Origin of the sequence: Acinetobacter sp. YT-02 (assembly GCF_002412355.1) — a bacterium.
GTDB lineage: Bacteria > Pseudomonadota > Gammaproteobacteria > Pseudomonadales > Moraxellaceae > Acinetobacter > Acinetobacter towneri.
Window position 1 is genome coordinate 57,672 of the sequence record NZ_NOZT01000001.1, and the last position, 57,671, is coordinate 115,342.

Annotated in this window: 47 protein-coding genes (2 of these 47 cut by a window edge); 17 read left to right on the forward strand and 30 right to left on the reverse strand. The window is 40.5% G+C overall.

Going from position 1 to position 57,671, the window contains the following annotated elements; all coding sequences use genetic code 11:
* A protein-coding gene (locus CF596_RS00305) for a cupin domain-containing protein (RefSeq protein ID WP_096900876.1) crosses the window boundary here: on the forward strand, positions 1–891 show its 3' portion. 276 nt of this gene lie to the left of the window's left edge; 891 of the gene's 1,167 nt are visible here — the last part of the coding sequence; its start codon lies beyond the left edge, outside the window; it ends in the stop codon at positions 889–891.
* Positions 892–924: 33 nt separating this feature from the next.
* On the opposite strand, the gene CF596_RS00310 is transcribed toward CF596_RS00305, so the two are convergent.
* The 6 genes from CF596_RS00310 to CF596_RS00335 all read right to left on the reverse strand — a co-directional run bounded on the left by CF596_RS00310 (position 925) and on the right by CF596_RS00335 (position 7,543).
* Positions 925–2,835, reverse strand: a complete 1,911-nt coding sequence (locus CF596_RS00310; RefSeq protein WP_096900877.1) for an ATP-binding protein — start codon at positions 2,833–2,835, stop codon at positions 925–927.
* On the reverse strand, positions 2,832–3,536 hold the full coding sequence (locus tag CF596_RS00315) for a response regulator transcription factor (protein WP_004973283.1): 705 nt from the start codon (positions 3,534–3,536) through the stop codon (positions 2,832–2,834). Before CF596_RS00315 ends, CF596_RS00310 begins: the two co-directional genes overlap by 4 nt.
* Before the next feature lie 276 nt (positions 3,537–3,812).
* On the reverse strand, positions 3,813–4,856 hold the full coding sequence (locus CF596_RS00320; protein ID WP_096900878.1) for an alpha/beta hydrolase: 1,044 nt from the start codon (positions 4,854–4,856) through the stop codon (positions 3,813–3,815).
* Positions 4,856–5,983 carry a YdcF family protein gene (locus CF596_RS00325; protein ID WP_096900879.1) on the reverse strand — a complete coding sequence of 376 codons (1,128 nt, stop codon included), beginning with the start codon at positions 5,981–5,983 and terminating at the stop codon, positions 4,856–4,858. Before CF596_RS00325 ends, CF596_RS00320 begins: the two co-directional genes overlap by 1 nt.
* Positions 5,984–5,989: 6 nt before the next feature.
* On the reverse strand, positions 5,990–7,030 hold the full coding sequence (gene murB / locus CF596_RS00330; RefSeq protein WP_004973280.1) for a UDP-N-acetylmuramate dehydrogenase: 1,041 nt from the start codon (positions 7,028–7,030) through the stop codon (positions 5,990–5,992).
* 3 nt (positions 7,031–7,033) lie between these two features.
* A complete protein-coding gene (locus CF596_RS00335) occupies positions 7,034–7,543 on the reverse strand; it encodes a low molecular weight protein-tyrosine-phosphatase (protein WP_004973278.1) in 510 nt (169 codons plus the stop codon).
* A 119-nt stretch (positions 7,544–7,662) separates the two neighbouring features.
* On the opposite strand from CF596_RS00335, the gene CF596_RS00340 reads away from it, so the two are divergent.
* Both CF596_RS00340 and CF596_RS00345 read left to right on the forward strand, forming a co-directional pair.
* Positions 7,663–8,823 carry an iron-containing alcohol dehydrogenase gene (locus CF596_RS00340; protein WP_096900880.1) on the forward strand — a complete coding sequence of 387 codons (1,161 nt, stop codon included), beginning with the start codon at positions 7,663–7,665 and terminating at the stop codon, positions 8,821–8,823.
* A gap of 101 nt (positions 8,824–8,924) precedes the next feature.
* Positions 8,925–9,374 (forward strand): thioesterase family protein, encoded by a 450-nt coding sequence (locus CF596_RS00345; protein ID WP_004973275.1) that lies wholly within the window; start codon positions 8,925–8,927, stop codon positions 9,372–9,374.
* Positions 9,375–9,434: 60 nt separating this feature from the next.
* Here the strand turns inward: CF596_RS00345 and dnaX are convergent, their stop codons facing one another.
* From dnaX to CF596_RS00365, 4 genes are all read right to left on the reverse strand, one after another.
* Entirely contained in the window at positions 9,435–11,690 is a 2,256-nt protein-coding gene (dnaX, locus tag CF596_RS00350) for a DNA polymerase III subunit gamma/tau (protein WP_096900881.1), read from the reverse strand.
* A gap of 65 nt (positions 11,691–11,755) precedes the next feature.
* Positions 11,756–13,042, reverse strand: a complete 1,287-nt coding sequence (locus CF596_RS00355) for a serine hydrolase domain-containing protein (protein WP_096900882.1) — start codon at positions 13,040–13,042, stop codon at positions 11,756–11,758.
* Positions 13,043–13,131: 89 nt separating this feature from the next.
* Positions 13,132–13,986, reverse strand: coding sequence for a MaoC/PaaZ C-terminal domain-containing protein (locus CF596_RS00360; RefSeq protein WP_096900883.1), 855 nt, complete (start codon positions 13,984–13,986; stop codon positions 13,132–13,134).
* 142 nt (positions 13,987–14,128) lie between these two features.
* A complete protein-coding gene (locus CF596_RS00365) occupies positions 14,129–15,520 on the reverse strand; it encodes a 3-oxoacyl-ACP reductase (RefSeq protein ID WP_096900884.1) in 1,392 nt (463 codons plus the stop codon).
* Between the two features lie 239 nt (positions 15,521–15,759).
* Here CF596_RS00365 and CF596_RS00370 point away from each other — a divergent pair, with 239 nt between their 5' ends.
* Positions 15,760–17,271: an acetyl-CoA C-acetyltransferase gene (locus tag CF596_RS00370; protein WP_096900885.1), complete on the forward strand. Its 1,512-nt coding sequence runs from the start codon at positions 15,760–15,762 to the stop codon at positions 17,269–17,271.
* 109 nt (positions 17,272–17,380) lie between these two features.
* Here CF596_RS00370 and aceI read toward each other — a convergent pair whose 3' ends face one another.
* Positions 17,381–17,812: a chlorhexidine efflux PACE transporter AceI gene (aceI, locus tag CF596_RS00375; protein ID WP_096900886.1), complete on the reverse strand. Its 432-nt coding sequence runs from the start codon at positions 17,810–17,812 to the stop codon at positions 17,381–17,383.
* 107 nt (positions 17,813–17,919) lie between these two features.
* Here aceI and CF596_RS00380 point away from each other — a divergent pair, with 107 nt between their 5' ends.
* The 4 genes from CF596_RS00380 (at position 17,920) to CF596_RS00395 (ending at position 21,904) form a co-directional block, all read left to right on the forward strand.
* Positions 17,920–18,810, forward strand: a complete 891-nt coding sequence (locus CF596_RS00380; protein ID WP_096900887.1) for a LysR family transcriptional regulator — start codon at positions 17,920–17,922, stop codon at positions 18,808–18,810.
* Positions 18,811–18,899: 89 nt separating this feature from the next.
* The gene (gene tal / locus CF596_RS00385; protein ID WP_096900888.1) at positions 18,900–19,886 is read left to right on the forward strand and encodes a transaldolase; all 987 of its coding nucleotides are present in this window, start codon (positions 18,900–18,902) and stop codon (positions 19,884–19,886) included.
* Positions 19,887–19,982: 96 nt separating this feature from the next.
* Positions 19,983–20,645, forward strand: a complete 663-nt coding sequence (gene leuE, locus CF596_RS00390; protein ID WP_004973255.1) for a leucine efflux protein LeuE — start codon at positions 19,983–19,985, stop codon at positions 20,643–20,645.
* A gap of 83 nt (positions 20,646–20,728) precedes the next feature.
* The gene (locus CF596_RS00395) at positions 20,729–21,904 is read left to right on the forward strand and encodes a benzoate/H(+) symporter BenE family transporter (RefSeq protein ID WP_096900889.1); all 1,176 of its coding nucleotides are present in this window, start codon (positions 20,729–20,731) and stop codon (positions 21,902–21,904) included.
* A gap of 48 nt (positions 21,905–21,952) precedes the next feature.
* Here the strand turns inward: CF596_RS00395 and CF596_RS00400 are convergent, their stop codons facing one another.
* The gene (locus CF596_RS00400) at positions 21,953–22,924 is read right to left on the reverse strand and encodes an alpha/beta hydrolase (protein WP_096900941.1); all 972 of its coding nucleotides are present in this window, start codon (positions 22,922–22,924) and stop codon (positions 21,953–21,955) included.
* A gap of 315 nt (positions 22,925–23,239) precedes the next feature.
* Between CF596_RS00400 and CF596_RS00405 the strand changes: the two genes are divergently transcribed.
* Positions 23,240–23,689, forward strand: a complete 450-nt coding sequence (locus CF596_RS00405) for a universal stress protein (RefSeq protein WP_004973248.1) — start codon at positions 23,240–23,242, stop codon at positions 23,687–23,689.
* A 50-nt stretch (positions 23,690–23,739) separates the two neighbouring features.
* On the forward strand, positions 23,740–24,186 hold the full coding sequence (locus tag CF596_RS00410; RefSeq protein ID WP_004973247.1) for a universal stress protein: 447 nt from the start codon (positions 23,740–23,742) through the stop codon (positions 24,184–24,186).
* Between the two features lie 159 nt (positions 24,187–24,345).
* On the opposite strand, the gene CF596_RS00415 is transcribed toward CF596_RS00410, so the two are convergent.
* Positions 24,346–24,573: a hypothetical protein gene (locus tag CF596_RS00415; protein ID WP_019837226.1), complete on the reverse strand. Its 228-nt coding sequence runs from the start codon at positions 24,571–24,573 to the stop codon at positions 24,346–24,348.
* 481 nt (positions 24,574–25,054) lie between these two features.
* Positions 25,055–26,407, reverse strand: a complete 1,353-nt coding sequence (gene gorA / locus CF596_RS00420) for a glutathione-disulfide reductase (protein ID WP_096900890.1) — start codon at positions 26,405–26,407, stop codon at positions 25,055–25,057.
* Between the two features lie 329 nt (positions 26,408–26,736).
* Between gorA and CF596_RS00425 the strand changes: the two genes are divergently transcribed.
* Positions 26,737–26,991: a hypothetical protein gene (locus CF596_RS00425; protein WP_004973239.1), complete on the forward strand. Its 255-nt coding sequence runs from the start codon at positions 26,737–26,739 to the stop codon at positions 26,989–26,991.
* A 78-nt stretch (positions 26,992–27,069) separates the two neighbouring features.
* Here CF596_RS00425 and pepN read toward each other — a convergent pair whose 3' ends face one another.
* Positions 27,070–29,679, reverse strand: coding sequence for an aminopeptidase N (pepN, locus tag CF596_RS00430; RefSeq protein ID WP_096900891.1), 2,610 nt, complete (start codon positions 29,677–29,679; stop codon positions 27,070–27,072).
* Positions 29,680–30,050: 371 nt separating this feature from the next.
* Here pepN and CF596_RS00435 point away from each other — a divergent pair, with 371 nt between their 5' ends.
* On the forward strand, positions 30,051–31,208 hold the full coding sequence (locus CF596_RS00435) for a hypothetical protein (RefSeq protein ID WP_004973232.1): 1,158 nt from the start codon (positions 30,051–30,053) through the stop codon (positions 31,206–31,208).
* A gap of 114 nt (positions 31,209–31,322) precedes the next feature.
* Here the strand turns inward: CF596_RS00435 and CF596_RS00440 are convergent, their stop codons facing one another.
* The 6 genes from CF596_RS00440 to CF596_RS00465 form a co-directional block, all read right to left on the reverse strand.
* Positions 31,323–32,054 carry a hypothetical protein gene (locus CF596_RS00440; protein ID WP_004973230.1) on the reverse strand — a complete coding sequence of 244 codons (732 nt, stop codon included), beginning with the start codon at positions 32,052–32,054 and terminating at the stop codon, positions 31,323–31,325.
* A gap of 506 nt (positions 32,055–32,560) precedes the next feature.
* Positions 32,561–35,200 (reverse strand): bifunctional aconitate hydratase 2/2-methylisocitrate dehydratase, encoded by a 2,640-nt coding sequence (locus CF596_RS00445; protein ID WP_096900892.1) that lies wholly within the window; start codon positions 35,198–35,200, stop codon positions 32,561–32,563.
* A gap of 296 nt (positions 35,201–35,496) precedes the next feature.
* Positions 35,497–35,766: a hypothetical protein gene (locus CF596_RS00450; protein WP_004973220.1), complete on the reverse strand. Its 270-nt coding sequence runs from the start codon at positions 35,764–35,766 to the stop codon at positions 35,497–35,499.
* A gap of 202 nt (positions 35,767–35,968) precedes the next feature.
* Positions 35,969–36,328 (reverse strand): hypothetical protein, encoded by a 360-nt coding sequence (locus CF596_RS00455; protein WP_004973219.1) that lies wholly within the window; start codon positions 36,326–36,328, stop codon positions 35,969–35,971.
* A gap of 114 nt (positions 36,329–36,442) precedes the next feature.
* Positions 36,443–40,954, reverse strand: coding sequence for a translocation/assembly module TamB domain-containing protein (locus tag CF596_RS00460; RefSeq protein WP_096900893.1), 4,512 nt, complete (start codon positions 40,952–40,954; stop codon positions 36,443–36,445).
* A gap of 21 nt (positions 40,955–40,975) precedes the next feature.
* Positions 40,976–43,780, reverse strand: a complete 2,805-nt coding sequence (locus CF596_RS00465; RefSeq protein WP_096900894.1) for an autotransporter assembly complex family protein — start codon at positions 43,778–43,780, stop codon at positions 40,976–40,978.
* Positions 43,781–43,952: 172 nt separating this feature from the next.
* On the opposite strand from CF596_RS00465, the gene CF596_RS00470 reads away from it, so the two are divergent.
* On the forward strand, positions 43,953–45,272 hold the full coding sequence (locus tag CF596_RS00470) for an MFS transporter (RefSeq protein WP_096900895.1): 1,320 nt from the start codon (positions 43,953–43,955) through the stop codon (positions 45,270–45,272).
* Between the two features lie 4 nt (positions 45,273–45,276).
* Positions 45,277–45,912 (forward strand): 2-polyprenyl-3-methyl-6-methoxy-1,4-benzoquinone monooxygenase, encoded by a 636-nt coding sequence (coq7, locus tag CF596_RS00475; protein WP_004973212.1) that lies wholly within the window; start codon positions 45,277–45,279, stop codon positions 45,910–45,912.
* A gap of 315 nt (positions 45,913–46,227) precedes the next feature.
* On the opposite strand, the gene CF596_RS00480 is transcribed toward coq7, so the two are convergent.
* From CF596_RS00480 to CF596_RS00515, 8 genes are all read right to left on the reverse strand, one after another.
* Entirely contained in the window at positions 46,228–46,665 is a 438-nt protein-coding gene (locus CF596_RS00480) for a 2-amino-4-hydroxy-6-hydroxymethyldihydropteridine diphosphokinase (protein ID WP_026438245.1), read from the reverse strand.
* Positions 46,622–47,002: a dihydroneopterin aldolase gene (gene folB / locus CF596_RS00485; RefSeq protein WP_096900896.1), complete on the reverse strand. Its 381-nt coding sequence runs from the start codon at positions 47,000–47,002 to the stop codon at positions 46,622–46,624. Before folB ends, CF596_RS00480 begins: the two co-directional genes overlap by 44 nt.
* 159 nt (positions 47,003–47,161) lie before the next feature.
* On the reverse strand, positions 47,162–48,460 hold the full coding sequence (locus CF596_RS00490; RefSeq protein WP_096900942.1) for an AarF/UbiB family protein: 1,299 nt from the start codon (positions 48,458–48,460) through the stop codon (positions 47,162–47,164).
* Between the two features lie 58 nt (positions 48,461–48,518).
* Complete coding sequence (locus tag CF596_RS00495; RefSeq protein ID WP_096900943.1) at positions 48,519–49,247, reverse strand: HesA/MoeB/ThiF family protein; 729 nt, start codon at positions 49,245–49,247, stop codon at positions 48,519–48,521.
* Between the two features lie 163 nt (positions 49,248–49,410).
* Positions 49,411–50,121: a hypothetical protein gene (locus tag CF596_RS00500; protein ID WP_004973205.1), complete on the reverse strand. Its 711-nt coding sequence runs from the start codon at positions 50,119–50,121 to the stop codon at positions 49,411–49,413.
* Positions 50,122–50,376: 255 nt separating this feature from the next.
* On the reverse strand, positions 50,377–52,023 hold the full coding sequence (locus CF596_RS00505) for an AMP-binding protein (RefSeq protein ID WP_096900897.1): 1,647 nt from the start codon (positions 52,021–52,023) through the stop codon (positions 50,377–50,379).
* 276 nt (positions 52,024–52,299) lie between these two features.
* Positions 52,300–53,436, reverse strand: a complete 1,137-nt coding sequence (locus CF596_RS00510; protein WP_004973203.1) for an acyl-CoA dehydrogenase family protein — start codon at positions 53,434–53,436, stop codon at positions 52,300–52,302.
* Between the two features lie 148 nt (positions 53,437–53,584).
* Entirely contained in the window at positions 53,585–54,355 is a 771-nt protein-coding gene (locus CF596_RS00515) for a 3-hydroxyacyl-CoA dehydrogenase (RefSeq protein WP_096900898.1), read from the reverse strand.
* Positions 54,356–54,497: 142 nt separating this feature from the next.
* Here CF596_RS00515 and CF596_RS00520 point away from each other — a divergent pair, with 142 nt between their 5' ends.
* The 3 genes from CF596_RS00520 (at position 54,498) to CF596_RS00530 (ending at position 57,249) form a co-directional block, all read left to right on the forward strand.
* A complete protein-coding gene (locus CF596_RS00520) occupies positions 54,498–55,523 on the forward strand; it encodes an AraC family transcriptional regulator (RefSeq protein WP_197704854.1) in 1,026 nt (341 codons plus the stop codon).
* A 260-nt stretch (positions 55,524–55,783) separates the two neighbouring features.
* Entirely contained in the window at positions 55,784–56,134 is a 351-nt protein-coding gene (locus CF596_RS00525; protein WP_004973198.1) for a hypothetical protein, read from the forward strand.
* Positions 56,135–56,337: 203 nt separating this feature from the next.
* On the forward strand, positions 56,338–57,249 hold the full coding sequence (locus CF596_RS00530; RefSeq protein ID WP_004973196.1) for a bestrophin family protein: 912 nt from the start codon (positions 56,338–56,340) through the stop codon (positions 57,247–57,249).
* A gap of 114 nt (positions 57,250–57,363) precedes the next feature.
* On the opposite strand, the gene prmC is transcribed toward CF596_RS00530, so the two are convergent.
* Positions 57,364–57,671 carry the end of a peptide chain release factor N(5)-glutamine methyltransferase gene (gene prmC / locus CF596_RS00535; RefSeq protein ID WP_096900900.1) on the reverse strand. The gene runs 523 nt beyond the window's last position, so 308 of the gene's 831 nt are visible here — the last part of the coding sequence; its start codon lies beyond the right edge, outside the window; its stop codon occupies positions 57,364–57,366.

A 57,671-nucleotide genomic window follows, 5' to 3' on the forward strand; every position in this document is an offset into this window, starting at 1 on the left:
GCCGTTGATCATTACTCTTTTGATCTCGCTGAACTTTGGAAAAAATTTCCTTTTATTCCGCAATGGCGACGTGATGACATAATGGTGTCTTATGCCCCTAAAGGCGGCTCTGTAGGTCAGCATTTTGATTTCTACGATGTGTTTTTGCTACAAGGCTATGGACATCGTCGTTGGCAACTTGGGCAAATGTGTGATGCTGAAACTGAATTTGTCGCAGGACAACCGTTAAAATTATTGCCTGAAATGCAGGTCAATTTTGATGAAGTTCTTGCACCTGGCGATTTACTCTATGTGCCGCCGGGTTTGGCACATTATGGCGTGGCGGAAGATGATTGTCTGACGTTCTCGTTCGGTTTCCGCATGCCGAATATTAGTGAAATGATGGATCGAGTGAGCGATAAATTCTCTGCCGATGAAATGTTACGCACGCCACTACAAGACCTTGTTCGTAAAAAAAGTACCCAAATTGGCGAAATGACTGCGACAGAATTGGATTATCTGAAAGCAGAATTGTGGGCGCGTTTACAAAACTCATCGGTGTTGGATGATGCGATTTTAAGCTTAATGTCCGAACCGAAATATCCTGAAAATATCCCTGAAGTAGATGAAATAGGTGTAGGTGATTTAGAGGATGCGCTAGATCAGGGTTATCAAATCATGTTGGAACCCGCCTCTCGCCTACTTTATGCAAATCAGCTAGGTGAAGTTTTATTTTGGGCGAATGGTGAAGCGATTTGTGTCGCAGAAGCATCTATCCCTACGCTGCAAAAAATTGCCAATGGTGAACGCGTGCTGCTCGATGAAAACCTTTACGACGCAGATATTCTGGAAGATTTGGTACAACTGCTCAATGAATCCATTTTAATGTTGTTACCTGCTGAAGACGCTTAAAATATTCGTTTCAGCCCCCTCAAGATGATCAATTCATCTTGGGGAATTTAGATAAGCGGGATCTAAAGTTAAAACTGCCTGAATTAACGTATAGCCAGGTGTCGAATTTAATTTTAATTGCCCTCCAACCCGTTCTAAACGCATTTTCATACTGCGCATCCCAATACTCATGCCATGTTCAAGCACGCTATTGGGTTCAAAACCTACACCATCATCCTGAATTTTAAGTACCAATTGCTTAGGCGGTACAAATTGCATACTGACGGATACATGCTTGGCTTGGCTGTGTTTAATCACATTGGTTAAACTTTCTTCTAATACCCGCATCAAAGTTAAGCACTGTAACGAATTCGGCTCAATCACCCATTCATTTGGAAAATCCCACTTGGAATGAATATCCATTTCATCCATCAATTGACTAAAACGATGACGTACTGGCGCAACCCAAATTTTAGGATTTTCAGGCACTTTAGAACCAATGGAAGAACCACTATCAATAATTTGACGTAAATCATCACGCAGTAATTTCAGCATAGATAAGAACTGCTGATTACTCATGTTCTGTTCGCTTTGGTCGACCATAATCATGGAACGTACCAAAGATGCACCCAAACCATCATGCAAATCATGCGATAGATGAATCCGCTCTTGCAAACGCACATTTTCCAATTCTAAATAATGCTTTTCTGACATACTGCGTTTTAAATCATCACTGACTTCAAAAACTTTAAGCTCTAAATCTTGATTAAATTTCTCAATTTTTTGAATATTTCTTTTTAGGCGCATGCCTAAAATAATCGCAATAAATAAAGTAATTACTGGCGAGGTATACGGTGATAATGGCTGATATAAACTTGCCGTTGCCGCATTACTTAAACGAAATACATCTACACCCGCAAAAAAGCCAATCAAGGTTAAACAAAATAGCAGCAGATATACTTCTGTTTTTGGGGATTTATACGCTAAATACGCCAAATAAAAATAAACCACGACTAGTAAGCTGGCATAACTTAAAAAGACAATCCCAAATACCAGTTTGACATAATCTAAGGGTGTTAAAAACACACAAACGATTACCGCTAAACTCAGAATAAAAATACTTTCTTCCAATATTGGCAAGCGTTGATTGACAAACCTAATTAAATACAGACTAAAAGCTAAAACATAGAGGATAAAAAAGCTTAAATTGGCTTGAGATGCCACCAATACACTTGGGTATGGAAAGGTTTCTGTGGTTAAAAAATGAGAAATAAATAATAACCAGAACATGCAACTCAACGCGAACCAACCAAAACTCTGATCACGGCGTAAAAACAGCCAAATAACCAAACATAAAATGCCTAAAGTGGCAGATAAAATCGCATTAATTTCAAATAAAGTACGTTTATTCCATATACTTTGCTGATGCTGTTCAATATTGTTATGCACATTATTAAAACTTATTTTTCCTATACCCGCATTTTGAAATGCATATCCATTTACATAGACCAATATTTGATTTTTACCTTGTTTTAAGCCTGAAATAGGTAAAATCCAGTAACGTGGCATATTCCAGTTTTTTGACAAAGGCTCTTCTAAATGTTGACTTGCCCAAAGTAAATCTTGATTCAGATAAACTGCCCCTGCACTATTTAAAAAATTCAGTGCAAAAACGATGGGTTGATTTAAACGATGATCACGCTCACAAAACCACTCCCACTCTATTTTGTACCACGCCCCACCATTATAATTTTTCCAGCGATCATCCCAAACGTCGGGCAGTTGAACATTTTCCCAACCCGTTTCAGGTTTTTTATTATGTGATGCTGTTTTGGCAGAGCTGATTGAAAGTACATGCACATTGCAGTACTGATTAATTGGGTACACCACTTGCTGCGCATAGCTTTGCCACGCACAGAACAATAACAACACGCCCAAACCACACTGCCAAAGCCTTTGAATCATAAAAGACCTAAAGTTCTAGCGGTACTGACAGCCTTAGTGCGTTTAGTGACCGACAACTTCCGATAGATATGTTTAATATGACTTTCAACGGTATAACGCGACACAAATAATTGCTCAGCAATTTCACGGTTACTTAAACCCTGCGCCACCAGATTTAAAATTTCTAATTCACGATTGGTGAGCTGTTCATAATGTGAGTTGAATGCTTGAGCATCGGCGCGATCTGATAAATCTTCGGTCAGCACGGGTACTTTTTGATGTGAAATTTGCGATAAAATTTCACGGGCGATAAATGGGTCTATCGGTGCACCACCTCTTAAAATGCTGCGTATTGCGATAATAATTTCAGCATCATCACGTTCTTTAAGCACATAGCCTGTTGCACCTGCTTGAATTGCAGAAAATAAGCTGTCTTGGGTGCTCCATGCAGAAATCACCAAAATTAATGCGCTTGGATCTCTAAAATGTAATTGTTCGATTAGTTCTTTACCATTGCCATCGGGCAAGCCTAAATCGACTAAAGCTAAAGCAATCGGATGATCTTCTATACACGTCATTGCAGCTTTAAGATGACTCACGAAAAATAGCATGTCATCTTGATAGCCAATATCATGCAAAATTTTTCTAAGACGTGACTGAATAATAGGCTCATCTTCAACAATTAAAACCGGTACGGGTAATATCGCTTCCATTTCTGCCATCATTCATCCCCTTGATTATGTTTGTAAATATATCAATCGTTTTGATGTAAACACTATCCCTAGAATTAAGGAGTTTTTCAAATTTAGCTTATTTTATAAACATGAGCATAGCACTGAAACATGAAACTTGAACATGAAATAAAAAATAAATGTGAAGTACTATTTTATTTTAGAAATCGCTTCACATTTTAATGAGCAGCGCAGCATAAATATGCTTTGATGCCGAGAACAGCATCAAAGCAAATGTAGAGCCGTATTTAAAAGATGGTTGATAAATTAATAATAAGTCTTAGAGCTATGTGCATGTAAAAATGCAGGAATCAGCCCTGTTAAAGCCGCACGAATATCCGCACGTTCATTGATTAATTGATGCGAGCCTTCTTCTAACATGAGTAAGGTTTGCAGGCGGAATTTACGCCGAATAAACTCAATGTTGTAGCGCCAATCTACGGTTTGATCTTGCGCCCCTTGTGCCAACCAAACAGGAATACGGCAAGCTGGACGTTCTTCCATCTCCAACATCCATTTAGACATGGCTAAAATCCAATCCATGCCCATCATTCTAGGTTGCAGCGGGTCTTTTAAACGCACAAAGCGTAAAAATTCAGGATTATGATTATTGCGTCTAAAATGTCGCGGCACTTCACGCTTAATCCGACGGATAATGCCCAAACCAACAGAGTTATGCCACCATGCCGATTTTGCAGGACGAATCAAAGGCGATAACAACAACACACGCTCTACAAATGGATTTTCACGGCGCTGAGCAAATTCCAACAAGTGATGCATCCAAATTGCACCACCTGTACTTTGCCCAATGCCCAACCACGGTTTTGGCAATTGATCGGCATTTTTTACATATTGATAAACCGCATGTAATACTTGCTGATAATGATCAAAATTTTTGATGTTGGCAGGATAACCATCACTCAATCCATGTCCGGGCAAATCATAAGTCAAAACACTAAAGCCCTGCTCTAATAATTCTTTGACGATAGGTTGATAAATCCCGCTATGTTCCAAATAGCCATGCAGTAGAAATACCGTGCCCTGCACCTGATCAAATTTGGTTTTGCTTAAATCGGGTTGAAAAATTTGCACATGCAATTTAAACAACGGCATTTGCACATAGCCTTGCCAATGTTCACAGTCCAACAAATGAAAACCATATAGCTGTCGATAGGCTTGTAACTCAACACTCGGTTCAAAACCACGATTCAAATTTAAAGGTTGTAGAATTTGTGGTGTGGTTTCCCTACTCGGCACTGGCAAATCTAATTGCTTCAACACGCTTGGGTTTAAAAATGGAATATCAGGCATTATGGCACCTCGCGACATGCGCTAGAACCAATCAAGACATCCCGAATGGCGGCAAGCATTTCATAATTGGCACGGCGGCTGTGATCATAGTTTTGTTCACTTGGACGCCATGCGGTCAGTTGAGTCGGCATGGGAGCCTCGACTGGAATCGTTTCAATTCCATTCAAAGCAAATAAACGGCGGGTGCGTGGCATGTGATAACGGTCTGTAATCAAAATCACTGTCGGCGCCCCCCCTTTTTTTTGTAATAATAAAGAACTAAAACGTGAATTTTCACAAGTATTCATGCTGCGATCTTCTAATAATTTTGCTTCGACATCATATTTTTTTAACCAACGCTGCATATAAGGTGCTTCTACACCACTCAGTACAATCGGCAATTGATATTGTTTTACCACCGCTAGGGTCGTTTCTAAACGTAAACGTGTGTAGTCATTGACCACAATATCTTTGCCATTATCATCTAAAGTTAAGCCACCACCTAAAACCACAATCGCATAAGGTTTAGAGTTTGCAGGTATTTTTGGAATATTTTGTTGCTGAATTAAAGCAATATCTTTAAAGATTTCTTCATCTACAGGCTCACTTTCGGTTTCGGCAATTTTATGAGTGCTTAAAAACTCCAAGTATTGTTCCATGAGTACCTGATTTTCATGACTATCCAAATTGAGCAAGGCTTTTACATTTTCGGATGGGTCTTCTACAACTGCTTCAGAAGCTGCATTAGACACCAACAATGGGACTTGCGGCAACTCTTGCTCAGATGCTAATTTTTTTTGCGTTTGTTCTTCTAAAATAAGCGCTTGTAAGGCTTTATAACGTGCCTGAATTAAAGTTAAATTTTGCGAATTTTTAGATTGGATTTCTTGCTCCATGAGCTTCAGATAAGCTTGTCGGGCAATCCATAAATCTGAACCGGGCTCCAAACTGTCTTGATCACTAAAAGCCGCCATTTGCTGACTTTTTGCTGCCACTTGATTCACTTCTACAGGCACCAAAGTGTTCAGCGTTTTGACCACCAAAGTAGAATAAAAAGGTGAATAAATAAAAATCATGAATGCTGCAAACAATACAAAGAGCACGGTAGCAATTTGTACCAATCTGAGCATCCAACGATTCTGTTTCATCTTCACTTAACCTACCGGTTGATGTGCACGAATCAAACCTGTTTCATCAAATAACACAGGTTCAGGTTCGAGTGAAATACCAAAACGACTCAAAACATCTTGCTGCACAGCACGATAGGTGTGTTGCACATCTGCCAAAGTGGCATCGGCATAATTGACTAAAACCAACGCTTGTTTATGAAACATACCCACCACACCCAGTTGTTTTCCCTTCCAGCCAGCTTGATCAATCAACCAGCCTGCTGCAATTTTAACTTGCGCATTCGGCTGTGGGTAATGGGGTAAATTTGGAAATTGTGCTGCAATTTGGTCAAATTGCTGAGTCGAAATCACAGGATTTTTAAAGAAACTACCTACATTTGGATATTCTGCAGGATTAGGCAGCTTACTTTGGCGAATTTGAATGACTTGTTGCTGCAGATTTTCAGCAGTTTGCTCATCGCCTACAGCAGCTTTTAAGTCGCCATAATTTAATTTTAACGCCGCCTGTTTTAACAGTTTAAAAGTCACATGGGTAATGATGTAACGGTTGGGATGATCTTTAAAAATACTGTGTCGATAGGCAAACTGACAATCTGCTGCAACAATTGAGCTGAATTGTTGGCATTCACGATCATAAACCTGCACAGATTCAATAAACTCACCGACTTCAACGCCATAAGCACCAATATTTTGCACAGGTGAAGCGCCGACCAAACCTGGAATTAAAGCCAGATTTTGCAGACCATATAACTTTTGTTCCGTACTCCACAACACAAACTCATGCCAGACTTGTCCTGCCCCAACTTTTAGGGTGACACTTGCATCATCTTCAGCGCATTTTTCGATGCCCTGAATATCCATGTGCATGACCAAGGCATGAATATGTTCAGGCAATAACATATTGCTACCACCCGATAGAATCAGCACATTTAATTGTTCTTTCTGGGCAAATGCCAAAGCATCCTGTACATCTTGAATATTTTCAATTTTGACATAATGCGATGCAGTTGCATCTAAATTTAACGTATTGAACGGTTTGAGTTGCATGTTGTAGTGAATGTGCATGACTTAAACCTTCAATTCAAATTGTTGTTGTAAAACTTTCACCCATGCGCGACTACTCGACTCGCATTGATCGAGCACCCGCTCAAAACCATCGGCTTCGCCATAATATGGATCGGGTAATTCTTGCTGCGTATAATGCGGATCGTGTTCGCTCATTAAGGCTATTTCAGCGCGCAAACTGCCCAGTTCAGCTTCAGCACGGCGCATTAAAGATTGAATATTGCTTAAGTTTTCAAAATCCATCGCCAAAATCAAATCAAACTCGACAAAGTCTTGTATACGTAACTGACGCGCGCGCAATGTAGATAAGTCATAACCACGTTTGAACGCATGTTTTTGGCTGCGTAAATCTGGGGCTTTGCCTGGATGATAATTACTGGTTCCAGCAGAATCTACCAACACATTGAGTTGTTGTTCATCACAAAAATGTCGAAGTACAATTTCTGCCGTTGGAGAGCGGCAAATATTTCCCAAACAAACACATAACACCTTATATGGCGTTTTGGATGACATAAACAACCTCAAAGCTACTTTATTTTTAAGAGTCTTATGTTAAGTTATTTATGATATGAATCCTATATCGTGACCCTACAATAATGTTGAATTAAGTATAAAAATTAGGAATAAAGACGATGCAGCATTTTCAATTTCAAACAGTTGGCAACATTATTTCTGGATTGGGTTCAATTTCTGAACTAAAAACGGTTTTAACCGAAAAAAATTATAAGCGTTTGTTATTGGTCACCGATGCTGGCATTTTACAACAACAATTACATCAACCTATTTTAGAAATTTTAAAGCAACTGCAACTGGACTATGCCATTTACTCGAATGTGCAAGCCGACCCCGCAGAACAGATTGTGTTAGAAGCAGTTGATTTTGCCAAACAGCAAAATATTGATGTTGTATTAGGTTTTGGTGGGGGTAGTGCGATGGATGTCGCCAAAATTATTGCCGTGCTGAGTCATTCCGAACAAACTCAACAACTGTCGGACTTGTACGGTGTTGGCAATGCGAAAGCACCACGTTTACCACTCATTTTAGTTCCCACAACGGCAGGTACAGGTTCAGAAGTCACACCTATTTCCATTGTCACCACAGGTGCAACCAGTAAAACAGGCATTGTTTCTCCTATTTTATATGCCGATGTTGCCATTTTAGATGCCAATTTTACCCGTCATCTACCTGCACAGATTACCGCAGCCACAGGTATAGATGCGATGGTACATGCCATTGAAGCCTATACTTCTAAAATCAAAAAAAATGCGTATTCAGATTTTCTGGCAAAACATGCGCTGCGTTTACTTGATCAAAACTTAAAATTAGTGCTTGAAGATGGCAGCAATATGCAAGCACGGCAAAACATGCTGTTTGGTTCAATGCTGGCAGGACAAGCCTTTGCCAATGCTCCTGTGGCTGCGGTACATGCGCTTGCCTATCCTTTAGGCGGACATTTCCATATTTCACATGGGCATAGCAATGCATTGGTACTAACCGAAGTTTTAAAATTTAATGCGCCTGCAGCCAAACAGTATTATGCAGAACTGATGTGTTGGTTAGACCCACGCAGTAAAGGCTGCACAGATGGATTATGTGATTTGTTTATTGATCATTTACAAAATCATTTAGATCAAAGTGGCTTGGTGTTAAAACTCAATGCCATAGGCATAGCAGAAAACATGCTGCCACAACTGGCAGAAGATGCGATGCTGCAAAGCCGTTTATTGCAAAACAACCCGAGAGCAATGCAAATGCAGGATGCGTTACAGATTTACCAAGCCATTTATGCCTAACATTTACGCTTAACGTTCTGTATTTAACTTTCTACATTTATTTGGGATGATTTCCACCCATTAAAGCATGACACCACGTCGATAAAAATATAGGTAAACTTGTGAAACCTGACACCAAAACCCGTGAGCAATACGCTTTTTTCTTTCCCATCCAAACTCGCTGGGCAGACAACGATATGTATGGACATGTCAATAATGTCACTTATTACAGCTATTTTGACAGCGCAGCCAATGCCCTACTGATGCAAAAAGCAGGCTTTGAACCCAAACGATCACCCTGTATTGGTTTAGTGGTCAATTCCACCTGTCATTTTTTGCAGGAATTGTCCTATCCTGAAATGATTGAAGTAGGTGTTGCTATTCAAAAAATTGGAAACTCATCCTTAATTTATGATTTGGCAATTTTTAAAAACAATCAAAATCTTGCCGCTGCACAAGGACAAGTGGTGCATGTATTTGTAGATCGAATTACACGCCAAAACTGCCCGATTCCTGACTCCATCCGCGAAGCATTACAGCCATATAAAAGCACAGATTCAGCTTGCGCTTAGCAAAAAATAAGGCTGGTTTGACCCAGCCTTAAAATTCTGCAAACAAAAGCTAACAACAGGTTATTTCAACTGAATGTTATGTAATTCGCCATCAAAGTTTTGCAAAATATCTTTCACAATCGGTTCTTGATGCAATAAATTTTCAGCCCGTTGATAAGCGCGTTGTTTGCGCTGTTGCTGCAAAATGTACGGTGTCGTGTCATCCACATTTTCATATTGCACTTTAAACAGAGTTTTACTCCACTGTTCTTTTAAAGCACTTTCTAAAGCATGTTGCAGTTGAGTCAATAACTGCTGATATTGCTCAGGAATATGAAAAACCGATTCAGCATTAATCTGCCCCGTCATTACGCCATGCTGCGCCAATTCTTGCACGGCAGGTGACAACTCGCTGTGTCTAAACCAATATTCCCACTTGTCTAAAGTCCACTCACCTTCTAAAACTTGCGGCTGTAAACGCAGAATATCCTGCGGCATTAATTGATCATCGGCATTAGATGCTATGGTTTGCTGCGGTTGTGCTGTCGCACTGGCAACATTCGGTTCGACTTCAGTCGCTGCTAAATCAAATAAAGCGGTTTCTGCATTACTTACATTTTGTGTAATTGACGGTGAAGCATTATTCGATTGTAGTGTAGATGAAACTAGCAATGTTTCGGCTGATGCAGCAAGATCACCTAACGGTGCAACGGCATCAAAACTTTCCAGTAAAAAATCATCATGACTTTGCACATCAGATGTAGTGCTTACCGATGAGGCATCTTCATCTAAACCAAACAATTGTGCATCTGCATTTGGATCAAACACGATAGATTCAGATTGCTTATCCTCAGCCTGTATTGCAGTTTCTTCATTCACTGCAGGTTCTGACATAGATTCTGGTGAAATCGCAGCTGTTGAGTGTAGCGCTTGCGGAGTCGGTTGTTGCGCTTGAATCGACTGTTGATCTTGATGTGTTAAAGCTTCAGGCTCATCCTCATCTAAAAAATCATCTGAAGAAGGTTCTGCAACACTGGTTTGTGTCGTGGTGTGATCTGAATAATCGTCATCCTCATAGTCAAATCCATCAAGATCAGGTGTTGCAACCGCATCTAATTCAGTTACATGCTGTTCCGCTTGTGCTGTATTTTGAGTTGCCACAGCTTGTGGAGTTTGCTCCATTTGAGCAACTGGCTGGGAAGCCGCTGTTTGTGCAGTATTTTGTGGCGCAGCAACCAACACTTCATTGGCTTGCAAAGGTCGAAATGCCAGTAAACGCAGTACACACATTTCAAAGCCTTGTTCTTGGGTTACGGCAATTTGTAAATCGGCGCGTCCTTTACAAGCAATTTGATAATACAACTGTAAATCTTGTGCAGAGATCAGACCCGCAAGCTGCTGAATTTTTTGATTAATTTCAGCACTGTATTTTAGGTTTAAATCTGGCAGATATTGCATGATTGCCAATTCATGCAGTGTCGAAATTAACTGATCCAACACCAAAGACACATCTAAAGCTTGCTGTCTAAATTGTAATAACAACTGACTCACACGCTGCTGTTGGTTTTGATGAATCGCTAAAATCAAATCATAGATAATGGTGCGATCAATCAAGCCCAGCATGTCTTTGACATCTTGATGATGAATTTCACCCTGACCATAAGCAATGGCTTGGTCTGTCAAAGACATCGCATCACGCAAAGAACCTTGCGCAGATTCAGCAATCTGCCAAATTGCATCTTGCTCTGCAACAATCTGTTCTTTGGCTAAAATATCCGTTAAATGACTGGTAATTTCATCGACCTGCAATGGACGCAAAGTAAATTGCAAACAGCGCGAAATCACAGTAATAGGGAGTTTTTGTGGGTCTGTGGTCGCAAACAGAAACTTCACATGCTCAGGCGGTTCTTCCAAAGTTTTTAGCAAAGCATTGAAGGAATGCGTAGACAGCATGTGCACTTCGTCAATCAGATAAACCTTAAAACGTCCCTGAGTCGGTGCATAAGGTACGTTATCGAGCAACTCACGTGTGTCTTCAACCTTAGTACGTGACGCCGCATCAATTTCGATTAAATCAATAAAACGACCTTCATTGACCGCAGTACAGGTCGGACACACTTCACATGGGGTAGATGTCACGCCTGTTTCACAGTTCAGGCATTTGGCCAAAATACGCGCAATGGTAGTTTTACCTACACCACGTGTTCCCGTAAAAAGATAAGCATGGTGCAAACGCCCACGTTCCAAAGCACTGGTCAATGCCCGTGATACATGGTTTTGTCCCACCAATTCATTAAAATTACGAGGACGATATTTACGCGCAAGTACCTGATACATGAATGCTCCTTTTTACAGGTCTAAGCATACTGTTTTTTTGGCAAAGAGTGAACGTACAATCACGCCTAAAACCAGCCTTTACGCCCTTGCAATTGCCGATCTGCACAGCGAATGGCTTCCTGACTCAGTCCCCAAAGTCGATAATCACCAATTAAAGAACCTGCAGCAAAATTATGGGTATAGGCAAAACTGAGTTGACGGTCAGGATCACACCACGCGCCTGAACCATTAAAACCCATGTGTCCAAAACCGTGAGAGCGCTTACCCAAACTTAATACACGGTGATAGCCTAATCGCCAATGCATCGGGATAGGCATAACTCGATCACGCTGCACATATTGCACTTGGCTTAATTGCTGAAAAACTTCAGGCTGAACCAATTGCTGACCCTGCCATGATCCACCCTGCGCCAACATGGCATAAATACGTGCCAAACTTTGGGCAGTAAATACACCATTGGCAGCAGGAATCACAGCTTGCAAACCAGTATCACTAAAAAAACTAAAATTTTTCATGCCTTTGGGAATCATGCCATCCTGAAAGTCTTGCGGATTTTGCCCACTCCATGCAATGACTTTATCGAATATTGATACAGGACGTTTGCTCGATTTAGCTTGGTTTTGAACTTTAGCTGTCTGTTTATTTGTGGGTGATGAATCTGTTTGCACTGATGTCACAGCAGTTTTAAATGGTCGTGCGACACGCGAAAGCTCAGATGCAGGCACACCAAAATAAGCCCCATCCAAAGCCAAAGGTTCAACCAAGTATTGCTGCATCAGTTCAGCCAATGTTTGACCTGTAGCTTTTTCTAAAATCCCACCGACCAGCCAGCCAAAAGTTAAAGGTTGATACGCTGCCTCACTTGCTACATCAAAACGTGGCTTGGCTTGAGCCAACACATCCAGCATGTGCGACCAATCTGCCATTTCAGTCGCATCGGCAATGATATTACGGATGTCATATAAACCACTTTGATGACTCAGCACATGCCTTAAGGTCATCAATGCTTTGCCATTTTGGGCGAATTCAGGCCAGTATATATAAATGGGAGTATCGTAATCGACCAGTCCTTGACTGACCAAAATATGTGCCAGTGTCGCTAATACACCTTTGCCTGTGGAATAACATACCGATAACGTATCGGCTTGCCAGTCTTCATCTGGCGACTTTTTACCTGTGTAAATATCGACGACTTTCTGACCTTGAAAGTACACCGCTAAAGCAGCTCCGCCCTGTTGGCTACGTGCATTTTGCAAACGGCTAAATTGCATCGCTAAATCATGAAACTCAGGCGCAACCCATCCACGATAATTTTCATTTTCAGCAAAAATATAATCCTTTAAATGTTGCATCGTCCTGTTTATCTCGTTTTTCTTGTTAATAAAAGTTTAGCGCAAATAAAAAGCCCAAATTTAAATAATCTGGGCTTTCGATCACTGAATTAAAGCGCGGTGACAACACCTGTCACATGCGGTTTTTGGTTTTTACTGTTACGAATTAAAAAATCTGTATTTTTAGCGTCCGTTGCAGTTAAAAACTCAACTTTAGATGGCAAATACATAGGTAACTTAAACCACACATCGACTTCATAAGCATCTGGCAAAGTTAAACTAGATAAGGCTTTGGCTTTGCTCCACATGCCGTGCGCAATCGCTTGTTTAAAGCCAAATGCTTTTGCAGTAATCGCGTGGATATGAATTAAGTTAAAATCGCCAGACGTTAAAGCATAACGGCGACCTGTATTTTCAGAAATATCCCATTCAGCTTGAACGGCATAGTTTAGCGCTTTGCTTTCTGCAGGCTTTGCAGCAGCTTTAGTGGTGGTTTTTTGACGTGCTAAATACGTGGTAAAACCTTCCATCACCACCTCATTGCCTACTTTAACGGTGGTAATAAAATCAAACTGTACGCCTTTATCATGTGGTTGCAATTCACCAAATTTACACGACAAGGTCAGTTGTTCATTCAATCCAACTTTACGGCTTTGTTTGACTTGGTTGCGAATATGCACCAAGCCCAAAATTGCAAATGGAAATGCTTCTTGGGTCATCATGTGCATTTGCAGACTTTGTGACAATACAGCCAAATAAATTGCAGGAATATAGCCGTTATTTTTAAAACCTGTCACTGCATTATAGGCTTTTAAGTGCTTTTGATCAACCTTGAATGAATCCACCACATATTCAACTTGCGGCAGAACTTTTTCACCTTTTGGCTTTTTAAAAATTAAGCCCTGAATCACTTTTGGATAGGCTAAATAGGGTTTTGGAAGTTGACTAAAATGGCGAGTATTCATACTGAACCTTTGAGAAGTTTTTCTAATTTATTTAATGGAGTTCTTTCTCCCGCTGGGAGAAAGCTAGAGAGAAGGGTTAATAATCTATCCCCTTATCTCCCTCTCCTAAATCCTCTCCCCAAGGGAGAGAACTTTGAAGGTGTTAAGCCCCTAACAAGCTTTGACCACAAACACGTACCACGTTACCATTAATACCTGTCGATGCCGATGAAGCAAAGTAAGCAATGGTTTCTGCAACGTCTACAGGTAAACCACCCTGACTCATAGAGTTCATACGACGACCTGCTTCACGAATGGCAAAAGGAATTGCAGCAGTCATTTGCGTTTCAATAAAGCCCGGTGCAACCGCATTAATGGTGATGCCGTTGTTTAAAACAGGTGCGGTAAATTTCACGACACCAATCACGCCAGCTTTAGATGCTGCATAGTTGGTTTGACCCAAGTTGCCTGCAATACCTGAAATTGAAGATACGCAAACGATACGACCATTGGCATTTAAACCATCATTTGCCAATAAGTAATCGTTCACACGCTCAATTGCAGACAAGTTGATGTTAATGACTAAATCCCAAAGCTCTGGTTTCATATTTGCCAAAGTTTTGTCACGGGTAATCCCCGCATTATGCACAATAATATCCAAACCACCTTGTGCAGCGGCAGCTGTTTTAATTTGCTCGCCTGCATCTGCAGCAGTAATGTCAATTGCTAGCGTTGAACCACCAATTTCAGCAGCAACACGGTCTAAATCTGCTTGTTGTTGTGGAACGTCTAGGCAAATAACGTGTGCACCATCACGTGCCAACACATGCGCAATCGCTTCACCAATACCACGGCTTGCACCTGTCACTACAGCAGTTTTACCTGCCAATGGTTTTGCCCAATCTACATCTACAGTTGCAGCACTCGACACACGAATCACCTGACCTGACACATAAGCAGAACGTGGTGAAATTGCAAAACGTAACGTAGATTCTAAGTTTGCTGCAGCACCTTGATCGACATAAATTAAGTTAGCCGCAATGCCTTTTTTAAATTCTTTGCCTACCGATTTTACAAAACCTTCCAAAGCGCGTTGTGCAATGGCTTTTTTCACACTGCCTGCAGTTTCTGGTGTAGTACCAATCACCACCACGCGACCAGAAGCCTGAATTTGGCGTGAGATTGGGTTAAAGAACTCATAAAGCGCTTTTAATTGTTCAGAGTTTTCAATACCTGAAGCATCAAACACCACCACTTTAAATTTAGATTCTTTATCGCCTGGATTGAATGCACCTAAATTTAAGCCCACTTTTGCCGCAGCTTGTTGCAATTCTGCATTGTTACCTGCATAACTGTTGGCATGTACATTGGCTAAAACTTGTGCAATTGATGCAGACAAATCACTTGCAGGGGCTGCACCTAAAAGTACTGCACCTTTTACCACTGGTGTTGCAGACTCAAAACGATCTAAAAAAGTTGGGGATGGTAAACCCAAATTTTTAATGACAAATTTACCAATAGGAGATTTTGCAAATGTTTGATATTGATCAGTCATGATTATTATCTCTCATAAATTCATTTTTTGATGGATTACACGATATCTTTTAACATCAATATGATGCCAAATGCCCACATTTCAATAGCGTTACCCGTTTGTGCTAAATCATACTTGAGTTAATTATGAGATGTCTTGACCTGAATGCATTCTGCAATGTCATTGTAGTCAATTCAGCTGTCATACTATTGTGCTAATGTACGCATCAAGTAGACCCTTAACATGCTTGGAAAAGCCTTATGAGCAAAACAACTCAAGAAAATCCAGCAGTGGAAAATTCTGCAACGGATTCTGTGTCAAATACATCAACTGCTAAACGTACAAGCAAAAGTAGCAACACTGCAACCCGTTCCAACACGAGTACGACAAAAACTACACGTACCCGCACGACTAGCCGTGCTAAAACAACTGCTTCAACGCAAACAAAAGCACCATCTAATACCAATACCTCTGTTCAACAGGATAAAATTATGAGCCAAAACACTGTTCGCCGCGTTGCTATTATCGGTGGTAACCGTATTCCATTCGCACGTTCTAATGGCGCTTACTTTACTGCATCTAATACAGATATGTTTACAGCAGCATTAAATGGTCTTGTTGAACGATTCAACTTACAAGGTCAGCGTTTGGGTGAAGTTGTTGCAGGTGCAGTGCTCAAACACAGCCGTGACTTTAACATGACTCGTGAGTGCGTACTCAATACTGCCCTTGCTCCTGAAACACCTGCTTACGATATACAACAAGCATGTGGTACTGGCTTGCAGGCTGCTTTTTTAGTTGCGAATAAAATTGCACTGGGTCAAATCGAGGTTGGTGTTGCAGGCGGTGTAGATACGACTTCTGACGCGCCAATCGCATTTGGCGATGGTTTGCGTAAAGCATTGCTTGAATTGAACATTGCAAAAACAGGTAAAGACCGCTTAAAAGCATTAACCAAAATCAACATTAAAGATTTAATGGATGCGCCACGTAACGGTGAACCACGCACAGGTTTATCAATGGGCGACCACCAAGCCATTACTACGTTGGAATGGGGCATCTCTCGTGAAGCGCAGGATGAGTTAGCAGCTTCATCTCACCAAAAAATGGCAGCTGCCTATGACGAAGGTTTCTTTGATGATCTCATCACGCCATTTTTAGGTTTAGAACGTGACAATAACTTACGTGCAGATTCTACTGTAGAAAAACTAGCGAAGTTAAAACCTGCTTTTGGTAAAGGCGACGCGCGCACTATGACGGCGGGTAACTCGACTCCACTAACCGATGGTGCATCTTGCGTATTACTTGCCTCTGAAGAATGGGCAAAAGCCAATGGTCATGAAGTCTTGGCATATTTGACTTTCCAAGAAACTGCCGCAGTTGATTTTGTAGGTAAAAAAGAAGGTTTGTTGATGGCGCCTGCATACGCTGTCCCACGTATGCTTGAACGTGCTGGTTTAACATTACAAGACTTCGACTATTACGAAATTCACGAAGCATTTGCTTCACAAGTCTTGTCGACCTTAAAAGCATGGGAAGATCCGAACTTCTGTAAAGAGCGTTTAGGTTTAGATGCACCTTTAGGATCAATTGATCGTAGCAAGCTGAACGTCAAAGGTTCATCTTTGGCAGCAGGTCACCCATTTGCAGCAACAGGCGGACGTATTCTTGCCACTGCGGCGAAACTTCTGAATCAAAAAGGTTCAGGTCGCGTATTGGTGTCAATCTGTGCAGCAGGCGGTCAAGGTGTAACAGCCATTATTGAAAAATAATTCTGCCTAGTTCCAATTTAGATAGCAATAAAAGCCACTTGATTCGCTCAGGTGGCTTTTTTATAGCGCTTAATTTATAGCAGCTCACTTTTAATTAGCCACTAGCGTTTTATCTGACTGAATGTTGCTGAGCATAACCCAATTTCGCTTCGATATGGTCATAACAATATTGAAAAATAAAGGTATAGAGCAAAATACTGAGCGTCATCAATAAATCAATCAAAATTGCCTGCAGCATGGATATTTCTAGTGCATACGCCACCATGGGAATAGTGGCGAGCATTAAGCCACCTTCAAAACCAATTGCGTGTAAAACGCGTATTTTAAAAGTTCTGTGTAGCTGGTGTTGCGCTTCAAACTTTTCAAAATAGTGATTGAAAAACATATTCCACAGCACCGATGTCACCGCCATCGCAATGCCTAGACCACCTGTCACTTGCATTGGCATTTCAAACACATAACTTAATGCCAAAGCAATGATGACCAATAAAATCACTTCATAACTCAGGGCATGTACCCATCTTCTTTTGGAAATCAACATCTGCTTACTCAAATACTTATCCTTCCCCGCTTATTTTATTTTCATTTAATTGACCAATCGAGTTAGAATCCATCAATAATATTGAAAAGTAAAACGAATGCTCAGCCATGAATATCAATCAAGATCAGCTGATTATTTTTATCACCGTCATGGAAACGGGTTCTTTTTCTGCAGCTGCACGCCAATTGGGCAAGGTGCCTTCGGCAATTAGTATGTCCATTGCTAATTTAGAAATTGATTTAGACCTAAAACTGTTTGAACGGATTGGGCGTGAACCTTTGCCTACCCCACAAGCGCAGAGTCTTTACGAAAAAAGCAAACAACTGCTCATAGAAATGAAGCAATGGAAACAACATGCTTTTGCGCTCAGTTCTGGGCTGGAACCCCACTTAAATATTGTGGTGGTGTCTGAATTACTACACACTCGCTGGACAGATTATATTGTGTTACTAGAACAGCAATTTCCTGAATTGCAGATCAATATTTTCTCTGCGCCACAAGAAGATGCACTGCATTTACTCATGACTCAAGCAGCGGACTTGGCCTTTATGTTTGAACGCGAACAATTACAAAGCAGTGAACAATTTGTGGAATTAAAACGTGAAATTTTAGTGCCTGTCGCTGCCCGACATTCACCGCTGGCTGAATCTGATCAAGTCAGTTTTGAACAGATTTTACAAAATCGGCAAATTGTAGTGGCGAGCCGTGATCGGCAGATTAAACCCGAGTTGTTATTTTCTAAGCACTATTGGCGTACCGATAATCATCATTCTGCCTGCAGTATGATTAAGCAGGGTTTAGGCTGGGGTGTCTTGCCCTTGGAAATGCTGAATGAACATCCTGAACTACAACACGAATTAAAAATTTTACAGCTGCTAGATTTCACCCCAAAATTTGAATATTTTGTCGATTTGGTCTGGAGCCGAGAACATCAATTGGGCGCTGCTGCTCATTTTTTGATTAATCACGTCCGAAATCTGAGAAAAACTGGTAAATAATCCACAAACCCTCTTACTTGGTACTTGGGTTAAAAGCTGTTTGTGATATAACTGAATGTATAAGCAATAACCTAAGAACTAGATCTCGAATGACACAGACAGCCTTAAATCAACTAAAAAACTTAACCACCATTGTTGCAGATAGTAGTGACTTGGCTGCGATTGAAAAGTTTCGTCCTTTGGATGCGACCACCAACCCATCACTCATTACGGCGGCTGCAAATCAACCTGAAAATAAAGCGTTGATTGAAGCTGCATTTGAGCAAGCCAAAGCTGAAGGTTATACAAATGATCTATTGGTTGAGCGCAGCATTGATATTTTAACGGTCAAATTTGGTGTAGAAATTTTAAAGCTGATTGAAGGTCGTGTTTCGACTGAGGTGGATGCTTCTTTGTCTTATGACACTGATGCGACCATTGCCAAAGCCAAAGAACTTTTAGCACTGTACCAAGCTTATGGTGTTCATTCAGACCGCATTTTGATTAAGATTGCATCGACATGGGAAGGCATTCAAGCGGCGAAAGTGTTGGAAGCCGAAGGCATTCACACCAATTTAACCTTATTGTTTGGTTTACATCAGGCACATGCTTGTGCAGATGCCAAAGTGACGTTGATTTCACCATTTGTGGGTCGTATTTTAGATTGGTATAAAAAAGCTGAAAATGTCATGTACTACCCTATAGAGAAAGATCCGGGTGTACTTTCGGTGAAGAAGATTTATCAATTCTATAAACAGCACCAAGTACAAACTGAAATTATGGGCGCGAGTTTCCGTAGTATTGATCAGGTTTTGGCTTTAGCTGGTTGTGATTTATTGACCGTTGCACCAAATTTATTGGCAGAACTAGAAGCTGATGAACGAGAAGTCGCTGCAGCGTTATCAAGCAATGCCATTCAAGTTCAAGCTGAACCACTGGCAGCAATTGAAAAGGAACAATTCAAAGCGCAACTTGAGGCAGATTTGATGGCGTTCCAATTGTTACAAGGCGGCATTGATGGCTTTATTAAAGCGCGTGATCAACTTGCCACCCTATTACGCCAGTCTTTCGGCTTAGATGCAGAGATTAAAGCTTAAGCTTTAACCTATCCCAGTAAAATTCCAAAATTTTTACTAAGCCACAAAACCGATGTTGTTATACTGCAACATCGGTTTTTATTTAGGTGAGTTTGCGTGTTTGGTATTAGTGACCTCAGCACTTTTATAATTGGCACAACCTTAATTGTGCTCTTGCCTGGCCCAAACTCACTCTATGTCATGTCAGTGGCTTCACGCTTTGGGATACGCACAGGCTATGCAGCTGCTTTCGGTGTATTTACGGGTGATCTGATTTTAATTGTGTGCACCATTTTAGGGGCAGCCTCATTATTGCATGCTTTTCCATGGCTATTCACCTTATTAAAAGTAGTTGGTGCGCTCTACTTAGGCTATTTAGGTATTAAACTACTGATTGCAGCCTATAAAACATGGTTTCCACAAACCAGAACTTCGCACGCCAATCTTTCTACAACAGCAACGAGCAATACAACTGAACGGGTTCATCCCTACCGAACTGCTTTAATGATTAGCGTTATTAACCCAAAAGCAATTTTGTTTTATTTGTCTTTTTTTGTGCAATTCGTCAATCCTGATTACACCTACCCGATGCTGAGCTTTGCTGTTTTAGCCATCGTCCTACAAATCATTAGCATGGGTTATTTATCTATCTTGATTTTTTCAGGAGTCAAATTAGCCAGTTATTTCAATCAACGCTATAAAATTGCAGCCATTTGCGTTGCAAGCATTGGTATTTTGTTCTGCGGTTTTGGCTTTAGACTGGCAAGCTCAACGCTATAAAAAAAGTATAAAAAACACTTTTGACTATTTGTTCAAATGTGTATGATCTGTTCATAAATTATAGAAAATATGTCTAAGAAAGCATGCAAAAACTTTTAAATGACTTCTCTGTGCCTGCAGTATTTGCAGGTTTTATTACCTTCTTGGTCGGTATTAGTGTTTCCGCGGTTTTAGTCATTCAGGCAGCACAAATTTTAGGCGCAAGTGCTGAGCAAATCAGCTCTTGGTTTTGCGCGTTGGGTTTAGGTATTGGTCTAAGCGGGCTGATTTTATCTTGGAAATTTAAATATCCTGTGGCGACCTCATGGTCTACCGCAGGCTTGGCACTGATTATCGCCACGGGCAGCGGTTATAGCTTACACGAAGCAATTGGCGCATTTTTATTTTGTGGCGTACTCACAGCAGTGCTTGGCTTTTTAGGTATTTTTGAAAAGGTACTGACTTATATTCCACAGAGTTTAACCAGCGCCATGTTGGCAGGTGTGCTGCTTAAATTTGGAATTGCCCTATTTACCAGTCTGCAAGAAGCATGGGCATTTATTTTGTCTTTATTGGCGGCTTATGTATTGGCAAAACGATTTAGCCCACGTTATAGCATTGTTTTAACTGTATTGATTGGTGTCGCGTTATGCCCAATCTTCTTACAATTTCAAATGCCGAGTGTGCAATGGAGTATTGCACAACCAGTTTGGATGCAACCTGAATTAAGTTGGTCTGCTATTTTAGGTTTAGCCCTGCCTTTGTTTGTCATTAATATGGCGTCGCAATATTTGCCCGGTCTTGCCATGATCAAAAGCTATGGCTTTAACCCGAATGTACGTCACTTAATTGGTTGGACAGGCACAGCACAAGCGATTTTCGCGCCATTTGGATGTTTTAGTGTCAATATCGCATCCATCAGTGCTGCTATTAGCTTAGATGATCAATCGCATCCCGATGCCAGTAAACGCTATATTGCGGGAATTAGCTGCGGTTTGTTTTATATCTTGATGGGGATCTTTGCTGCAACGCTCACCAGTTTGTTGATGTCATTCCCAGCTGTTTTTATTACTGCTTTGGCAGGAATTGCACTGCTTGGCACTATTGGACACAACATCGCCCTCGCCTTTCAGCACGTTGCAGAGCGTGAAGCCGCTTTATTGACCTTTTTATTTAGTGCTTCTGGGGTGCAGTTTTTTGGTATTGGTTCTGCATTTTGGGGACTGATTTTTGGTTGTGTGGTTTTGGCAGTTTTAAAGTTTAAACAAAGCAAAAGCTAAATAACTTAAGCAGTTAAAAAACACTTTTTTCTGAAGCATCGTATTGATTTATTGTATGCGCGATACATTAGGGTCTGCTGTGCTTCGGATAAATTCTACTGTTTTAGCAAAAGTTTGCTGGCTTTCTTTTTGGTGCATAAAAAATTGATATTCGTGAATTAACCATGCTTTTGTATCTGGATAAAATGCTGTCGTCACAGGAATTTGCTGTTGCTGTAATGCATGCAGCATCGGCATAGATTGAGTTTCTGTTAAAAAGTCTTTGTTACCACCACTGATAAATACCGCAGGATAGTTTGCCGTTAAATGTTGAATAGGCGAAATATTCTTCAGAAATTCTCTGTCCTGTTTCCGATCTCCCGTGTAAGCCTGCACCAAATTATAAACACCCCACTCTACGATATTCATTTCATCTGGCGCAGTTTCAACAAACGCTTTTAGATCATAAATCCCGCAGTGCAAAATCAGCCCTTTAAGTTGTTTGCGCTGAATAGTCGGCTGTAAATTAGACTGCTGTGCAAATGCTAGATTACTCAATAATGCGGCATAATGGCTGGCTAAATTCGCCCCTGCAGAATCGCCTGCTAAATATAATTGTTGTGGATTAAGCTGATATTTTTCTGCATGTTGCGTGATGTAATTTAAAGCCTGATCAATTTGTTGCAACTGAGTAGGATAAGTTGCATGCGGGGCAAATTGATATTGTACGGCAATTACATTAAAGCCCTGCGCGGCTAATAATTTAAAATAGCCACGTGCGTGGGCTTTTGAACCTGCAATCCAGCCACCACCATGAATCCAGACAATTGTCGGGGGTGCAGCTAAATCTTGCAATTGACTGTCTTGATACAAGTCAAAACTCAAATTGGGCTGCGTGGCATACACAATATCATGTTGCACTTGTATGTTTTTGGGTGCATAGCGATCGATGATTTTTTGCTGCAAGCCTGTGGTGAGATTAAATGCACTAGCAATGATTCGACTGTTCTGCTGCGTGGTTTGACAAGCACTTAACAACATAAAACACAGCAACATCTAAATTATTTTCAAACCACATTTCCCTCAAGATTCATACGCCCAATTCAAACCCAAGTAATTTAAAATTAAATTATGAAGGTCTATTTATTTTTGCAAATTTAGCATCTTATTTTATCGTATAGCTTTGCCGTTGAGTTGAGTAAATTCATCATCTTCAGCTTATCTTTTCTTTCAGCAAATTTGGCGGGTAATTAAATGAATTATCAATCTTTTTTCAGATTTTAAATTGAACCTATATAGACTATATGCTATCAATAAAGTGTAAGGCGAATAATCATAATTTCTGGAGTTACCCGCATGTCGTACCAAAATATTTTAGTCCCTGTAGATGGTTCACAAATTTCTTTTTCAGCGGTCAAACATGCAGCTGAAATTGCCAAAGTATTTAACAGTAAACTCACCTTAATTAGCCTTGTTGCGGAAGACCCATTTACTGATTCTGACTTTTACTATAATTATTCATCTGCCATTATGAAAGAATACTTTGTGCAAGCGACAGCCAATGCACAAAAGGCATTAAAAGAAGCAGATGAAATTGCGAAAGCAGTGGGTGTAAATGCAGAAACTCGCGTGGTTGAGGGTTTGGTATCTGCTGAAGGTGTAATCAAAACTGCGAAAGACTTAAATGCCGATGTGATTGTGATGGGTTCACATGGTCGTAAAGGTTTCCAAAAATTATTATTGGGTAGCTTTGCCACAGACGTATTACGTCATACAGAATTACCTGTGCTTGTAGTTAAAGCTTAATCACTATTTTAAGCCATATTTTCATCATAAATTTTTAATAAGGATTTGCCATGACAACTTATAAACACTTACTTGTTCCAGTAGATGAGTCACCTATGTCTTATGCTGCAGCCGAACAAGCACTTTCATTGGCAAAAGATCTAAATTGCCCTGTTACTATTATGAGTGTAATTGCAGTTGATCCTTTTGTAGGCGTGGACTTCTACAAAGTTGCACCAGCAATTACCGATTATTTCATGCAGGCTGAACAAAATGCACAAAATCGTTTGGCTGAAATTCAGCAATCCTTTAGCCGTGAAGGTATTTCGGTAGATACCAAAATTATCCGCGGTGTTGCAGCCTCTGAAGGGATTGTACAAATTGCCAATGAAATTGGTGCTGACCTGATTATTATGGGTTCGCATGGCCGTACTGGAGTGAAAAAGATGATGCTCGGTAGCGTTGCCCAAAACGTACTGACTCAGTCTCCTGTTCCTGTTTTGATTGTTAAGGTTTAATTCATTACCAACTGTGCTCTGCCACAGTAAAAGATAAAATAAAAAAATCCCGTTCGCCAATGAACGGGATTTTTCTGGATAAAACTTTTAAAAGCTTTTCTAAATTACATATTATGCAATCCAGTTTAGCTAGGTTGAATATTCATTTCAGACCAAAACTTAATTAACCCGATGCGGTAAACGGAACATTTCATGCGTATCGGTATAAAAACTGCGACCATCTAAATTCAGTTCAATTTCCTGACCACATTCCAACAACACATGTTTTCCGACTTCGACCCATTTAAAACCATCACGGGTATTTTGCTTTTTCTTTGATGCCACCAAAGACACCATAATTTCGCGACCATTCACTGCTTTCGCAAGCATTGTTTGCATTTTTTTCAATATTTACACCAATTCATTTATAACTTACAAATCAAGCTCAAATTAAAATTTTGAGCATAGTTTTTAATACAACAACATTCATCACACTTAATTTGCAGTGCATAGAAAATAAATGCAGCACAGCATGATGATGAATAACTACGAGAGAATAGAGATATTTTTATTGTACAAGTTATATTATAACATAGATTTAAAGTCTTTGCAGCATGGACTACAAAGTTGTAAAGATAAACTTAATAAAACAAAAATTTCTTAATCAAACCTTAATCATTTTCGTGAGATAATCTACCCCAGACACAATGGATGGTGTTTGATCGCACAAGCCCACTTCGGTGGGTTTCTTATTAGGCTAACTAAATAACGATAACAAACTTTATCTTTCTGACGTTTATCTTCTGATTTTTTATCTACAAATTTCAAAAATAAAAAAGAGTATGGATTTTTTTAACCCATACTCTTTGTGTGCGACTACGCTACTCCATTAGCGCATAGTCACAAATTCTTCTGCAGCAGTTGGATGAATTGCGACAGTATTGTCAAAATCTTGCTTGGTCGCGCCCATTTTGACCGCGACTGCAAAACCTTGCAAAATTTCATCCATGCCATAGCCAATACCATGCACGCCCACGACTTTCTGTTCATCACCAACGCAGACCAATTTCATTTTAGACACTTGACGATGCTGAGTTACAGCCGTGTACATTGAGGTAAAAGAAGATTGATAGACTTTGACCTGATCTTGCCCAAACTGTTCAATGGCTTGCGCTTCACTTAAACCCACCGTACCAATAGGCGGATGACTAAAGACCACCGTGGCAACATTTTGATAATCTAAATATTCATTTGGTTTGTGATTGAATAAACGTTCAGACAATTTACGTCCTGCGGCAACAGCAACGGGTGTCAGCTCAATTTTTCCAATAATATCGCCCACCGCATAAATACCTGCTTGGCTGGTATTTTGGAATTGATCTACTGCGATATATCCTTTTTCATCAATCTGCACATTTGCAGCAGCCAAGTTCAATGCTTGTGTATTTGGTTTACGTCCAACTGCCCAAATCAGACAATCGACCTCATGCTGTGAACCATCTTCAAGATGTAATAACAAAGACTGATCCGCTTGGCGAGTGACTTTCTTTGGAATGGCTTGCGTATGCACTTGGATATGTTCATCACGCATACATTCAAGTAATGTTTCACCTAAAAATTGATCTAAACTACGCAGCGGCAATTGTTTACGAATAAACAATCCAACTTCTGAACCCAACCCATTTAAAACACCTGCTAACTCTACGGCAATATAACCCGAACCGACAATTGCCGTGCGTTTTGGTAATTGTTGCAATTCAAAGAAACCGTTTGAATCAATTCCTAGCTCTGCCCCTTCAATATCTGGACGTGTTGGCTCAGTTCCTGTGGCTATTAAAATGTGATCTGCAGTGTATTGCTGCTGATTTACTTCAACTGTTTTTTCATTTACAAAACGAGCAAAGCCCTGAATCACATCAACATTGTTTTTAGCTAAACCTGATTGATACGATGCATGGATACGCTGAATATAAGCTTGACGATTTTGAATTAACGTATTCCAATCATGCGATTTTAATTCAGTATTAAAACCATAATCTGGGCCGTATTTTTGAATAGCATCGGCGATTTGCGCAGAATACCACATCACTTTTTTAGGCACACACCCCACATTGACACAAGTCCCGCCCAAATCTGCAACTTCAATTAATGCACATTTTTTACCATATTGCGCCGCGCGATTGGCCGAAGCAATACCACCACTTCCTGCCCCAATTACCAAATAGTCATAATGTTTAGCCATTTCATGCCTCAATTTTTCGTGATTTTTTAGATACTCATCTGCAGAAATTCAGCGCAGAAAAACATTCATTTTCATCAAAACTAACACATAAAACTGCATTTCCCAAGTCAGCCATATTGTCTAAATACACAAAATCGACACACTGTCATTCAATTGATTTCACTGCCAATAAAACTGACTATTCACTTAAATTTTACGCTTTTAAGGCTATAATATAAATTTGATTTTTTATCATTGGGGTCAATGTGAAGCAGTGGGTTTACGTTCTGATATGTAGCTTTATCACTTTCGGCTGTTCCCCATCCCAACCGTCAGATCAAGCCCCAAGCATGTTTGATGAACTCGATCTCATCAATACCAAAATGAATGAAATCTTGCTTCGCGATTTAGATAACTATTCTGCAGATGAGCGCAAACATATTATTTGTGAAGAATATACGCAGATTTACAAACATGAATATATGCCAATTGTACTTAAAAATTCTAAACCTGAAGATCGGCAATATAACGAGAAAAAATTACTTGCTGAATTAAATGAAACTTACACCAACTATAAAAATGAATATCAAATTCGCTGTGACTAAGCTAGATTATTTTTAATGTATTCCAGCCACAAAAAAGCCATTTCAACGAATTGATGAAATGGCTTTTAGTTTTTTAACTTAAACCTCTAACATACTATTTAGGGTTTCAACCACGTTTTTAGATTTCACCACAGACTGCAAACTTAGCAACGCTGCTTGCACTTGGCTACGTTGTGGCTCTGCCAAAGTGTACCAACGCGACAGCACCTGCAATAAACGCGAACCTACAATTGGGTTTTTCTCATCTAAATACTTGGCTAAGTCAATAAAATGCTGAACACCAAAACTCCATGTATTCACAGGGTTGCTATTTAAACCACCACTGACTGAACGAATACGGTTAGGTGTACCCAAATCATAATCAGGATGTGCAGTTAAAGCCTGAATGGTTTCAGCTGTCGCTTTTGGATGTGAAGCTTGAACCATAAACCATTGATCAAGTGCTAAAGCTTCATCTTTAAAACGTGTATAAAAATCTTCCAAAGCAGCTTTGGCTTGCGGTGCATCATTCCACACCAAGACACGCAATGCCCCTAAACGCTCAGACATATTTCGAGTTGTTTGGTATTGCTGCTTTGCCAGCTCAAACGCTTCGGCATCGCCCTGACGTGCCATTAACGCCAACATGATATTCTTTAAAGCACGTACACCCATTGCCTGAGAGAAATCTTGCTGCATGTCTGGATCAAGGCTTAAATAGGTTTCTTTGCAGAATGCACCAAGTTCGCGCGCCAATGTATCTAACAGCGCATTGCGTTGTTGCTGAATTTTTTCAGGTTGATAATTTTGATCAATACGGCTGCCCAAATAGCCTTCAGAAGGTACATCAAAAATACGTGATGCCAACAAAGGATCTTTTTCAATTAAAGCAGGTACTGTGTTTTTCATGGCTTGCAAATAAGTATCTGCTGCATGTTCTTCCAATAAAATACGTTCCAATAGAGTCTGAGTCGCCTGCCACTGGTTAAAGCCATTGGTTTCGTGCTGCATTAAAAATGCCAATTCATCATTAGAATAGTTAAATTCTAAATTCACAGGTGCAGAAAAATTACGCAATAAAGAAACAACGGGATGCGCAGTTATACCGCTAAATTCAATACTTGCTTGTGCCTGATCAAACAAATACACACCATCTTTTACTGAGTTTTCAACCAAAGCTTCAGACTGCAAAATATATTGCTCGCCTGTTTCTGCATTGAACAATGCCAATGCAACAGGAATAGGCAATGCTTTTAAGTTTGGATATTTGGCATTGCTTTTCAGACTTTGTTTTAAATTTAAACGATAAACCTGCGCAGCCGCATCGTATTCGCCCTGCACTTCAAGCTTTGGTGTGCCTGGTTGATTGTACCAAGTCAGGAAATTAGATAAATCGACACCTGAACCTGCGCTTAAAGCATTGACCCAATCTTCAACCGTGACTGCTTGTCCATCATGACGACGGAAATATTCATCACTACCTTTACGGAATTTTTCTTTACCGAGTAAAGTCGACATCATGCGGTTAATTTCCGCACCTTTTTCATAGACTGTTGCGGTATAGAAGTTATTAATTTCTACAAAATGATCTGGACGTGGCGGGTGCGATAACGGGCCAGAATCTTCGGGGAATTGATGTGCTTTGAGCACCGCCACATCATCAATACGCTGTACTGCGGCAGACTGTAAATCTTCAGAGAAAGATTGGTCACGGAACACCGTTAAACCTTCTTTTAAACACAACTGGAACCAATCGCGGCAAGTAATACGGTTACCTGTCCAGTTATGAAAATATTCATGCGCAATCACGGACTGTACGCGCATAATTGCGGCATCTGTGGTGTATTCTTCATCGGCCAATACACATGACGTATTGAAAATATTCAGACCTTTATTTTCCATTGCGCCCATATTGAAGGCACTGGTCGCTACAATCATATAATTATCTAAATCATACGGCAGACCATAGTGTTCTTCATCCCAACGCATCGAATGTTTTAACGCTTGCATAGCAATTTTGCATTTTGGAATGTCTTTTTCTTCTGCATAAATTTCCAGTGCAACATTACGCCCTTCAGATGTCACATAATGGTCTTTCATGACTGCCAAATCGCCAATCACACAAGCAAATAAATAGCTTGGCTTTTTGGTCGGGTCTTGCCAAATCGCATAATGACGACCTTCGCCTGCTTCACCTGTTTCTAACAAGTTGCCGTTTGCCAATAACACAGGATATTTTTTATCGGCTTCAACACGTGTGGTAAATACCGACAATACGTCTGGGCGGTCAGGATAGAAGGTAATTTTACGGAAACCTTCAGGCTCGTTTTGGGTAACAAATAAATCAGAACTTGCCTGATATAAGCCTTCAAGTTGCGTATTGCTTTCAGGATGAATGATCACGATGGTTTCTAACGTGACTTGATCAGGTGCATTTGCAATGCGAAGCTGCTCACTATCTAATTGATAGTCACTTTCCGATAATTCCGTGCCATTCAAAATAATAGATTTCAATTCTAAATCACGGCCCAATAACACCAAATCGCCTGCAGTCTGACGCTGCATTTTCAATGTTGCACCCACTTGGGTGTAATCTGCATAGACTTGAATATCTAGCTCTACAGCATCTACCAAGAATGAAGGTTTTTGATAGTCTTTTAAATAGATAGTTTGGCTGGCTTCAACCATAGGATTTGCTGCAATATTCATCTTGTCCTCATTCTTTGTGGCGATGCGCTTGTTTTTGTAAAGTTGCAATGATCATACGACAACTTTCAACATCTGTCTGCGCACAATCTATTTCAGTCTTATTCAACAATGCTGATTTATATGGGCGCTCAACCCAAGCTTTTCAATCCTATCTGGATTAATCCTGTACAAGTAACATAAAAGCAGACTGTTTAAATCAATACCTGTATTGCTATTACGCGTAAATTTAATATTTTGATATGCAACTTCACTTCAAATACGACCAACACAGGCTAATTTTGATGATGATCAAAAGCACAGAAGCTTCCACTTTTCAGTACACAAGCCATGTATAATGACATATCACGATTTACTTGAGCTTCTATTTCACAATGCTACAAATTCTGCAAAAACAATTAGATGAAAGCACATTATGCCCTTTGTGTCAGGCATCTATGTATTGGGTAGAAGCAGAACAATATGAGCAGGAATTAAATTTTCACCAATGTAGTCATTGTGAACATCGCATCTTTCAAAATAGCCAACAACAAAACTGTCATTGCGCAAGCTGTACCCAACAACGCAAAAAAATCATGGCGGAAACCCGCTTGCAAGAACAACAAAAATTCAAAAAACAGGATGCACCTGAACGCGAATTAAATCAGCTGCGTTTTATAGATAAATTATTTTTATTGAGTATTTTAGATCAGCATGCACAGGAACATATTCCACATGAAGAATTTATAGATTGGGAAAAAATCAAGTATTTAAATATTACCCCCAACTATTTTTTCCAGCACGGCATGATCAAACATTTGCTAAAAGAGCAAATATTAATTGCCAAAGATTTTGCCGAAAATGCGCAGCAATATTATATCAATGTCCGTTTAGATGGTTATTCTGAACCAAGCTTATTCAGCATTGCACAACAATTACGTTATTGGTTTTATGAAAATCTGAGTATGGGCACACCGTTCAAAACAGCAGATGAAGTCAAAGATGCGCTGTATTTATTGCTGTATCAAGAGATTGTGCAGTTTATGCAATTTTATTGTCGGACTTGGGGAATACAAATTGCGGGCAACCATAGTTTTCAGAGCTTTTGCTACCGACTTTTAGATGTCTTGGCGGTTGGGCAAATTTATTACTTGGTGCAAACTGCTTTGGAATTTTTATACCAACAAAAAGCACTCAAACCGCGTAATGAAAACTTTATTAATACCAATTTACTGAAAAAGACTGTGCAGCAATACCGAGAACGGTCAGTGGCTGAAAAATGGGAGACCTCTACCCTGCCACGCCCGCCTAATTTGCCTTTCAGCTATATGAGCGAAATTTTATTCTTCCGCTTTTTGGGTTATGACGAAAGGATTTTCTTTCAACCTGTGTGGCGTTCTTGGCGAAAAATTGAAGCACGACTTAAATTTTATTCACTTAAACGCTGTATGCACTGCGGATCGGATGAACTGACTGTCGATTATGACGCAGAAAATTATGTGTCCTTATTTTGTCGCAACTGCAAACATCAAGATCATTATTTCACTCAATAAAACTTTGGTGAAGATGATGGTTACACCCCATCACTGCCCAAATTCATCATCTACTGCAGTATAGAGTCAACAGGATACGTACAGAGGATTACAGTTTTTCGATGTGATAAGCACCTAATCCACTTTTCTGTTTAGTGCTAAATTGAGTGCCGTTTCAGATAAAGTTTTACCGTCTAATTTACAAATACACATAATGCCCCAACCATCAAAATAATCAGGCGCGTGCTGCAAAAAGAAATTGGAATGTACATCTTGCGGAATTCTCAAATGCATCAGTTGCTCAAAACTTCGTGCTGGAGAATGAGTTTCATGCACATATACGCCTTCACCGCGCTTTTGAATTTCAGGATACCGTGCCGCCATAAGCTGCAAAACTTCATGATATTCCTTAGGCATAGTTTTCCCGACTCTTGGGAAAAAACTTTTAGAACGCGAAGCAAACAAAGAATAAATCTTCGGTTGATTAATGCTAATCACAAACCACAATGGAATAAATGGATTTTTTAAGCGTCGATTCAACATGGCTTTGACTGCACTTGGAATCGTCAAATTTTGTTTTTGATATTCAGACAAAAAACCCGCTCGTGAATTGACCACATGCATAGGCTGTTCATTATAATGAATCAAAATAAAAGGAATAACATTTTGCCCAACCACTTGATCTCGATCATGATATTGAATAACCGTGACTGCGATTGCATCGGGGTCATAAACAAAGGCTTTAAATTCTTCTAAACTCGAATTTGGAAAGATTTTTTGATCGAATTGATAAATTTTTTCAAAAAAATACGATTGCTGCTGCATTGAAAGCGCTTTAAAGTCAAAAACTGTTTCTATTAAATTCATAAAAACAACCCAGTTTCATATTTAAAGAGAGACGCAAAATTTTTTTAATTGGTCAATGCATTAATAATATGACACATTTTAATTACATAATTTTACAATCATTATAGTAAGTTATTAAAAAATATCCAATTTCATTAAAATTAAAAATAAGTAGTTCATTTCAATAAAGTTTTTACCAAAAATTATAATTAAAATTGAATACCAGCATTAATCCACCATATTTTGTGACGCAGTTTACATTATTTTATGACAAACGGTATTGATAGGCAAATTTATATTGTTTTAATAAGTTAAATTCTAATTTATTTCATAGCTTGCACCCCTATTTTTAAATCAGTTAGGCAAGCTGAAATATCACAATCTATGCTGTTTTAAATGTCATTCATTATTAGATTGAAATTTTACGCATAAAAATAAGGGCTGAATAATCAGCCCTTATTTGATCTTGCTTATCGCTCAACACTCGAACAAATCATAGATTTGCTCTTGCGTTTGCTTTTCCTAACTTAGGTCAACTGAGCAGCAGCAATTTTCTTGGTGTCTACATTCGCAGCAGCGTCTGTGTAGCTTTCCATCTGGTCAAAGTTCAAGTACTTGTAGATGTCAGCAGACATGCTGTCGATTTGAGAAGCGTACTGTTGGTATTCTTCTGGTGTTGGTAACTTACCAAGTACCGCTGCAACAGATGCAAGCTCAGCAGAAGCTAAGTAAACGTTTGCACCTTGACCTAAACGGTTCGGGAAGTTACGTGTAGAAGTAGATACTACAGTTGTGTTCGGTGCTACACGTGCTTGGTTACCCATACATAATGAACAACCTGGCATTTCTGTACGCGCACCCGCTTTACCGTAAGTGTTATAGAAGCCTTCTTCCATAAGTTGACGCTCGTCCATACGAGTTGGAGGCGCTAACCATAGACGAGTAGATAAAGAACCACCAGGAACTTTGTCTAATAACTTACCAGCAGCACGGAAGTGGCCGATGTTTGTCATACAAGAACCGATGAACACTTCATCAATTTTGTCGCCTTGAACGTCAGAAAGAAGTTTTGCATCATCTGGGTCGTTCGGGCAGCAAAGGATTGGTTCTTTGATGTCTGCAAGGTCAATTTCATACACTTTAGTGTATTCAGCGTCAGCATCAGCTTTAAGAAGTGATGGGTTCGCTAACCATTTTTCCATGTTCTCAACACGACGAGCCATAGTACGCGCATCGCCATAACCTTCAGAAATCATCCACTTAAGCATGGTGATGTTTGAACGAAGGTATTCAGCAACTTTCTCTTCAGAAAGTGTGATAGAACAACCTGCAGCTGAACGCTCAGCAGAAGCATCAGACAATTCAAATGCTTGTTCAACTGTTAAGTCAGTTTCCATTTCTGTTAAGTCGATTTCTAAGATACGACCAGAGAAGATGTTTTTCTTACCTTTCTTCTCTACAGTTAAGTCACCTTCTTTAATTGCGTAGTAAGGAATCGCATGTACAAGGTCACGTAAAGTGATACCAGGCTGCATTTTACCTTTGAACTTCACAAGTACAGACTCAGGCATGTCAAGTGGCATAACACCAGTTGCTGCAGCGAACGCTACAAGACCAGAACCCGCCGGGAAAGAAATACCAATTGGGAAACGAGTATGCGAGTCACCACCAGTACCTACTGTATCTGGAAGAAGCATACGGTTTAACCAAGAGTGGATAATACCGTCACCTGGACGTAAAGAAACACCACCACGGTTCATGATGAAGTCAGGAAGCGTGTGTTGCATTTGAACGTCAACTGGTTTTGGATACGCAGCTGTGTGACAGAAAGATTGCATTACTAAGTCTGCAGAGAAACCTAAACAAGCTAAATCTTTTAATTCGTCACGTGTCATTGGACCTGTTGTATCTTGAGAACCAACAGTAGTCATCTTAGGTTCGCAGTAAGTACCTGGACGAACACCTTGACCTTCTGGAAGACCACAAGCGCGACCTACCATTTTTTGAGCTTGAGTGAAGCCTTTGCCTGTGTTTTCAGGTTGTACTGGAGTACGGAACAAAGTAGATGGTGCAAGACCTAAAGCTTCACGCGCTTTAGCTGTCAAACCACGACCAACGATCAAGTTAATACGACCGCCTGCACGTACTTCGTCTAGAAGCACTGGAGTTTTAAGTTCAGATTCAGCGATTTGTGCGCCGTCTTTGAACGCTGTTACTTTAGCAGCAGCATGGTCGATTTTAAGAGTGATTTCATCACCCATGTTCATATTAGAAACGTCGATTTCTACTGGTAAAGCACCCGCATCTTCCATTGTGTTAAAGAAGATTGGCGCAATTTTACCACCTAAGCAGTAGCCGCCATCTTTTTTGTTTGGAATGTGCGCGATTTCATCACCGAAGAACCAAAGTACAGAGTTAGTTGCAGACTTACGAGAAGAACCTGTACCAACAACGTCACCCACGTAAGCAACTTGGTTGCCTTTCGCGATAAGGTCTTTGATTTGGTTTAATGGACCAACTTCACCAGGAACTTCTGGGTTGATGCCATCACGTACGTTTTTCAACATTGCATTTGCGTGCAATGGAATGTCTGGACGACTCCATGCGTCTTGTGCAGGTGACAAGTCGTCAGTGTTGGTTTCGCCAGTAACTTTAAACACTGTAAGTTTGATTTCTTCAGGTACATCTTTACGGCTAGTGAACCATTCAGCATCAGCCCAAGATTGTAAAACTGCTTTCGCGTTTTCGTTACCTGCTTTTGCTTTGTCTGCTACGTCATGGAACGCATCAAATACAAGCAAAGTGTTTTTCAATGCTTCAGCTGCTAAGCCAGCCAATTCAGCATTGTCTAAAAGCTCTACTAAAGGTGCTACGTTATAACCACCAAGCATTGTACCTAGTAAGTAAACTGCGCGCTCTTTAGAAACGAGTGGAGAGGTTGCTTCACCTTTTGCTACAGCAGCTAAGAAAGCAGCTTTAACGTATGCCGCTTGGTCAACACCTGCAGGTACACGGTTTTCAATCAAATCAACCAAATAAGCTTCTTCGCCTGCTGGTGGATTTTTTAATAATTCAACTAATGCAGCTGTTTGCACATCATCAAGTGGCTTCGGTGGGACTCCGAGTGCGGCACGTTCTTCAACGTGTTGGCGGTAAGCTTCTAGCACGGTGTTATTCCTCTTTTTTAAAAAATTATTTGTGAATTCCTGCTTTTAAAGCATCACAAACAATATGGACTGCAAAATTTTACTAAACTTCCAGTTAAAAGTTAATGCAACTAGAGTGTTTCTTTGTGATGCCCATTATTTTATAACTAAATGATGCGCATATTGTTCAATTTACAGACAAAACACGACTTAATTTTAACTTTGTCTGTATGTACACTAACTTTTCGCCTAAAGTTTAACTCGTAAAAAAGGCAACACTCATGTTGCCTGTTCTAATGAATGAATGATATTCCACCTTAGTGTACTGTTGTGGCTTGAAGATAGTGCTGTAATTGTTCGCGACTACCTTCAAACTTGAGTTGAATTTCATCTTCATGCAGCATACAGTGTTCTGCACTGGTAAATGAAATTTGAACTTGATATATCTTTGCAGGTGCATCAATTTGCTGACGTAAATACACCCGATCACCTAAACTTAAAACATAATGACTGCCGCCAATTACCGCGACACCTTGTTCATCTTCTAAGAGCAAATCTGCATTATGCAGGTAAGCAACCACTTCCATTATGCGCTCCTACTGTTTTTGTTATGTTTTTAATTATTCATGAAAAAGATAAGCTTTGCCAGTTTTAAGATTTAGAACTTGTCACAATTTATTTGTTATTTATTTTAGTTTTAGACGTTTGATTCACTTAGGCTATTTTTTGATAAAAGATAGTAGAAGTACAAAACATATTTCAATTTTAATTCATAAAAAAACCGTTCTTTTAGAACGGCTTGTAATCAGGCATTTTATCATGCGGTGTCGCGATACATTTTTCAGTAAATTGCGTACGGACTTTTTCACGTGCCGCATCAACATCACCATTAATTTCTTCAAGTGGCAATGCATAGACTTGCTCAATAATCTCTAAAATAAAATTACGAGTAATGTCATCTTCAATTTTATTGGCATGCTCAATCGCACGTTCTTTTTCAATCGCATTTTGACGATCTAGCATGATGGTACGCGCAGCATTGCCAACACTTCGGCAATAGCCTTGCCATTGTTCTTCAGGGGTTAAGGGTTTCTTTTCTGCACAGCCCATTAATGCAAGCACTGCAGTCACCACCAAAATCTTTTTCATTGAAGCTCTCCTGTTGTGCTTATGATAATCAAAAGTTTGCATAAATACGAAACTATCCATGTACAAGCTTAAAAAATGCGCTCTGATTGAACGCATTTTTAAGTGAAGTTGCCGTTAGAAGCGCCAGTTATAGAAAATATCCACGGCGCGTTCTAAAGCTTGACTAGCTTCCAAATACAGTCGTTTATTCATTTGATAACGCAAAGTCAACTTATTGACAGGTGTGAAAACCCCCACGCCATAACGAATAAACAAGTCTGGGGTGATATAACCCGTCAAACTGACTTGGGTATCATCGCCTGTACCTTGGGCATCAAGTGCCAAACCACTTAAACCGAATGTACGTCCAATTTGATTGGTCAAGGCACGTGTACCACCCAATCCCATACTAATACCTGCCGCTGCAATAGTATTGTTGACGTCTGACTTAAAGCTTTCGGTCTGACTCAAACCACTGGTACCTTCATTGATACGACCTGTAATCAAAGCATTTAATGCTTCTTGTTCAGATAAGCCTGCATCGTTATACACTTGAATGTTCGGACTGCTGGCTGTGCCTGTAACTCTAAAGCCGACCATGCTGCCCTGTACATTTTTATTGGCATCCATATCTAAAGTTGGGTTAGAAATTGGGCCATTAAAACGCGCAATGGCACGGTTCAAATCCAGACTTTGTCCATAGGCTTCAATTTTCACACGCTGGCTGACCCCAATCGCACCATTGGCACGCATCGCAGTTTCTAAACCACGTTGAGATAAATGCAAACGTCCAATCAATGGAATACGGCTATTAAAACCTTGGAAAATGACCCGATCACCCAAATTCAATTCAAGATCGGCACGAATATCCCATGGACGAGCTGAACGTAATAATGCCAGTTGATCTTGTCCTTCATGTACCACACGCACATCCGAAGACACGTTAACCACAGGTGCAGACACTTCAGGCATAGAAATTAAAGCCCGAGGTACATCTACACGTCCTTTTAAACTCAGTTTTTTCTGGAAAGGTAAAACATCTAAGGATACATCTGGCGTAATCATTGCAGTAATTAGCGGTGCTTGACGAATTAATAAGTCTTTACCGTTTAAATTTAACTGAATACGCGGATCATTTTTCCAATCCACACTGCCCGTTAAACGCCCTACACCACCACCGCTGTTAAATGCGCCATTAATGCTGGCTTGATCTTGGCGGATAGAGGAATAGACCTGCACATTGGTCAGATTTACAGGTAACGAAATCATGCTGATCGCACCATCTTTCAGGCGCATTTCACCTGTGAGCAATGGTGAAGTTAAAGTCCCATTGATCTTGCCAGCAAAGGACAAAATGCCTGCCATTGAGCGCACATCGGCAATAAACGGTTTAAAAACTTTAAGTTGTACCTGATCAAAGGCAATTTCACCGCGCATTGGCATGTTTTTAGTGTAAGGATCAATCAGCACATTGGCATAACCTGTACCAATTTCAGGTGTTTTCACATCTATGCGTAATTTCAAGCCTTCGGCAATGCTTTTTGCGACCACAGCCACTTGTTCATAGCGCAAGGTTGAGCCTATATCTTGTGGATCGTCCGCAGCAAGTCCAATGACGCCATCACGCGTGACCAAATGTGCATCAATTTTTGGCTTCTGTCCTTTTGCCCACGCCGCTTTGGCATACCCATTAACCTTGCCTGTAATCGCCAAACCTTCAGGCATAAATGCAGAAAAGTCATTTAAGTCTAAGTTTTGAGTCACAAATGATGCATTGGCTTTGGTTTTACTCACACGAATAGGTTGATCAAAACACAATTGGCTTTGCTGACTCATCCAACAATGCGCACCAACATACAACTCACTGGTTCTATGTTGATAAATCACGGCTGCGTTTTGGCGCTGTGCCAAGTGGGTTCTTAAGGAGTCAAAATCTCCTTTCTGAATTTGTCCCATCCAATCATTTTGTGCATTTAAACCACCCGCCAATTGTACATAAAACTTACTCAGCTTATTTTCGGCTTCTAGTTTTAAAATATGTGCCTGACGTGTACCTGCTAAAGAAATCTGCCCTTGCTCGATGCCACGGTTGCCACTGCGTAAATTTTCCATGGATGCCGTCATCAGCGTTGGCGTATTTTCAGAGGTTGGCAATTCACCTTGTAGGCGCAATTTACGCACGCTGAAAATATTATTTACACTGAACTGATCAACAGCGAAATTGGCAGTGGCTTGTAAGCGTGGCTGCGACTGCACATTGATATAGCCATACGCACGTCCACGTAAACCTGAATAGATTTCGTATAAAGCAGGCGCATTGACTTTAATACGCAGATTTTGTGCATTCCCCGTTGCTTGTAACTGATTTTTGGCATAAGACAAAAATAGATTATTGGCTTCAAACTGTTGTGGTAAAAAGCCTTTTTGATTAGCATCAATCAACATGGCTAAATTCCCCGTACCACGTACAGGTTTATTATTGAGCATGCCTGCCAAATTCAGACGTTCAATGTTGATCCGTTTTTGAGTGTCTGACCAAATACCTTGAGTGCGAATATTGCCCGATAATTCACCACGTACACTGGACACAAAATAGTGCGGCTTAAAGCGAATTAAAGAAGCGTTTAAATTCCAGCTCACCCCCTGATTCAAATGCAGCAAACCATCCGCCACAATTTGCCCTGCAACACCATTATGGCGTAAGTCGCTAATTTTAATTAGTTCCTGCGTACCCGATAATTTTAGTTTTAAATGTCCTTCACTGCCTTGAATGGCACTGGCATTTAACCCACCATCATAATTCACGGCAAAACTTTTAAAGCCACCACCAGCTTTCACATCATGGAACAATAAAGCGATGGTGCTTTGCCCAGTTAAATGTACGTTTTCATTTTGATTGACCAAACGCCCTGTCAAATTAATATCTTTCAAATGAATAATTTGCTGATTCGGCAATGCAAAACCATTGGCTTTAAACTGCCCATTTAACACATTAACAGGTGCTGCGGTGCTGATACTTTGCGGATTAAAGTTTTTCGCAGCCAATACCGCATTCCATTTCAACTGACGTTTATCAGTTGGTAAATCAATGACGGCGCTGCCTGCCAAATGACTATCTGCAGTATCAAATTTAAAATTAGGAATATTTAAACGATTATTCTTTAAATTCAATTTGGCTTGGTACATGCCCGCAGGTAAAATGGTTTTTTCATGTGTGCTGACTTTACTCGCCACAAAAATATCTTGCTGACCTTCTACCAAGGCCAATTGCACATCACCCGATTCACTTTTCAACCAACCCACATACGGCACAGCACGGTCTATGTTGTTCCAGCGCACATCAAGCAACATCGGATTTGCCGCTTTGCCCTGCGCAGGTTTTTGATCGAGTTTTAAATTCCAAGTTTCATATTGGTCAAAATCGACTTGTGCAGTTAAGTGTGTGCCTTTTTCCAAATGACCTTTAGATGCTAAATTGGCATCTAAACTTGGCGGTAAAAAGTCTTTGACCACTTGAGGAATTAGTGGATCTTTAGGATTAATTTTATCCAGACGTCCTGTTAAATCCCAATTGACTTTTTTATCCCAACTGACAATGCCCGCTACATTGGCAGCACCTTGCATAAGTTGTGCATTTAAATTACTGATATTCAGTTGATGAACTAAATCGGTATACATCAGACCTGTATATTGACCTTTAGGGATGTGTTTACCGCTCAAATCCGTATTGACATCAATATCTAAACGCTTGATATCGCCTTTAAATTTAGCTGCACCTGCTTGGGTAAAAAGTTCCTGCTCGGTCAAAATAGGCCAACGGTAGTTTTTAAATTGTAACTCACCAAACATTGGCACTTGCTTACGCATTGGATGCAACACTACCCATCCCGTGAGCAAATCAGGCGTATTTGTTGCAACACCCGCCTGAATCGTGTCGAGTGTGCCTTTGCCTACTACTTTAATATCGTGAATATTTAAGCTGTCATGTAAAGAGGGAATATTTAAATCACCCACCACATTAAGCGGATATTTACCTTCAAATTTCATATCGCCTGTGGCATTGCGTACATTCAAATATCCCATATCCATATTGGAATCTTCAAATTTCAGTTCTGTACCCGACCACAAGGCATTATTTAAATGAATATCGTAAAAATCGACCTGCGTACCAGAGGCGGTTTGAATCAATAAATGATCGACATCGGCAGTATCTAAACGCAAAACAAAAGGTAAGCGAATTTCATTGAATTTGAATGGATCATCACTTGGTGGGCCTTTCGGATAAATCCGCAGATTACGCACATCGGCACGATTGAGATGGATTTCTTTATCTAAAATGGCACGCCAACCAAGAATGACATCGGCACGGTCAATTTTGACATCAACAGGTTTTAAACTGACGATGATATTGCGCAGAATAATCCCGCGCCATAAATTACCGCCTTCATATTCATAATGAATAATTTCTTGGCGCTGCAATACGCTGTCTAATAAGAACTTTGAGCCACGGTCTGTTGAGAACATCACCACCAAAGCGGACACCAATAAAACCAGCATCAACAGCAGTGACAGTAAAACACTCCTGAGTATTCGACGCTTTTTAGGTGGCGTTACTGGAGTTTCTGGTTGCTGTTCAACTTCAGCCATAATGTTCTCTAAGTCTTAAATTTATAGTTGAGAGCCAATAAAGAAATGTAAACGGATTGGATGGTTATCATCTGAAATACCAGAAGCCACATCAATCCGAATTGGGCCAATTGGTGATGCCCAACGTACCCCCAAACCTACGCTATATTCGGTGTCGTTGCTAAAGTCTTTATCGTAAGCATTACCAAAATCACTAAATACTGCTGCGCGCCACCCCTCTTTAAATTGATAGTTATATTCTAATGAACCAACCGCCAAAGCCTGACCTCCAATTTTAAAGCCTTCAATTTGTGGTGTTAAAGACTTGTAGTCAAAGCCACGTAAAGACTGGTCACCACCAGTAAAATAACGCAAATTATAAGGCACTTTATTAAAATCTTCGGTGTAGATATAACCCAAGTCACTGCGTCCGACAAACTGATGATCGTCATTTTCACCCAATGAATAAATAAAACGCCAACCTGCATTTAGAATGGCTAAATCTGCATCGCTGAGCAGTGATTCACTCCCCAGTTCTATTTTATAAATTTGGCGAAAACCTTTGCTTGGGTTAACACGACGGTTACTGTCGGTACGTGAAACTTCATAGCCAAGCAATAACGATTGTTGCTCGACATCACCATTGGCAATAAAGGCATCAGGCACTTTTTCCAAAAATACAGTGCCATCTTCAGTTAAGCGATCCAGTCGATAACGCAAACCAAAAGTATGTTGCCAACTGCCCATTGGGTTTTTAATCACACGGTCTACACCTGCAACCGCAGATTCAATCATCAAGCCGCCACCTTGTGCAACATCGTCACGTTCTTCACGCTCATAACCGCCAACCAACGCGACATAATCATTCAAGGGATGGTTATAAGGAATATTATAACGTCCATCAATGGCTTGACGAATTTGCGAAAGCTCTAAGTTGGCATCGAAAGAGTGACCACGTTTATTGACAATGGCACGGCGATATTGCCCACGCAAACGCACGCCTGTGTCAGTTCCGTAACCTGCACCGACTTCGGCACTATTTAAGCGGTCTGCATTTAAAGTCACAATCACAGGAATTTTTTTGTCTATGCGTGCTTGCTGTTTTAAGCGTTCTTCTTCTGATTGTTTGTCTTCTTGCTGTGCTTGTAGCATGCGCAGCTTATCGTTGCTCGCACCTTCTTCTGTGCCAGCAAATTCAGCATCGTTCACCACAGATTGCGTCACTTCCTGAGATGACGCCACCCGTTTTTGATCGACGACTGTGGCATCGTAAACTGAGATTTTTTGTTGATCGACCAAAGCCTGAATATCAGGTGGCAATTCCAAAGGATGCTCTACAGGATCAGGACGGATCGTATCAACTAAGGTGTAGTTGAAATAACGCGAGTTGGTGAGGTTATTGGCCAAACCATTTACACGCCAAAAAGTATAGTCAGCATTGTCCTGCCAAGTGACCATACTTTGCAGAATATCCATATCCAAAGGGAATTCTTGATTTGGATCGCTCATACGAAATTCAACATTTCCGAGTTTATAACGCTCGCCTGTTTCATAACGTAAATTGATATCGGCTGTATTTTGAGGTTGAGCGACTTTAACGTCATGCAAACGCCAGTAACTGTCAAAATAACCGTTATCTGAAGCGGCATCGGTAATTCGTTTTTTGGTTTGCTCATACAAACCATGATTAAACACATCATCTACTTCTTGATCAGGCAAGACACCAATAACCTGAAATTGTGCCTCGTATTGTCCTTCACCTGTAAATTCAATATTTTGCTGTTTAATCGCCACAGGTGGATTTGGCACAACCTGCACACGCACGCGGCTATCACTGAGTTTTTCAAACTTAAACTCGGCATTATAAAAACCCACCGCCTGCGCAGCCTGATTTGACAACGTACGCAGTTGCGGCAATGCCGATGGAAAATCTGCAAAAGACTCCTGGGTAAAACTGGACAGTTTGGCCTTAATATTGGCACTTAACTGATCTACCGCTGTACGATAAGCATCGGGCGATACCTCTCCAATTGAGTTTTGTGTACCATTGGCGCCTTTTGCGGTAATGACTACATCTGCACTAATACGCGGCACTTTGGCTGTATTTAGCTCACGCGGTGGACGGACTTTATACAGTAAACGTCTGAAAAAACCGAGTTTATCGACATTTTCGACCTGCGTCATCCAGCCCAATTCAGTCATTAAGGTATCGTTAGGATTGGCTTCCACTACAAAATTACTGTCTGCCTGAATATTGGTTATGAGCTGATCGACATTTACAGGCGCTTGATCAATTTGCAGTAGCTCCTGCTGTGTTGCGTCTTGAACCAACGTTTCTGGCACTTGACCATTGCGGTCTAGCATCGCTTCTTGTTTGGCTTGTTCTGCCACCTGAAAAATTTCATTGGCAAGCCCCTGATCTACAGGTGCAATGGGTAAATCTTCTAAGTCTTCAAATTCGATAGGCTGAAATTCAGCAAAAGATGCCCCTGCCTGTTGTTGCTGTTGCAGCATTTCTAGACTATTAAATTCAGGTGTTTGCGCTTGCTCTAAAGCTTCTTCTATTTTTTGTAGATCTTGGGCACTGTCTTTACCTTGTGCTGCTGCCAGTTGTTTAATTTCTTCAGCTAAATTTTGTGCTTCTTCTGTAGTTGGAGTCTGCAGTGATGTAGGATTTTCAGCGAGTTGGGTGTTGGAGTTAGATACCTTAAGACTTTCTGCAAAACTTGAGGATGCAACTAAACCTAAAAACAGACTTAGTCCGAGCTTTTTCGGCATATTCCAGCATAAAATTGCATGCATACTGGAACACAGTACTGATTTTTTAAAGTTTGTATTTACAAGCATAAAAAACTCTAAACTGATTTAATTTTTTGGATAAACCCCAATCAACCCACGTATAAACACTATTTGTTCGATTTTTTCATTAGTGAAATACTTGAAACATCATACATGATTTTCTGTACAATTATATCAAGTGGTCACATTTCTTAATAAAACTAAACGAAGTTAATCACGCATGGAAAAAAATGAACATTTGTTGAGGAGTCGTCGCTTTTTGCCGACGTTTCTCACTCAATTTTTTGGCGCACTCAATGATAACGTGTATAAACAAGCGCTGCTTTTAGTCTTTACCTATGGTCTGATTAGCCAGCAATCTGCAAATGTCAGCACCTTGAACAATTTAGCAGCCTTGTTGTTTATTTTGCCGTATTTTATTTTTTCTGCCACCGCAGGACAATTAGCAGACAAGTATGAACGTGCCCAATTGGTGCGTGCCATCAAACTGCTTGAAATTGTCATCATGCTGATTGGTACCGTTGGTTTTATTTTAGGAAATTTGTGGCTATTGCTGATTGCCTTATTTTTAATGGGCGCACAATCGACCTTTTTTGGCCCAATCAAATATGCCATTTTGCCTGAAGTACTCAAACCGCATGAACTGATGTCGGGCAATGCAATTTTCCAGTCAGGTACATCCATTGCAATTTTATTGGGGATGATTTTAGGCGGTGCAGTGATTTCGGTATCTGCAGGCAATTTAGTCTGGATTAGCTTAACTGTGGTGATTATTGCACTGATTGGCTATGCGTCCAGTCGTTTTGTATTAACCCAGCGTGTGACTGCACCCGAGATTGAAATTGACTGGAATTTTTTCCGCACCAGTTTCCAGACTTTAAAATATGCCAAAAGCCTGCCGATGATTTTTTTGATCTTACTTGGAAACTCTTGGTATTGGTTTTATGGGGCAACGTATTTAACCCAAATTCCACAACTCACTCAACAAAACTTGCATGCTTCTGAAAACGTGGTGAGTTTATTACTGACGCTCTTTTCTGTCGGTATTGGCGTAGGTTCTTTGCTCTGCCGTAAAATAGGCGGTACCGAGGTCAATATTAAAATGGTGCCTATTGGCGCAGTCGGTTTAACCGTCTTTGCTTTTTATTTGGCAGGCACATTGGCTTTTGTACCAGAAAAAACAGGCGCACTACTGGGCTTAGCCGAAGTCTTTCAGCAAGGCTGGAGTTATTATCATGTCATGTGTGCAGTCACTTTACTGGGCATTAGTGGCGGTTTTTACATTGTGCCCTTGTATGCCATGATGCAAGCCTATTCCCCTCGCTCGCACCGCGCACGTGTGGTCGCAGCCAACAATATTTTAAATGCGGTATTTATGGTGTCATCTGCCATTTTTTCGATTTTAATTTTAAGCATTTTAAAAATTGATTTAAAAATTTTATTTAGTATTACGGCTGTTTTAAGTGCTGTTTTCACCTTTTGGCTCTTGTTAAAGCTCAAGCCAATGTTAGATACTGCACAGGACTCTTTGGAGGATTAATTTCATGCGTCATTACACAGGCATCGACAAGTTTATTCATTCATTTGACCAAGCCTTGCGTAGTTTAGTACCTGGCACAACTTCGGCTCAACGTGAAAACCCAGGCAATACGGTTGAAACCAAATTGGCAGTGAGTGAAGCACGTCATGTTGCAGGCTTAATGCGGGTAAACCATAGTGGTGAAGTCTGTGCGCAAGCCTTATATCACGGTCAGGCTTTAACTGCGAAACTGCCCAATGTACGTCGTGAAATGGAACAGGCTGCAATTGAAGAACAAGACCATTTGGCGTGGTGCGAAGACCGCTTAAAAGAGTTAGACAGTCACACCAGTTTGCTTAATCCTGTATGGTATGGCTTGTCTTTTGGGATGGGTGCAATTGCAGGTATTGCGGGCGATAAATACAGTTTGGGTTTTGTGGCAGAAACTGAACGTCAAGTCAGCTTGCATTTAGAACATCATATTAGCCAATTGCCTGAACAAGATGATCGTTCACGTAAAATTCTAGTCCAAATGAATGAAGATGAATTGCATCATCGCGATACGGCGCTCAAAGCAGGTGGTGTAGATTTGCCTGTACCTGTACGTTTGACCATGACTGCGATTTCCAAGCTCATGACCAAGACCAGTTATTATATTTAATGAATTGATAACACTTAAACGCTCACAATTGTGGGCGTTTTTTTATGTCATTGGAATAGAAAACATCTCGATTAAAACGATCAAAAAATAACAGAGAAAGAGCCGATCTTGAGTTATCCCAAGATTTATCCGCAGATTTTGTGGATATTTTTTAAGTGCAAAGCCGTATAAATACAGAAAAATATTGTTTTTGATGGTTTTTCATACAAATATATCAGAAAGATATGACACGGTGATGTTAACCGAAACGAGATCACAGATCACAGCCAAAATTTAAAGATGTGTAGTACGAATCTACCCCTTTTATTGGCTGATTTATTCTTCACAACTCACAATTGGGTAGTCATGCTCTGGATGCACAAAAGCCTCATCTTGCCAAATATCCCACATTGGAATTTTAACATCTAAAGCCAGTGGCAGTTTTTTCGGATTGAATTGCATTTGAGCTAAATTTTCACCCCACGCAATAATATCAATATCCAGCGGAATATCATGCGATGGACGCACACGCCCTGCTGCAACTTCCAATTCTTTGAGGATGATATTCAGCTGCTCAAAGCTTAAACGGCTTTTTAGCAAACAAGCAGAATTCCAATAGTCTGCACCAATCCCATCACGGCATGGAATCAGATAAATATGCGAAAATTGCACTTCACCCAATGCAGCAATTTGCTGATAGGCACTTTTAAACTGACGTGGTGCTTCGCAGTTACTCGCCAAAGCGAGAGCAAAAATCGTTTCGGTGGCGTTCAAGACGAATTCCTACAGAATTGGCTTCTGGAATAATGGCAGGTTTGCGAATGGTGATGGTAATGGATTCAACTGCGGCAAAAGTCGTAAAAAGTGCATCCAATACCAATTGTGCTGCATGCTCAATCAATTTGGGTGCAGCCTGCTGAATCACTTGCGCTGAAACGCTGCAAATTTCTGCATAATTGAGCGTGTCTTGCAACTCATCTGAAGCTGCAGCTTGGCTTAAATTGGTGGCAATGATCAAATCCAACATGAGTGGTTGTTGAATTTGACGCTCCCATGCAAAACAGCCGACGACTGTTTCTACCTTTAAGCCTTCAATGATAATTGCATCCATGACCACACTCTATATTTCATTTAAAATCCTTCTATCTCCTTCTATCCCCTTCTATTGAAAGGGATATTTGCCGTATTTTAAAGCCACGTAAAACTTATAAAAAAGATTGGTGGCTTTAAAATATGCAACCAGAAAGCTTGATTCGACCAATATGGATAATTAATGCTTTAACAACAAATTCGGATCAATGCTTTGTACCATCTGCAATCGTTGATCGGCATAAATATCGGTATAAGGTGCTAAAACGCGCATGAAACGGTCAAAGTACAGCATTTGCTTGAACAGTAAAGCAAAGTCACGCGGGAAACGAATCCCATGACGCTCACCCACAGCAACCATATCAAGCATGATGTCATTTAAATCTGCAGGGTTAGAAGTCAGCAATTCTTGAGGATCAGCCAGCAATACGCCACTAAATAAACGCTCTAAATCTGCTGCCAAAACCTGAGTATCAATTTGCGTGTCAGTCATGCCCATTTTGAGCATATTTTCCGCCATAAGCGTGTAGTTGGTATTTTGCAAGGCATCCATAAAGGCCATACAAGCAGTCCACACTTCAGGATTTAGCTGTCCGACAATACCAAAATCAATAAAGCCGACACGCCCATCTTCAAGCAACATCAGGTTGCCTGCGTGTAAATCGGCATGGAAACTGTTACACATCATCAAGCTACCAAACCATGTATTCATGGCAGTAATCAACACTTGCGATGGATCGTTAGATACTTGTTTCACCACGTCAAAATCGGTCAAAGGTACGCCATACAAACGCTGCATGGTCAATACGCGACGGGTGGAATATTGATGATAGACCTTAGGTGCAGTAGCTTTTTTGTTTTGGGTCAAATTCAGATAATTAATAAAATCATCTAGGTTACGCGCTTCTTCAATAAAATCGACTTCACGCACCATACGGGTTTTGATTTCTTCGACAATATCGGCCAATGACGCAAATTTGACTTTGGGCACAGCTTTTTCGAGCAGTTTAGTCGCCCAGTGCAAGACGTTTAAATCGGTATAGAGAATAGTTTCTACCCCCGGTTTTTGCACTTTAATCACCACATCTTCTCCACTTACCAATTTTGCAGCATGCACTTGTGCGATAGATGCTGAAGCTAAAGGCTTTTCATCTATTGAGGCAAATATTTCATCTAAATTGCGCCCTGCAAATTCAGATGCCAATACTTGCTGCACATAGCTAAACGGTAAAGTTGGAGTTTGGTCTAAACAACCTTGAAACTCTTCGACATATTCACGCGGGAACAATGACGGTGTACTGGCAATAAACTGCCCAAGTTTAATGTAGGTTGAACCTAAAGATTCAAATGTTTCGCGCATGAGTTTGGCATTACTTGGCTTTTCAGTGGCATATTTAATGCCTGCTTTGGCTGCCACTACGGCAGTTTCACCCATGCGAGCAACTGAACGTAAACCATCTAACCAGATATTATTTTTCATCATGTCTGAGTCATATTAAAGTAGTGAGAGTTTAACAAAAAATTGCCAAGTAAAAAGGCTATCTTGCCTGACAAACTGGACAGTTGTGGTCTTGATCAAACGACAATAAGCGTTGTTTCATGCTTAAACCATCCCAAAGTAATAGCTTTTGTTTCAGCGCGGTGTTACCTAAACCCAAGTACAATAAGGCATGATGCGCTTGTAAACTGGCCATGACGTTGGGAGTGGTTGCCAATACGCCACTGTCAGCGCAGCGCAAACTTTCATTGGCATGTTGTTCTTTCGGGAACAGACATTCATAGCAAGCAGAATCACCTTCGACCATGAACATTTGCCCTTGAAAACCAATGGCAGAGGCACTGAGTAAAGGTACATTCAATTGTCGGCAATATTGATTGACCAAATATCGGGTACTGAAATTATCACAACCATCTAAAACTAGGTCTTGTTGGGCAACTAAAGTGCCTGCATTTTGCGCATCTAACAGCGTGGTTAAACAAACAATCTCGATATAAGGATTAATTTGCATTAATCTTTTTGCGAGAATTTCGGCCTTATAAAAGCCTAAATCTGCGGGGGTATAGGCGATTTGTCGTTGCAAATTACTGGTTTCAATCACATCAGCATCAATCAGAGTGATTTTTCCCACGCCTGCACGTGCAAGTAATTCTGCGCTTAAACAGCCAATCCCGCCACACCCCACAACAAGTACGTTGGCCAGTTTTAATTTTTCTTGGGCTTCAATATCCCAGCCATCCAATAAAATTTGTCGGCTATATAGATGCATTTCTGCATCGCTCAATTCCAACTGAGTATCGAATATGCTTTCCAAGAAAATGCCCTATTCTGCAAAACCAAAACGCCAAGTATAACGGGTATTCAAAGCAAACCGCCATGACGGCGGTTGAATTGTTGCGTATTTGAACAGATGGAGATGTGCAACGACTTGCTTAAAAGTGCATCCGCATGCCTACGTTATAAGTAACGCCATCGGCATCGCCTATATATTCATTATAATAGGCAATTCCACCATTCCAGTAACATGCCGTATTCCCGACTTTGTCTGAGGTTGTCCCATCTTTACAGGTGGTATTCGAGGTGCTGTCATATAACCATTTATAACCGGCAGTGGCGTAAATCGAGAAATCAGGAACAAAGTTCAAACCGACTTCTACGCCCACAGGTAAAGTGACAAAATTGACATCATTGGCAAGCAGCTTTGAACTTGCGCCGCTATAACCTAGACCTGCGTATGTATTGAAATAAAAACCATGATAGCTGATCAGGTTTAAATTCCCGCCCATATTGAATTCATAATAATCCAAATCGTATTCATTGTTTTTTAAGAATTCCAATCTGCCATAAAAACCTGAGCGATGTGGCGTGGTGGAAACACCCAAAGCAAAACCATCTAGTTCTACTGTATCGCCACTGTCAAAATCTGCTTCAAAATTGGCGTATTCGGCAAAGACTGCATAATTTTTTTGTGGCGTTTTTGCTGCTGGATAGCTGGAATAGGCTGTACTTTCAGCAGTTGGCGCTGGGTTCCAGTTTTGTGCATAACTGCCAGAGGCACACAACAGTAAAGCTGCGCCCATCCATATCGACTTCGTAAATATCCGCTTTGACGGCTGCGTGAAATTTAAATGAGCTGTTACCATGATGTTCTCCCCCAATATGTATTGCGCTGCCTACATGCTTTTATCGTAATCGAAGTACATGCAGCCTTGTTCATTGTGTCAGCATAAAGTTGAAAATATCACATCACCAATATGATGCACACATTTTCTATCGATTGAGTTCGTGCTTGCATAATCGGGTGGTTTAAATAAAGAATACAGATTTAAAAAAACGCCAATCTGTATGAATGGCGTTTTTCTTATGGCGCAATAATTAACAGGGCCTATTGGCTGAATTTAGCTCACTTTTTTAAAAGCATTTTGTTTTGCAATTTCTTGTTGCTTCAATAAATTACGCTGAATTTTTCCACTGGATGTTTTAGGCAAACTGCTGACAAATTCAATTTCTTTAGGATAGGCATGTTTCGATAAGCGTGAACGCACATACTGTTGCAGCTTTTCCTGCAATGCAGTGCTTGGTTGATATTGATTTTTTAACACCACAAAGGCTTTTACCACTTCTGTACGCTCTGGGTCTGGCTTACCAATTACTGCGGATTCAAGCACTTCCTCACATTCAAGCAAAGTACTTTCTACATCAAAAGGCCCGACACGATAACCCGAAGTTGTAATGACATCGTCTGCACGACCAATAAAATCAATCCCACCAAATTCATTTAAACGTACCGTATCACCCGTTAAATAATACTGTCCCACAAATGATTTACGGTCATCCCCATCGTAACCTTTGAACCACATTAAAGGCGATTGTGATTCATCCAGTGCAAGTGTGCCAATTTCGCCGTGAGCGACTTCCTGATGCTGTGCATTTAAAACCGCGAAACGATGTCCGGGAATAGCATAACCCGCAGAACCTACTTTTTTCTGATGTTCCAGTGCATGATGATTGGCAATCACCATCCCCAATTCGGTTTGTCCATATTGATCATAAATATTGACTTGTAAATCATGCTTAAACCAATGAATCACTTCTGGTGTGAGCGGCTCGCCTGCACTGCTAACCACACGCAGATGTCGTTGAATATCACCATCAAACTTTTCTTTAAAACCAAAGAACATTCTAAATGCGGTTGGTGAACCTGTTAAATTACTCACCTGATATTTACGGATAATTTCCAGTGCATGATCAACACTAAATGGACGTTCATCCATAATAATGCTATGCCCCAAACTCAGTGGCCCTGTAATACCGTAATACAAGCCATAAGCCCAACCAGGGTCGGCTAAATTCCAAAATGAATCTTCTGCTCTTAAATCGACTGCATGCTGCATATAACCTTTAAATGCCACAATGGCTTTTAAAGGCACAGGTACAGATTTAGCTAAACCCGTAGTGCCTGATGTAAACATCATCAGAAAATCATCTTCAAAACTGCGATACACGGTTTCAAAGTAAGTGTCTTGAGTGCTTAGAACTTGCCAAAAATCTGTATCATGGTTTTGAGCTAGATTTGCTGCGTCCACAGTTAAAATTTTCACATTAGACAAGGCATTTAGTTTTAGACGCTGCTCAGTATTGGTCACAATGAGCTGCGTCTTTGCAGTTTGAATACGGTGCTCAATCGCTTTAGATTCAAAGGCTGTAAATAAAGGCTGATACACTGCCCCAATGCGCCATGTGGCAAAAACCGTAATTAACAATTCAGGCGTACGCGGCAATAATCCTGCAATACAATCACCTGCTTTTAAGCCCAGTTGAGTAAAATAATTTGCCAATTTTCCAGATGCTTCTGCCAGTTGATCAAATGTCCACGATGCAGTTTGACCGTGTTTGCCCTCCCAAATTAAGGCAGTTTGTTGAGTACCCGTATAGCGTCCGCAACATTCTTCATAGGCATTAAGTGCCGTTGGCGTTCCTGCCAATTGGGTTTGAATCAGTTGCTCAATATCAAACTGTTGATATGCCTCTTGCAAAGTTTTCATTCTTTTAAGCTCCGTCTTAAACTGATGACACTGCAATTCATTTGCAGCAATATGCGTTATTGTTTTAACCGTTTTTACAAGTTAGGATTGAATCGCTCTTTAAAATTTAAATTAGGTTTGCTGTGTTGAAGTCGATCATGCAACGCAATCACGACATGATCTTCGCGTATTTTTCAATCAAGTTAGCTAAACATGATTTGAACATTTTCTCAATTTCCACATCCTGCAATAACCTTGCAAGCTTTGGACACCGACTAAAGTTTTAGATACTCAGCTTTAACGCTTAGTCACTTCACGTGCAATCACCAAACGCTGAATATCGGATGCACCTTCATAAATTTGGCTAACGCGCACATCGCGGTAAATACGTTCAACTGGGAAATCAGATACATAGCCATAGCCCCCATGTATTTGAATCGCATCTGAACACACACGCTCTGCCATGGTTGAAGCAAAAAGCTTGGCCATAGATGCTTCTTTTAAACACGGTAAGCCTGCATCTTTGAGGCTTGCGGCATGTAGAATAAGCTGTCGTGCAGCTTCAATCTGTGTTGCCATATCTGCCAAGCGAAACGCGACTGCCTGATGTTGCACAATTTCAACTCCAAAAGCTTTACGCTCATTGGCATAGTCCACGGCTGCATCTAAAGCTGCTCGCGCCATACCCACCGATTGCGCGGCAATACCAATACGCCCCGACTCTAAATTAGAGAGTGCAATTTTGTAGCCTTCACCTTCTTGCCCCAATAGGTTTTCTGCAGGAATACGGCAGTTTTCCAACACGATGGTGGCGGTATCGGAACAGTGCTGTCCCATTTTGTCTTCTAAACGTGCCACGATATAACCTGGTGTGTTCGTCGGGACTAAAAAGCAGGAAATGCCTTTTTTACCCGCAGTTTTGTCCGTTACAGCAAAAACTAAAGCAACATCTGCATATTTGCCTGTGGTGATAAACTGCTTGGTGCCATTTAAAACCCAATCCTCGCCATCTTTTTCAGCTTTACATTCAATCGCGCTGGCATCAGAGCCGACTTGTGGTTCAGTTAAACAAAAGCAGCCTAACCATTCGCCTGTTGCCAGTTTAGTTAAATATTTTTGTTTTTGCGCCTCTGTGCCGTAGCGTTGTGTAATTCCGCATGGCAATGAGTTTTGCACACTCACAATCGTTGAAATTGCACCATCACCCGCAGCAATTTCTTCTAAGGCTAAAACGAGAGATACATAATCTAAACCTGCACCGCCCCATTCTTCTGCAACGGTCATGCCCAAAGCACCTAGCTCACCTAGTTCTTTTAACTCCTTTGCAGGGAATTCAGCAGTTTTATCACGTGCTGCTGCAGTTGGTTTAAGCTTTTCCTGTGCATAACTGCGCAGCATATCCTGAATCATTTTTTGTTCATGGCTTAAAATCATGGTGACCCTCTGTGTATATGGTAGATGTTGTTTTTGTCAGGAATGCGCTCAACATCCTTGTGCTGTATTGCAACGGTTTTTTAGTATCCAGTTTTTCAATACTTGAATTTTTGCTTAGGCTATTTTATGGAGATAGCATCGTCATAACTTATTTCGGTTGCATACGAATTGCGCCATCCAAACGAATCACTTCACCGTTTAAATAACCATTTTCAAAAATATGACCCACCAATTGCGCAAATTCTTCAGGCTTTGCCAAACGTGGTGGAAATGGCACCATTTGCCCTAAAGCATCTTGCACATGCTGTGGAAATGCTTTCAGCATCGGGGTTTCCATAATACCGGGGGCAATCGTCATCACCCGAATGGCTTCACGTGCCAATTCACGTGCCAAAGGCAGCGTCATCCCCACAATTGCACCTTTCGATGCAGAATACGCACTTTGTCCAATCTGCCCATCAAATGCTGCAACCGAAGCAGTATTCACAATCACGCCACGTTCTTCTTCATTGGCGGCTAAGTCATATTTCACCATCAGTTGTGCCGCAAAACGAATCATATTAAAACTGCCCGTGACATTAATATTCAGCACTTTTTGGAACATCGCCAAATCATGCAAACCATCACGTCCCAAGACTTTGGCAGACGGTGCGATGCCTGCACAATTCACCAAACCATTTAACTGTCCGTATTTTTGCTCAATATGGTTAAAAAGCTGCTGTACTTGGTTTTCATCGGTCACGTCTACAGCTACGAACTCTGCATTTTCGCCCAATTGCTGTTGAAGCTGCTGCCCAAGTTCTTGATTCATATCAACCAAAATAACTTTTGCACGTTGCGCAACTAAATGTTGTGCAGTCGCAGCACCTAAACCCGATGCACCACCCGTGACCACACAGACTTTTCCTTGAATTTTCATTTTATTTTCCTTATAAATTTTCAGGTTGATACAACTTAAGAAGCAGATTAATCACACTCAAGCTAGAGTACAATTTCCAAACCCTGCATCGATTATGATGTATTTGAACACTCAACTTGTAAATGGAATACCACGCCATCCCATGAATGCAACTCAGCTCACTTATAGCAAAGGTACAATTTCAATTGCTTTAGTCCATGAAGCTTTGCATACTGCACAGCAACGCAGTATGGATACGCATGCGATTTTGCAGACGGCGGGTATTCCTGTAGAGCTTTTACATTCCAACAAAGCGAGGGTGTCAATTCTGCAATATGGTCAATTGTGGATTGCACTGGCAGATGCCATGAACGATGAATTTTTTGGCATGGACAGCCATGCTATGCGTCGTGGCAGTTATCAACTCTTGTCTAAATGGGTGTACCAAGCAGAGCATTTAAAGGCCGCATTACAGGACATTTTAAATTTCTTTAATTTAATACTGGATGATTTTTCAGGTGAATTAAACGTAGATGGTGAATATGCAATCTTAACCATTCACGATAAATATCAAGTGAAACCGATGTTTAGTTATGCCACATATTTAATGCTGATTCATGGCTTGATGTGCTGGCTGACAGGACAACGTATTGCTATCTTAAACATGCAACTCAAATGTGCTGCTCCGCAGGATGATGCTGATTATCGTGTCCGTTTCTGTGACCAAATTGAATATGCGTGTACAACGCATAAGATTTATTTTGAGGCAAAACATCTTGATTTAAAAATCAAGCAGGATAAAAAAAGCTGGAAACGCTTTTTAAAACAAACGCCTTTTAATCTTTTAGTGCGTTATAAAAACCCACATGCGCTGAGTCATAAAATTCGTAAACAATTAATGCGATTGCCGCCGAGTGAATGGTTAGAGCTGAACGAATTAATCCAGCATTTCAATATGTCTGAAGCGACGTTCCAACGGCGTTTAAAGCAGGAAGGCACTAGCTATCAGCAATTAAAAAATGAAATCCGTCGAGATACGGCAATCGAATTGTTGAGCAAAACCCAACAATCACTTCAAGAGATTAGCGATCAATTAAATTTCCATGATCCTAGTGCTTTTCATCGTGCCTTTAAGAAATGGACAGGGGTCAATCCTGGGGCATATCGACAATATACTGAAAGCACATAACTGAACGCTCATAATTGCGTGACTTATCACCTACTACTCAGCCACTATCTTGTATATTTTACAAACAACTTAATTATAAAAGAAAACTCAAAGCTGTGATTTCAAGGTTTAGCAGTGAACTGGTCGTTCATCGGCACAGCATTGTCAAAGTATTAAATTTAGTTTACTTTTCAATCAATTTAAAGCATAAATTTTATGCAATTCGGCTGTCATACTCCCCCTGTAATATTAAATGTACGAGCATCTTTGGAGGTTTCCCCATGCTTAAGATGATGGATGTACTTGAACACAATCTAGTTCAAAATTTCTCTCACTCCCTCAACCAAGCTTCTGAACAATTAGATGAATTACTCAATCAAAGTATTCTAAATACCTCAGAAGAGCAGTTACGTAATGTCATGTCTGCGTTTTTCAAACGTGAAGATGCACTTGAAGCAGCGCAAGCCCTAGATATTTGCCAAGAAGATTTACAATCTTTGCAAGCGGGTTTGGCTCTCAAAGATGAACACCTGTGCGATACCGCTAAAATTGTTGCGCTATGTTTGGCTTTAGAAACAGACAGTTTGGCACAAGTTGAAATTCCTGACTGTTTGCAAGATTACCCGATGTAAACTAAAACTTCGGGTATTCATTTGCTGAAAGTATTTAAAAAGTGATGTCTTCATGGCATCACTTTTTTATTGGCTGTTGCAATAATAAATAAGAAAAATTGACTTTAAGCCGCTTGCTGCTTTTTGAATCAAAAGCTAGCTATCATCTTGCCAAGCGTTGTTTGTCTATGAAACACTAAGGACAGCTTCAAGGATGCATCAAGATGATTATTCGCAATAAAAACAACAGTTTTACCCTACTGTTTGCATGGTATGGGACAATTTTACCCACGGTCTTACCTGCACTTGCAATTGTGGTCTTCCTTTCTACGGTCTTAGTGTATTTGTCTTCTCACCACTTTTTTCAAGTGCCGAGCGTACCAGCCATTGGCTTTACCATTTTCGGTATTATTTTGTCTATTTTCCTCAGTTTTAGAAATAACGCCAGTTATGAACGTTGGTGGGAAGGTCGAAAATTGTGGGGGACGTTAATTGCAACATCACGGCATATTTCACGTGACTCATACGTACTGCCAGATCAACAGCGTCGGGTCTTGATGTATCGGGTCATGTTGTTTAGTAATTTATTGCGTAACCGTTTACGCAATCAAAACCAACCTATCGATTTTTATCAAAACAAAGTCAACCTCACATCTGCAGATTATGAAGCATTATTTCCGCATATTAATGCCGCACAGTTTATTTTAGAAAGCATTCAAAAAGAGTTAGTCAGCGCACTGAAAACAGGTGAAATTTCCGATATTATTTATCAAGGCTTGAATCAACATATTGTTGAATTGGGTAATGTGCAAGCAGGTTGCGATCGAATTCTCAGCACACCCTTGCCTTTTTCTTATTCAGTCTTGTTACACCGCACTGTGTATTGCTTCTGCTTTATTCTGCCTTTTAGTTTAGAAGCAAGTTTAGGAATCTGGACACCAATTTTGGTGGGTTTAATTGCCTATTTATTCTTAGGTTTAGATGCTCTCAGCGAACAACTTGAAGAACCTTTTGGCCTGCAAGACAATGATTTACCGCTCAACTCCATGGTGCGATTAATTGAACGGGAAATGCTGAGTTCACTTGGCGAAGAACTGCCACCTGCAATTTTGGCAGTGAAAGGCAACCTAAGCTGACATCAGTTGAGTTGAGGCTCATAAATTGGTCTTGCACTTAAACTTTGCTAATCATTCGTCTATGTTTGCAAGCTGATAAATAGATCTCACAAGATTTTTAACTGATATAACACATCAGCCAGCAAGCCATTGTGCTAAAGTCACCCGATCATTGCCTGCATAATCTTTGACTGTACGAATGTCAGAAAAACCGTGTTCTGCAAAAATCGCTTGCACTGCTAAAGCTTGGTCATAGCCATGCTCTAGTGCAATCCATCCATTTGCTTTCAGCCAGTGCTTACCCTGCGAAATAATCTGCAGAATATCTGCCAAACCCTGATCTGATGCCACCAATGCACGTTCAGGCTCTGCTGCCAAAGCAGACATGTGTGCATCATTAGCATCTATATACGGCGGGTTAGATACAATTAAATCAAAACGTG

Excerpts from the sequence above, each read along its gene's own strand:
- CF596_RS00335 (WP_004973278.1), bottom strand. The coding sequence starts at position 7,543 with ATGTCATCCAAAACGCCATATAAGGTGTTATGTGTTTGTTTGGGAAAT.
- CF596_RS00440 (WP_004973230.1), bottom strand. The coding sequence starts at position 32,054 with ATGAATTTAATAGAAACAGTTTTTGACTTTAAAGCGCTTTCAATGCAG.
- CF596_RS00355 (WP_096900882.1), bottom strand. The coding sequence starts at position 13,042 with ATGCAACATTTAAAGGATTATATTTTTGCTGAAAATGAAAATTATCGT.
- CF596_RS00320 (WP_096900878.1), bottom strand. The coding sequence starts at position 4,856 with ATGCCTGATATTCCATTTTTAAACCCAAGCGTGTTGAAGCAATTAGAT.
- CF596_RS00360 (WP_096900883.1), bottom strand. The coding sequence starts at position 13,986 with ATGAATACTCGCCATTTTAGTCAACTTCCAAAACCCTATTTAGCCTAT.
- CF596_RS00460 (WP_096900893.1), bottom strand. The coding sequence starts at position 40,954 with ATGGCTGAAGTTGAACAGCAACCAGAAACTCCAGTAACGCCACCTAAA.
- CF596_RS00435 (WP_004973232.1), top strand. The coding sequence starts at position 30,051 with ATGCTACAAATTCTGCAAAAACAATTAGATGAAAGCACATTATGCCCT.
- pepN (WP_096900891.1), bottom strand. The coding sequence starts at position 29,679 with ATGAATATTGCAGCAAATCCTATGGTTGAAGCCAGCCAAACTATCTAT.
- CF596_RS00490 (WP_096900942.1), bottom strand. The coding sequence starts at position 48,460 with ATGAAAAATAATATCTGGTTAGATGGTTTACGTTCAGTTGCTCGCATG.
- CF596_RS00505 (WP_096900897.1), bottom strand. The coding sequence starts at position 52,023 with ATGAAAACTTTGCAAGAGGCATATCAACAGTTTGATATTGAGCAACTG.
- murB (WP_004973280.1), bottom strand. The coding sequence starts at position 7,030 with ATGCACATTCACTACAACATGCAACTCAAACCGTTCAATACGTTAAAT.
- CF596_RS00365 (WP_096900884.1), bottom strand. The coding sequence starts at position 15,520 with ATGACTGATCAATATCAAACATTTGCAAAATCTCCTATTGGTAAATTT.
- CF596_RS00525 (WP_004973198.1), top strand. The coding sequence starts at position 55,784 with ATGCTTAAGATGATGGATGTACTTGAACACAATCTAGTTCAAAATTTC.
- CF596_RS00380 (WP_096900887.1), top strand. The coding sequence starts at position 17,920 with ATGAATATCAATCAAGATCAGCTGATTATTTTTATCACCGTCATGGAA.
- CF596_RS00530 (WP_004973196.1), top strand. The coding sequence starts at position 56,338 with ATGATTATTCGCAATAAAAACAACAGTTTTACCCTACTGTTTGCATGG.
- CF596_RS00495 (WP_096900943.1), bottom strand. The coding sequence starts at position 49,247 with ATGCATCTATATAGCCGACAAATTTTATTGGATGGCTGGGATATTGAA.
- CF596_RS00500 (WP_004973205.1), bottom strand. The coding sequence starts at position 50,121 with ATGGTAACAGCTCATTTAAATTTCACGCAGCCGTCAAAGCGGATATTT.
- CF596_RS00465 (WP_096900894.1), bottom strand. The coding sequence starts at position 43,780 with ATGCTTGTAAATACAAACTTTAAAAAATCAGTACTGTGTTCCAGTATG.
- CF596_RS00340 (WP_096900880.1), top strand. The coding sequence starts at position 7,663 with ATGCAGCATTTTCAATTTCAAACAGTTGGCAACATTATTTCTGGATTG.
- CF596_RS00395 (WP_096900889.1), top strand. The coding sequence starts at position 20,729 with ATGCAAAAACTTTTAAATGACTTCTCTGTGCCTGCAGTATTTGCAGGT.
- CF596_RS00450 (WP_004973220.1), bottom strand. The coding sequence starts at position 35,766 with ATGGAAGTGGTTGCTTACCTGCATAATGCAGATTTGCTCTTAGAAGAT.
- CF596_RS00325 (WP_096900879.1), bottom strand. The coding sequence starts at position 5,983 with ATGAAACAGAATCGTTGGATGCTCAGATTGGTACAAATTGCTACCGTG.
- CF596_RS00515 (WP_096900898.1), bottom strand. The coding sequence starts at position 54,355 with ATGAAAATTCAAGGAAAAGTCTGTGTGGTCACGGGTGGTGCATCGGGT.
- CF596_RS00410 (WP_004973247.1), top strand. The coding sequence starts at position 23,740 with ATGACAACTTATAAACACTTACTTGTTCCAGTAGATGAGTCACCTATG.
- CF596_RS00510 (WP_004973203.1), bottom strand. The coding sequence starts at position 53,436 with ATGATTTTAAGCCATGAACAAAAAATGATTCAGGATATGCTGCGCAGT.
- CF596_RS00425 (WP_004973239.1), top strand. The coding sequence starts at position 26,737 with ATGTTTGATGAACTCGATCTCATCAATACCAAAATGAATGAAATCTTG.
- CF596_RS00370 (WP_096900885.1), top strand. The coding sequence starts at position 15,760 with ATGAGCAAAACAACTCAAGAAAATCCAGCAGTGGAAAATTCTGCAACG.
- CF596_RS00310 (WP_096900877.1), bottom strand. The coding sequence starts at position 2,835 with ATGATTCAAAGGCTTTGGCAGTGTGGTTTGGGCGTGTTGTTATTGTTC.
- CF596_RS00470 (WP_096900895.1), top strand. The coding sequence starts at position 43,953 with ATGGAAAAAAATGAACATTTGTTGAGGAGTCGTCGCTTTTTGCCGACG.
- CF596_RS00520 (WP_197704854.1), top strand. The coding sequence starts at position 54,498 with ATGAATGCAACTCAGCTCACTTATAGCAAAGGTACAATTTCAATTGCT.
- folB (WP_096900896.1), bottom strand. The coding sequence starts at position 47,002 with ATGGATGCAATTATCATTGAAGGCTTAAAGGTAGAAACAGTCGTCGGC.
- dnaX (WP_096900881.1), bottom strand. The coding sequence starts at position 11,690 with ATGTATCAGGTACTTGCGCGTAAATATCGTCCTCGTAATTTTAATGAA.
- CF596_RS00315 (WP_004973283.1), bottom strand. The coding sequence starts at position 3,536 with ATGGCAGAAATGGAAGCGATATTACCCGTACCGGTTTTAATTGTTGAA.
- CF596_RS00455 (WP_004973219.1), bottom strand. The coding sequence starts at position 36,328 with ATGAAAAAGATTTTGGTGGTGACTGCAGTGCTTGCATTAATGGGCTGT.
- aceI (WP_096900886.1), bottom strand. The coding sequence starts at position 17,812 with ATGTTGATTTCCAAAAGAAGATGGGTACATGCCCTGAGTTATGAAGTG.
- gorA (WP_096900890.1), bottom strand. The coding sequence starts at position 26,407 with ATGGCTAAACATTATGACTATTTGGTAATTGGGGCAGGAAGTGGTGGT.
- coq7 (WP_004973212.1), top strand. The coding sequence starts at position 45,277 with ATGCGTCATTACACAGGCATCGACAAGTTTATTCATTCATTTGACCAA.
- tal (WP_096900888.1), top strand. The coding sequence starts at position 18,900 with ATGACACAGACAGCCTTAAATCAACTAAAAAACTTAACCACCATTGTT.
- CF596_RS00400 (WP_096900941.1), bottom strand. The coding sequence starts at position 22,924 with ATGTTGTTAAGTGCTTGTCAAACCACGCAGCAGAACAGTCGAATCATT.
- CF596_RS00405 (WP_004973248.1), top strand. The coding sequence starts at position 23,240 with ATGTCGTACCAAAATATTTTAGTCCCTGTAGATGGTTCACAAATTTCT.